Annotated in this window: 48 protein-coding genes and 2 pseudogenes (1 of these 50 only partly in view); 22 read left to right on the plus strand and 28 right to left on the minus strand. The window is 49.1% G+C overall.

The genetic code is table 11. The annotated features are described in order from the left end of the window. The 5 genes and pseudogenes from prpF to ACUZ8J_RS01940 form a co-directional block, all read right to left on the minus strand. A protein-coding gene (gene prpF / locus ACUZ8J_RS01920; RefSeq protein WP_446692907.1) for a 2-methylaconitate cis-trans isomerase PrpF crosses the window boundary here: on the minus strand, nucleotides 1-481 show its start. 713 nt of this gene lie to the left of the window's left edge; the window shows 481 of its 1,194 coding nt (coding positions 1-481); its start codon is at nucleotides 479-481; the stop codon falls past the left edge of the window. 86 nt (nucleotides 482-567) lie between these two features. Beyond that, nucleotides 568-3,170 (minus strand): annotated as a pseudogene (gene acnD / locus ACUZ8J_RS01925) (Fe/S-dependent 2-methylisocitrate dehydratase AcnD). Nucleotides 3,171-3,308: 138 nt separating this feature from the next. After that, a complete protein-coding gene (prpC, locus tag ACUZ8J_RS01930; RefSeq protein WP_011624355.1) occupies nucleotides 3,309-4,436 on the minus strand; it encodes a bifunctional 2-methylcitrate synthase/citrate synthase in 1,128 nt (375 codons plus the stop codon). Nucleotides 4,437-4,669: 233 nt separating this feature from the next. Beyond that, on the minus strand, nucleotides 4,670-5,548 hold the full coding sequence (gene prpB, locus ACUZ8J_RS01935; protein WP_011624869.1) for a methylisocitrate lyase: 879 nt from the start codon (nucleotides 5,546-5,548) through the stop codon (nucleotides 4,670-4,672). Nucleotides 5,549-5,614: 66 nt separating this feature from the next. Beyond that, nucleotides 5,615-6,403 (minus strand): GntR family transcriptional regulator, encoded by a 789-nt coding sequence (locus ACUZ8J_RS01940; RefSeq protein ID WP_109287226.1) that lies wholly within the window; start codon nucleotides 6,401-6,403, stop codon nucleotides 5,615-5,617. 349 nt (nucleotides 6,404-6,752) lie between these two features. Here ACUZ8J_RS01940 and ACUZ8J_RS01945 point away from each other — a divergent pair, with 349 nt between their 5' ends. Then, nucleotides 6,753-7,226 (plus strand): DUF523 domain-containing protein, encoded by a 474-nt coding sequence (locus ACUZ8J_RS01945; RefSeq protein ID WP_446692908.1) that lies wholly within the window; start codon nucleotides 6,753-6,755, stop codon nucleotides 7,224-7,226. A gap of 33 nt (nucleotides 7,227-7,259) precedes the next feature. Here ACUZ8J_RS01945 and ACUZ8J_RS01950 read toward each other — a convergent pair whose 3' ends face one another. The 3 genes from ACUZ8J_RS01950 to ACUZ8J_RS01960 all read right to left on the minus strand — a co-directional run bounded on the left by ACUZ8J_RS01950 (nucleotide 7,260) and on the right by ACUZ8J_RS01960 (nucleotide 11,004). Continuing rightward, nucleotides 7,260-8,201, minus strand: a complete 942-nt coding sequence (locus ACUZ8J_RS01950; RefSeq protein WP_089066753.1) for an acyltransferase — start codon at nucleotides 8,199-8,201, stop codon at nucleotides 7,260-7,262. A 7-nt stretch (nucleotides 8,202-8,208) separates the two neighbouring features. Beyond that, a complete protein-coding gene (locus ACUZ8J_RS01955; RefSeq protein WP_374919807.1) occupies nucleotides 8,209-9,111 on the minus strand; it encodes an acyltransferase in 903 nt (300 codons plus the stop codon). Between the two features lie 366 nt (nucleotides 9,112-9,477). Beyond that, a complete protein-coding gene (locus ACUZ8J_RS01960; RefSeq protein ID WP_446692909.1) occupies nucleotides 9,478-11,004 on the minus strand; it encodes a YifB family Mg chelatase-like AAA ATPase in 1,527 nt (508 codons plus the stop codon). A gap of 216 nt (nucleotides 11,005-11,220) precedes the next feature. Here ACUZ8J_RS01960 and ACUZ8J_RS01965 point away from each other — a divergent pair, with 216 nt between their 5' ends. Further along, nucleotides 11,221-12,336, plus strand: coding sequence for a DUF1963 domain-containing protein (locus ACUZ8J_RS01965; protein WP_446692910.1), 1,116 nt, complete (start codon nucleotides 11,221-11,223; stop codon nucleotides 12,334-12,336). 5 nt (nucleotides 12,337-12,341) lie between these two features. On the opposite strand, the gene ACUZ8J_RS01970 is transcribed toward ACUZ8J_RS01965, so the two are convergent. The 9 genes from ACUZ8J_RS01970 to gmk all read right to left on the minus strand — a co-directional run bounded on the left by ACUZ8J_RS01970 (nucleotide 12,342) and on the right by gmk (nucleotide 21,512). Continuing rightward, nucleotides 12,342-12,938: a response regulator transcription factor gene (locus ACUZ8J_RS01970; protein WP_374916407.1), complete on the minus strand. Its 597-nt coding sequence runs from the start codon at nucleotides 12,936-12,938 to the stop codon at nucleotides 12,342-12,344. Further along, complete coding sequence (locus tag ACUZ8J_RS01975) at nucleotides 12,938-14,017, minus strand: sensor histidine kinase (protein WP_446692911.1); 1,080 nt, start codon at nucleotides 14,015-14,017, stop codon at nucleotides 12,938-12,940. The genes ACUZ8J_RS01970 and ACUZ8J_RS01975 overlap by 1 nt, the downstream gene beginning before the upstream one ends. Before the next feature lie 83 nt (nucleotides 14,018-14,100). After that, on the minus strand, nucleotides 14,101-14,805 hold the full coding sequence (locus ACUZ8J_RS01980; protein WP_446692912.1) for a tetratricopeptide repeat protein: 705 nt from the start codon (nucleotides 14,803-14,805) through the stop codon (nucleotides 14,101-14,103). Between the two features lie 176 nt (nucleotides 14,806-14,981). Then, nucleotides 14,982-15,932, minus strand: coding sequence for a calcium/sodium antiporter (locus ACUZ8J_RS01985; protein WP_089066759.1), 951 nt, complete (start codon nucleotides 15,930-15,932; stop codon nucleotides 14,982-14,984). Between the two features lie 170 nt (nucleotides 15,933-16,102). After that, entirely contained in the window at nucleotides 16,103-17,767 is a 1,665-nt protein-coding gene (locus ACUZ8J_RS01990; protein WP_446692913.1) for an AMP-binding protein, read from the minus strand. A 232-nt stretch (nucleotides 17,768-17,999) separates the two neighbouring features. Further along, nucleotides 18,000-18,383, minus strand: a complete 384-nt coding sequence (locus ACUZ8J_RS01995; protein ID WP_011718553.1) for a RidA family protein — start codon at nucleotides 18,381-18,383, stop codon at nucleotides 18,000-18,002. Nucleotides 18,384-18,405: 22 nt separating this feature from the next. Next, nucleotides 18,406-20,508: a bifunctional GTP diphosphokinase/guanosine-3',5'-bis pyrophosphate 3'-pyrophosphohydrolase gene (gene spoT / locus ACUZ8J_RS02000; protein WP_446692914.1), complete on the minus strand. Its 2,103-nt coding sequence runs from the start codon at nucleotides 20,506-20,508 to the stop codon at nucleotides 18,406-18,408. 43 nt (nucleotides 20,509-20,551) lie between these two features. Continuing rightward, nucleotides 20,552-20,830: a DNA-directed RNA polymerase subunit omega gene (rpoZ, locus tag ACUZ8J_RS02005; RefSeq protein WP_011624339.1), complete on the minus strand. Its 279-nt coding sequence runs from the start codon at nucleotides 20,828-20,830 to the stop codon at nucleotides 20,552-20,554. Nucleotides 20,831-20,888: 58 nt separating this feature from the next. Beyond that, complete coding sequence (gene gmk / locus ACUZ8J_RS02010; protein WP_041417076.1) at nucleotides 20,889-21,512, minus strand: guanylate kinase; 624 nt, start codon at nucleotides 21,510-21,512, stop codon at nucleotides 20,889-20,891. A 365-nt stretch (nucleotides 21,513-21,877) separates the two neighbouring features. Between gmk and ACUZ8J_RS02015 the strand changes: the two genes are divergently transcribed. From ACUZ8J_RS02015 to ACUZ8J_RS02030, 4 genes are all read left to right on the plus strand, one after another. Then, on the plus strand, nucleotides 21,878-23,374 hold the full coding sequence (locus ACUZ8J_RS02015; RefSeq protein ID WP_446692915.1) for a hypothetical protein: 1,497 nt from the start codon (nucleotides 21,878-21,880) through the stop codon (nucleotides 23,372-23,374). Nucleotides 23,375-23,519: 145 nt separating this feature from the next. Then, the gene (locus ACUZ8J_RS02020; RefSeq protein WP_446692916.1) at nucleotides 23,520-24,401 is read left to right on the plus strand and encodes a nucleotidyltransferase family protein; all 882 of its coding nucleotides are present in this window, start codon (nucleotides 23,520-23,522) and stop codon (nucleotides 24,399-24,401) included. Next, nucleotides 24,385-25,449: a phosphotransferase enzyme family protein gene (locus ACUZ8J_RS02025; protein WP_446692917.1), complete on the plus strand. Its 1,065-nt coding sequence runs from the start codon at nucleotides 24,385-24,387 to the stop codon at nucleotides 25,447-25,449. The genes ACUZ8J_RS02020 and ACUZ8J_RS02025 overlap by 17 nt, the downstream gene beginning before the upstream one ends. A 107-nt stretch (nucleotides 25,450-25,556) precedes the next feature. After that, nucleotides 25,557-26,981, plus strand: coding sequence for an MFS transporter (locus ACUZ8J_RS02030; protein ID WP_446692918.1), 1,425 nt, complete (start codon nucleotides 25,557-25,559; stop codon nucleotides 26,979-26,981). A 20-nt stretch (nucleotides 26,982-27,001) separates the two neighbouring features. On the opposite strand, the gene ACUZ8J_RS02035 is transcribed toward ACUZ8J_RS02030, so the two are convergent. After that, complete coding sequence (locus ACUZ8J_RS02035; RefSeq protein ID WP_446692919.1) at nucleotides 27,002-27,820, minus strand: sulfotransferase family protein; 819 nt, start codon at nucleotides 27,818-27,820, stop codon at nucleotides 27,002-27,004. A gap of 303 nt (nucleotides 27,821-28,123) precedes the next feature. Here ACUZ8J_RS02035 and ACUZ8J_RS02040 point away from each other — a divergent pair, with 303 nt between their 5' ends. Together ACUZ8J_RS02040 and ACUZ8J_RS02045 are read left to right on the plus strand one after the other, a co-directional pair. Further along, nucleotides 28,124-29,239 carry a Fic family protein gene (locus tag ACUZ8J_RS02040; protein WP_446692920.1) on the plus strand — a complete coding sequence of 372 codons (1,116 nt, stop codon included), beginning with the start codon at nucleotides 28,124-28,126 and terminating at the stop codon, nucleotides 29,237-29,239. A 219-nt stretch (nucleotides 29,240-29,458) separates the two neighbouring features. Continuing rightward, on the plus strand, nucleotides 29,459-32,626 hold the full coding sequence (locus tag ACUZ8J_RS02045) for a DUF3427 domain-containing protein (RefSeq protein ID WP_446692921.1): 3,168 nt from the start codon (nucleotides 29,459-29,461) through the stop codon (nucleotides 32,624-32,626). Nucleotides 32,627-32,636: 10 nt separating this feature from the next. Here the strand turns inward: ACUZ8J_RS02045 and ACUZ8J_RS02050 are convergent, their stop codons facing one another. Further along, nucleotides 32,637-33,524 carry a LysR substrate-binding domain-containing protein gene (locus ACUZ8J_RS02050; protein ID WP_446692922.1) on the minus strand — a complete coding sequence of 296 codons (888 nt, stop codon included), beginning with the start codon at nucleotides 33,522-33,524 and terminating at the stop codon, nucleotides 32,637-32,639. A 363-nt stretch (nucleotides 33,525-33,887) separates the two neighbouring features. Between ACUZ8J_RS02050 and yjjG the strand changes: the two genes are divergently transcribed. Beyond that, nucleotides 33,888-34,604 (plus strand): pyrimidine 5'-nucleotidase, encoded by a 717-nt coding sequence (yjjG, locus tag ACUZ8J_RS02055; protein ID WP_446692923.1) that lies wholly within the window; start codon nucleotides 33,888-33,890, stop codon nucleotides 34,602-34,604. Between the two features lie 59 nt (nucleotides 34,605-34,663). On the opposite strand, the gene ACUZ8J_RS02060 is transcribed toward yjjG, so the two are convergent. Further along, a complete protein-coding gene (locus tag ACUZ8J_RS02060) occupies nucleotides 34,664-35,527 on the minus strand; it encodes a YicC/YloC family endoribonuclease (RefSeq protein ID WP_109287823.1) in 864 nt (287 codons plus the stop codon). 213 nt (nucleotides 35,528-35,740) lie between these two features. On the opposite strand from ACUZ8J_RS02060, the gene rph reads away from it, so the two are divergent. Together rph and pyrE are read left to right on the plus strand one after the other, a co-directional pair. Then, entirely contained in the window at nucleotides 35,741-36,454 is a 714-nt protein-coding gene (rph, locus tag ACUZ8J_RS02065) for a ribonuclease PH (RefSeq protein WP_011624329.1), read from the plus strand. Nucleotides 36,455-36,550: 96 nt separating this feature from the next. Then, the gene (gene pyrE / locus ACUZ8J_RS02070) at nucleotides 36,551-37,198 is read left to right on the plus strand and encodes an orotate phosphoribosyltransferase (protein ID WP_446692924.1); all 648 of its coding nucleotides are present in this window, start codon (nucleotides 36,551-36,553) and stop codon (nucleotides 37,196-37,198) included. A gap of 94 nt (nucleotides 37,199-37,292) precedes the next feature. Here pyrE and folE read toward each other — a convergent pair whose 3' ends face one another. The 5 genes from folE to coaBC form a co-directional block, all read right to left on the minus strand. Then, nucleotides 37,293-37,943 carry a GTP cyclohydrolase I FolE gene (gene folE / locus ACUZ8J_RS02075; protein ID WP_011624327.1) on the minus strand — a complete coding sequence of 217 codons (651 nt, stop codon included), beginning with the start codon at nucleotides 37,941-37,943 and terminating at the stop codon, nucleotides 37,293-37,295. A gap of 267 nt (nucleotides 37,944-38,210) precedes the next feature. Further along, the gene (locus ACUZ8J_RS02080; protein WP_446692925.1) at nucleotides 38,211-40,199 is read right to left on the minus strand and encodes an alpha/beta hydrolase family protein; all 1,989 of its coding nucleotides are present in this window, start codon (nucleotides 40,197-40,199) and stop codon (nucleotides 38,211-38,213) included. Nucleotides 40,200-40,334: 135 nt separating this feature from the next. Then, nucleotides 40,335-40,928, minus strand: coding sequence for a nucleoid occlusion factor SlmA (slmA, locus tag ACUZ8J_RS02085; RefSeq protein ID WP_011624325.1), 594 nt, complete (start codon nucleotides 40,926-40,928; stop codon nucleotides 40,335-40,337). Between the two features lie 30 nt (nucleotides 40,929-40,958). Then, nucleotides 40,959-41,417 carry a dUTP diphosphatase gene (gene dut, locus ACUZ8J_RS02090; RefSeq protein ID WP_011624324.1) on the minus strand — a complete coding sequence of 153 codons (459 nt, stop codon included), beginning with the start codon at nucleotides 41,415-41,417 and terminating at the stop codon, nucleotides 40,959-40,961. Further along, complete coding sequence (gene coaBC / locus ACUZ8J_RS02095) at nucleotides 41,418-42,635, minus strand: bifunctional phosphopantothenoylcysteine decarboxylase/phosphopantothenate--cysteine ligase CoaBC (RefSeq protein ID WP_446694891.1); 1,218 nt, start codon at nucleotides 42,633-42,635, stop codon at nucleotides 41,418-41,420. A 121-nt stretch (nucleotides 42,636-42,756) separates the two neighbouring features. Between coaBC and radC the strand changes: the two genes are divergently transcribed. The 6 genes and pseudogenes from radC (at nucleotide 42,757) to ACUZ8J_RS02125 (ending at nucleotide 46,516) form a co-directional block, all read left to right on the plus strand. Next, the gene (gene radC / locus ACUZ8J_RS02100; protein WP_011624904.1) at nucleotides 42,757-43,434 is read left to right on the plus strand and encodes a RadC family protein; all 678 of its coding nucleotides are present in this window, start codon (nucleotides 42,757-42,759) and stop codon (nucleotides 43,432-43,434) included. A 122-nt stretch (nucleotides 43,435-43,556) separates the two neighbouring features. Then, nucleotides 43,557-43,793 (plus strand): 50S ribosomal protein L28, encoded by a 237-nt coding sequence (gene rpmB, locus ACUZ8J_RS02105; protein WP_006079870.1) that lies wholly within the window; start codon nucleotides 43,557-43,559, stop codon nucleotides 43,791-43,793. A 6-nt stretch (nucleotides 43,794-43,799) separates the two neighbouring features. Next, the gene (gene rpmG / locus ACUZ8J_RS02110; RefSeq protein ID WP_006079871.1) at nucleotides 43,800-43,973 is read left to right on the plus strand and encodes a 50S ribosomal protein L33; all 174 of its coding nucleotides are present in this window, start codon (nucleotides 43,800-43,802) and stop codon (nucleotides 43,971-43,973) included. 269 nt (nucleotides 43,974-44,242) lie between these two features. Continuing rightward, nucleotides 44,243-44,446, plus strand: a complete 204-nt coding sequence (locus ACUZ8J_RS02115) for a hypothetical protein (RefSeq protein WP_446692926.1) — start codon at nucleotides 44,243-44,245, stop codon at nucleotides 44,444-44,446. A 129-nt stretch (nucleotides 44,447-44,575) separates the two neighbouring features. Next, nucleotides 44,576-45,894: pseudogene (gene argA, locus ACUZ8J_RS02120) on the plus strand (amino-acid N-acetyltransferase). Nucleotides 45,895-45,997: 103 nt separating this feature from the next. Further along, a complete protein-coding gene (locus ACUZ8J_RS02125; RefSeq protein WP_047534474.1) occupies nucleotides 45,998-46,516 on the plus strand; it encodes a PH domain-containing protein in 519 nt (172 codons plus the stop codon). A 52-nt stretch (nucleotides 46,517-46,568) separates the two neighbouring features. On the opposite strand, the gene rarD is transcribed toward ACUZ8J_RS02125, so the two are convergent. Together rarD and ACUZ8J_RS02135 are read right to left on the minus strand one after the other, a co-directional pair. Further along, nucleotides 46,569-47,456 (minus strand): EamA family transporter RarD, encoded by an 888-nt coding sequence (gene rarD, locus ACUZ8J_RS02130; protein ID WP_188871890.1) that lies wholly within the window; start codon nucleotides 47,454-47,456, stop codon nucleotides 46,569-46,571. 216 nt (nucleotides 47,457-47,672) lie between these two features. After that, entirely contained in the window at nucleotides 47,673-48,137 is a 465-nt protein-coding gene (locus ACUZ8J_RS02135) for a thioesterase family protein (RefSeq protein WP_037422889.1), read from the minus strand. Nucleotides 48,138-48,412: 275 nt separating this feature from the next. Here ACUZ8J_RS02135 and recQ point away from each other — a divergent pair, with 275 nt between their 5' ends. Continuing rightward, nucleotides 48,413-50,236 (plus strand): DNA helicase RecQ, encoded by a 1,824-nt coding sequence (gene recQ / locus ACUZ8J_RS02140; RefSeq protein WP_446692927.1) that lies wholly within the window; start codon nucleotides 48,413-48,415, stop codon nucleotides 50,234-50,236. Here recQ and ACUZ8J_RS02145 read toward each other — a convergent pair. Continuing rightward, the gene (locus ACUZ8J_RS02145) at nucleotides 50,218-52,005 is read right to left on the minus strand and encodes a hypothetical protein (protein WP_446692928.1); all 1,788 of its coding nucleotides are present in this window, start codon (nucleotides 52,003-52,005) and stop codon (nucleotides 50,218-50,220) included. The two genes, recQ and ACUZ8J_RS02145, sit on opposite strands and share 19 nt — an antisense overlap. Nucleotides 52,006-52,501: 496 nt before the next feature. On the opposite strand from ACUZ8J_RS02145, the gene leuA reads away from it, so the two are divergent. The 4 genes from leuA to leuD are packed head-to-tail and all read left to right on the plus strand — an operon-like array spanning nucleotide 52,502 to nucleotide 57,270. Continuing rightward, the gene (leuA, locus tag ACUZ8J_RS02150; RefSeq protein ID WP_011624315.1) at nucleotides 52,502-54,070 is read left to right on the plus strand and encodes a 2-isopropylmalate synthase; all 1,569 of its coding nucleotides are present in this window, start codon (nucleotides 52,502-52,504) and stop codon (nucleotides 54,068-54,070) included. 51 nt (nucleotides 54,071-54,121) lie between these two features. After that, a complete protein-coding gene (leuB, locus tag ACUZ8J_RS02155; RefSeq protein ID WP_446692929.1) occupies nucleotides 54,122-55,216 on the plus strand; it encodes a 3-isopropylmalate dehydrogenase in 1,095 nt (364 codons plus the stop codon). After that, the gene (leuC, locus tag ACUZ8J_RS02160; protein ID WP_446692930.1) at nucleotides 55,216-56,640 is read left to right on the plus strand and encodes a 3-isopropylmalate dehydratase large subunit; all 1,425 of its coding nucleotides are present in this window, start codon (nucleotides 55,216-55,218) and stop codon (nucleotides 56,638-56,640) included. The genes leuB and leuC overlap by 1 nt, the downstream gene beginning before the upstream one ends. Before the next feature lie 24 nt (nucleotides 56,641-56,664). Beyond that, nucleotides 56,665-57,270 carry a 3-isopropylmalate dehydratase small subunit gene (leuD, locus tag ACUZ8J_RS02165; RefSeq protein ID WP_446692931.1) on the plus strand — a complete coding sequence of 202 codons (606 nt, stop codon included), beginning with the start codon at nucleotides 56,665-56,667 and terminating at the stop codon, nucleotides 57,268-57,270. Nucleotides 57,271-57,671: the final 401 nt, after the last annotated feature.

A 57,671-nucleotide genomic window follows, 5' to 3' on the forward strand; every position in this document is an offset into this window, starting at 1 on the left:
CCTGTACTTCACCATTTGTGATAGGGACATGAGCAATAATGGTTTTGCCAATATTGGCCTGCCAAATACGCACTGTGCAGACGCCGTTTTGCGGGATGCGCGCAGCGTCAATAAGTCCATTGCTGATAGCAAAAGCGCCCACGGCGGCGGTTAAGTTGCCGCAGTTACCGCTCCAATCGACAAAGGGTTTGTCGATAGACACTTGGCCAAACAGATAGTCGACATCGTGGTCGGCTTGGCTGCTTTTAGACAGGATCACGGTTTTGCTGGTGCTTGAGGTGGCGCCGCCCATGCCATCAATTTGCTTACCATAGGGGTCGGGACTGCCAATCACGCGAAGGAGCAGGGCATCTCGAGCTGGGCCGGGAACTTGGGCTGCTTCGGGTAAGTCCTGTAAACGGAAAAACACCCCTTTACTGGTACCTCCGCGCATATAGGTGGCGGCAACTTTAATTTGGGGCGGAAACGGATTCTTGCTCATGCTATTAACTCCAAGGGGAATAGCGAAAAGGTTAGCGTTGATATAGGCGGCAAGCTTGTCGGCATTGCCGCCTTTTAGCGCGAGTCTTACTTCAGATTCGACTCTAAAAAGTCCTGCGCAAAACGCTGTAACACGCCGCCTGCCGAGTAGATAGACACTTCTTCTGCGGTATCTAACGGCAAGTTACTGGCACTTCGACGCGCTCGCCGTTTTTACGGCTAATCACGACCGTGAGATCCGCTCTTGGCGCGATTTCACCATAAACGTCAAACACTTCGGTACCATCTATGCCATAGGTAGCGCGATTCTCGCCTGCCTTAAACTCCAGCGGTAACACGCCCATGCCGACTAAGTTAGTGCGGTGAATACGCTCGAAGCCTTCGGCGACAATGGCCTCAACACCCGCTAAGCGCACGCCTTTTGCAGCCCAGTCTCGGGATGAACCCTGACCATAGTCGGCGCCAGCGATAATGATCAGCGGTTGTTTGCGATCCATATAGGTTTCAATGGCTTCCCACATGCGGGTCACTTGGCCTTCTGGCTCGATACGTGCCAGTGAGCCTTGCTTAACTTTGCCATCGACAACCGCCATCTCGTTTTTGAGTTTGGGGTTGGCGAAGGTGGCACGCTGGGCGGTTAAATGGTCGCCCCTGTGGGTCGCGTAGGAGTTAAAGTCTTCCTCTGGTAGGCCCATCTTGTGCAGATATTCGCCCGCCGCGCTGTCCATCATAATCGCGTTCGAGGGTGATAAATGGTCTGTGGTGATGTTGTCACCCAGCACGGCCAATGGGCGCATGCCCTTGAGGGTGCGCTCACCCGCTAATGCGCCTTCCCAGTAAGGAGGACGGCGGATATAGGTCGATTGTGGACGCCAGTTGTACAGTGGGCTGACCTTATCGCCATAGTCGACGCTCAGGTCGAACATCGGCTCGTAAACTTTGCGGAACTGCTCTGGCTTCACGCTTGCTGCAATCACGGCATCGATTTCGGCATCCGTTGGCCAAATATCGATAAGGCGAACTGGATTACCGTCTTTATCGTGGCCGAGTACATCCTTCTCGATATCGAAGCGGATGGTACCTGCGATTGCATAGGCGACGACTAATGGCGGTGATGCGAGGAAAGCTTGCTTAGCGTAAGGGTGAATACGGCCGTCGAAGTTACGGTTACCGGATAATACGGCGGTGGCGTAAAGATCGCGGTCGATCACTTCCTGCTGAATAACCGGGTCGAGTGCGCCGCTCATACCGTTACAGGTGGTGCAGGCAAAACCGACGATACCGAAGCCTAATGACTCCAGCTCTGGCAGCAAGTTGGCTTCTTCTAAATACAGTTGTACCGCCTTAGAGCCGGGGGCGAGTGAGGTTTTCACCCAAGGTTTACGGCTTAAGCCTTTGGCATTGGCGTTACGTGCCAGCAGGCCCGCGGCAATCACGTTGCGTGGATTACTGGTGTTGGTGCAGCTAGTGATGGCCGCAATAATCACTGCGCCATCTGGCATCAGGCCTGGCTCGTTTTCAACTACGCCGCTGATGCCGCGCGCGGCCAGTTCTGAAGTCGGAACGCGAGCATGGGGATTCGATGGGCCAGCAATGGTGCGCACTACCGATGACAGGTCAAAATGCAGGGTACGTGGGTACTCGGCCTGCTTGAGATCATCGCTCCACAAACCTGTGGTCTTGGCATAGGTTTCAACCAGCTTCACTTGCTCGTCGCTACGACCCGTGAGGGTTAAGTAGTCTAGCGTCTGTTGGTCGATATAGAACATGGCGGCGGTGGCGCCAAATTCTGGCGTCATGTTAGAGATAGTCGCGCGATCGCCAAGTGTTAAAGCCTCTGCGCCTTCGCCGAAGAACTCAAGGTAAGAAGAAACTACTTTTTCCTTACGCAGGAATTCGGTCAAGGCTAATACGATATCGGTGGCGGTAATGCCTGGTTGAGGCTTGCCTGTGAGCTCAACGCCGATAATGTCGGGCAGACGCATATAAGAGGCGCGACCTAACATCACGCTTTCGGCTTCAAGACCGCCCACGCCGATGGCAATAACACCCAGTGCATCTACGTGTGGCGTATGGCTGTCGGTGCCCACTAAGGTATCGGGGAAGGCCACGCCATCACGGGCATGGACCACGGGTGACATACGCTCCAGGTTGATCTGGTGCATGATGCCGTTGCCCTGTGGGATCACATCGATGTTTTTAAACGCTTTTTGAGTCCAGTTGATAAAGTGGAATCTGTCTTCGTTGCGTCTATCTTCGATGGCGCGGTTTTTCGCAAAGGCATCCTTATCGAAACCACCATATTCCACCGCCAGGGAATGGTCGACAATCAGCTGGGTCGGAACCACAGGGTTAACCTGCGCCGGATCGCCACCCTTAGCGGCAATCGCATCACGCAGCCCCGCTAAGTCTACCAGCGCGGTTTGCCCTAAAATATCGTGGCACACTACACGCGCAGGGAACCATGGAAAATCCAGTTCCTGTTTTGATTCAATAATTTGTTTTAGTGAGTCAGTGAGTGCTTCAGGCTCGCAGCGACGCACTAAGTTTTCTGCTAACACACGTGAGGTGTAGGGCAGTTTAGCGTAGGCGCCGGGGCTGATGGCTTCAACGGCTTCACGGGTATCGAAATAGTCGAGTGCTGTGCCTGGTAAGGGCTTGCGATAGAGGCGATTCATAGCTGTGGTCATAGTGGTAATGTCCGTACCTATTTGTACTTCGGTGGCCGCTATCGCAGCCACATAGGGTAAATTCGGCTCTTTTATTAAGGCATTAGACCTAAAGAGCTCATGCGGAACTGACGCTTAGTGCCAGTTCCTGTTGTGTTATTAACGCTCTGCAATCGGCACGACTTTACGTAGCGCTACACCCACATAGTCGGCACTTGGACGAATAATGCGGTTGTTTGAACGCTGTTCCATCACGTGCGCCGTCCAGCCAGTTACCCGTGAACAAACGAAGATCGGGGTAAACAGCTTGGTTGGAATGCCCATGAAGTGGTAAGCACTGGCGTGGAAGAAGTCGGCGTTACAGAAGAGTTTCTTCTGTTCCCACATCAGGGCTTCACAGGCGACCGACACACGGTAGAGGCGATCATCGCCGTAATCGGCGGCCAGCTTTTCAGACCATTCTTTGATGATGGCGTTACGTGGGTCTGACTCACGGTAAATGGCGTGACCAAAGCCCATGATCTTCTCTTTACGCTCGAGTTTACCCATGAGCACATCGCGGGCATCGGCTTCGTCTTTCATGTCTTGGATCAGTTCCATCGCCGCTTCGTTAGCGCCGCCGTGCAGTGGACCACGCAGTGAGCCGATAGCACCAGTGACGCAGGAATGCATGTCTGACAGAGTCGATGCACACACACGGGCGGTAAAGGTTGAAGCGTTAAACTCATGCTCCGCATACAGAATTAACGATACGTCCATTACCTTAGCGTGCAGCGCTGATGGGGCTTTGCCGTGCAGCAGGTGCAGGAAGTGAGCACCGATTTGCTCATCATTGGTTTCGGTTTCGATGCGTACACCATCGTGGCTAAAGCGATACCAGTAGCAGATGATCGATGGGAAGGCCGCCAGTAAACGGTCGGCAATTTGGCTTTGCTCGCTAAAGCTGTGCTCGGCTTCGAGGTTACCCAGCATAGAGCAACCGGTACGCATGACATCCATTGGATGGGCGTCGGCAGGAATACGCTCTAATACTTCTTTTAATGCCTGTGGCAGGCCGCGCATACCCTTAAGTTTGGTCTTGTAAGCTTCGAGTTGTGCTGTGGTTGGCAGCTCACCGTAGAGGATGAGGTGGGCGACTTCTTCAAAGGTGGCGTTTTCGGCCAAGTCCTTCACATCGTAACCACGGTAGGTCAGGCCGCTGCCCGATACACCTACGGTACTTAATGCGGTCTCACCCGCGCTCTGGCCACGTAATCCTGCACCACTTAATTTTTTTGCGTCTGACATAATCCTTCCCTTCCGTTAACGCTATGGTTATTGCAGACAGGCTCAAAATTGGCCGTCTACCTTTTTGGTTAAAGCTGCATAATGTTGGCGAAATACTCGTTTCGACCTTATGTAGGGTTGCAGCGTGTCGGTGATGCGTGAGTCGTTATTTGAGGTCACGGCTCGCGCATCTGGGTATCAGTAACAACGCGAAGTCTAAGCTTCTACTGACGTCCATGGTCTGTACTTATCTTTTACTTATCTTGGCTAAACAATTGATCTAACTTGTCTTCAAAGGCGTGGTAGCCCAAGTATTTATACAGATCCGCACGGGTCTGCATAGTGTCTAAGACATTGCGTTGATGACCATCATTCATCAGCGCTTGCATCACTTTCAGTGCGGCTTGGTTAGCGGCGCGGAAAGTGCCGAGTGGGTAAAGCACCATGTCGGCGCCCGCTTCGGCGAGTTCTTCTTTGTTGAACAATTGGGTTTGGCCAAATTCGGTCATGTTCGCCAGAATTGGTGCGTTAACCTGCGCCTTGAAGTGACGGTATTGGTCCAGCTCAGTTAAGGCTTCGGCGAAAATCATATCGGCACCCGCGGCGATATAGGCTTTTGCACGTTCGATACCCGCTTCTAAACCTTCAACGGCAACCGCATCGGTGCGCGCCATGATCACAAAGTTAGGATCGGTACGGGCATCGACGGCGGCCTTGATACGGTCAACCATTTCCTCTGTGCTGACGACCGCTTTGTTGGGTCTGTGGCCACAACGCTTTTGTGACACTTGGTCTTCCATGTGCACCGCGGCAACACCTGCTTTTTCAAATTCTTTAATGGTGCGGGCGATGTTGAAAGCGCCGCCCCAACCTGTGTCGATATCGACCAGCAGTGGCAGTTGGGTTGCAGAAGTGATACGGCCTGCATCGATCAGCACGTCGTTCATCGAGGTCATGCCTAAATCCGGTAAACCGTAGGAGGCGTTCGCTACGCCTGCGCCCGACAGATACAGGGCCTGGAAACCCGTTTGCTCCGCCATCAGGGCGAAATAGGCATTGGTGGTGCCGACGATTTGCAGCGGTTTTGAGTTAGCAAGAGCTTGGCGAAAACGTAATCCTGCGCTTTGGGTCATGGTCTTGTCCTTATCCTATTTAGGGTACTGAGTGTTCAGCATTGGATGCTTATGGGCCGCAACGCCTTAGTTAATATTGGCTAAGGTTTCTTTCGCGGCGGCGTTAGCTTGTAATTCAATCAAGCGTAATTCGGTATTTTTACGGCCTTGCTCAATATGGCGACGCATCAACAGACTGGCGAGTTCACCATCACGCTGGGCGATGGCTTCGACGATACGTCTATGTTCGGCAATGGCTTTTACAGGGCGGTTCTTATTAGTGCATTGATAGCGATACATCCGCAGCAGGTGGTAAAGCCCACCAATTAAGGTTTCTTGCAGATGCTTATTGCCGCTGGCTTGGATAATTTGGTAATGGAAGTCGACATCGCCTTCCTCTTGGAAATAGGTATCGCCATTGGCCAGCGCGGTTTCTTGCACGGCGAGCAGGTCTTGCAGCTTCGCCAGCTGTTCCGGGGTAATACGGCTGGCGGCGAGTTCGCAGGCCATGCCTTCGAGCACGCTACGCAATTGATATAAATCGTTTAACTCACTCACTGTGAGTTGAGCGACTCGGGCTCCTACATGGGGCGCGCGGACAACGAGACGTTGTCTTTCTAAGGTTTGCAGCGCTTCACGGGTCGGGCCGCGGCTGATGCCATATTTTTCGGCGAGGGCTTGCTCGTTGATCTTACTGCCCGCAGGCAGCTCGCCCTTGATGATGCTGGTTTGTATTTGCACCAAAATTTGATCGGCTAAAGTGGTCGACGATTTTTCGCTGGCGAGGGATTTCACCTTATTCGTTGGGCTCGTCGCGGCATGAGCCACTGAGCTTGGGGTGTCATCTGTTGGAAATATGGTCTCTTGCTTCAACATACTGCGCATCACTCGTTGGTTGCTGGATTGTCGACAATGGGTAAAAAATAGTCCCGCCAATGATTATTGTCAACAATATGTTTACTTAGACGTAAGTCTATATTTCTGGTTTTTTTCTTTATTAAGTGTTGTATTTGTTGGTTATTTTGTTTTTTGGTTGATTTTGATAATTTTGTCTTCTCTATTTTGCAATTGATAATTGTCGACAATCTTAGTGTTGAGTGGTGCCTGATGCTCCGATCAAGCACTGCTTTTACCCCATAACGACTTATTGAGTACAATGCTGAGGAGGTATTAGTCGGCACTCACAGGGTGAAGGCTCTTGGGGTTTAGGCATTAGGGGGGCAAGATGGAAAAAATCCTCATTAGCAGTTGTTTGCTCGGGCAGGCGGTACGTTATGACGGTGGCCATAATCTGCTGCAAGACCAGTGGATGCAGCGATGGCAGCGAGAAGGTCGCATAGTGGCGTTTTGTCCCGAATGCGCGGGCGGATTAGCCACACCAAGGCCTGCTGCCGAGCGTGTCGGCGAGGCAGTGCTAACGGCGCAGGGGGAAGATGTGACTGCGGCCTTTCAGTTGGGAGCGCAAAAGGCGCTTGCTCTGGCTCAGGATCAAGGTATTAAGATTGCGATTTTAAAGGCGCGCAGTCCTTCCTGTGGCAATCAACATATTTATGATGGCACTTTCAGTAAACGTTTAATCGCAGGGCAAGGAATGACGGCGGAATTGCTGCAGGCGGCGGGTGTGAGTGTGTTTAATGAAACGGAATTAGCACAAGTGTCAACGAGGCTGGGACAGCTTGAGGCGGAATCAGCGGGCTAGGTTCAGCCTAACCCGCTATCGACTCACTTTACGTTAGTGAAGCTGTGTGTGGGTGCTGGTGGCGCTGTCCGTCAGCTGTCGATGTTGCAGTAACAGCGCATCGATTTGCTCGTCCTTCTCGACCCAAATTTGGTTTAACCAACGCTGAAACTCGACGCGATACTCGGATTCGGCAAAGTAGCGAGTCGCATCGACTTGGGGAACAGGTAAGGCGCGAACTCGCACCACAATCTTATGCACTTTGCCGTTCATCACGCCGAATAACACATCATCCGGCGCATCGGGATACACTAAGGTCACATCCAACAGATTGGTAAATTGCTCACCCATGGCCGACAGGGTAAAGGCAATACCGCCCGCCTTAGGACGCAGTAAATGGCGGTAAGGTGAATCCTGACGCTGGCGTTTGTCTTCGGTAAAACGGCTGCCCTCAACATAGTTGATGATCGAGGTGGGCATATTTTTAAACTTCTCACAGGCGCGGCGAGTGGTGGCTAAATCCTTACCCTTGAGCTTTGGATTTTTCTTGAGTTTTGCCGGGCTGGTTCTGTCCATAAAGGGCATGTCGAGCGCCCAGCAACCTAGGCCCATAATAGGTACATAGATCAGCTCTTTCTTGAGGAAGAACTTCAGCATAGGAATATGGTTACGCAGCAGATAGGTCTGCGCGGCAATATCAAAGCCACTGAGGTGGTTACTGATTAACAAGTACCAGCCGTTTTTATCCAATCCTTCGAGGCCTTGGACGTCCCACTCAATTTTGGCAATCAAATATAAAATACCACCATTGCAGCTCGCCCATGCCCACATAAAACGGTTCATCAGTGCGGTCACGGCGTTGCGCGCACTTTGAGCTGGCATCAGCATTTTCACTACACCACCGAGGCAAACCAAGGTTCCCCAAAGGGCGGTGTTAATGATCAGCAGGCTCAGACTGAGAATAAACAGCACTGGGCCGGGAAGGAAATTCAACATAGAGGTTTTACCTTACTTCTTGGTCCGCTTGGCCAGCCAGTTGGCTGATCACTTGGTCTTTAGCGAGCCAAATGTCGTTCAATTGTTCTTGGAAGCCAATTTTGAAATCACGGTCATTCATGTAGTCGCCACGCATGTCCGGCGCGATATCACTCACTTTGATGTGTACTTTAACCTTTGGCAGCTTGCCTGTCAGGTAGTCCCAAAAGCTAGGGACTGGGCCCGGGTAGTAAATCGCAACATCCACTAACTTGTGGATCTGTTCTCCCATCGCCGATAGCGCGAAGGCCATGCCACCCGCTTTAGGTTTTAACAGATGTTGGAACTGTGAGTTTTGCTTTTTATGTTTAGCCTTAGTAAAGCGCGTACCCTCGACAAAGTTCATCACACTGACGGGCTTTGTCTTAAATTTCGCGCAGGCTTTACGTGTAATTTCAATATCTTTGCCCTTTAGCTTCGGATTTTTCTTCAGCTGTGCCGTGCTATAACGGCGCATAAAGGGAAAGTCCAATGCCCACCACGCCAGTCCTAATACTGGTACATAAAGTAGTTCCTGTTTGAGGAAGAACTTCAGGAAGGGAATGCGGCGGTTAAACACCCGTTGCAGGATTAAAATATCTACCCAAGACTGATGGTTAGCAATCACCATATACCATTCTTTGGTCGAGAATTGGGTGTCACCCGTGAGTTCGACGTCGACTGGGTGCAGCACACGTTCTATCACACCATTGACGCTGATCCAGGCGCTCGCGCAAAAGTCGAGAAAGTAGCTGATGGCCGTTCTCAGTGGTGGCACAGGGATAAGCTTTATCAGGCTGCCGAGCACTATAGGTATAACCCAAAACAAGGTATTCACGACATAGCCTAAGAAGGCAATGCAGCCTTTTAATTGTGAAAACAGCGTCCCCATTAGTGCCTCCTGATAAAAATTGGAGGCCTATGTTACTCGGTGTCGGCGTTTGGCTCAATCTTACGGCAGCTGGTCGGGGCATTTGTTAATACCAATCACGTTAAATATCTAATCAGTTCAGAGCCTCACAGGCATCTCAATCCAAGGCGCATTGACGCAGAAATGGTTATTCCCTTTTAAGTCAATGTAACACGGGAGTGAGATGCTTGTGAGGCTCCCGAAGGGCGGGGTTGAACGTGCTTTATACTGCGTTTAAGGCTTTCGACAGAGCGCCACTATGCCTTCAAGCCTTCGCCTTGTCTAAAGCCCGTTTAATTCCCGCTGAATGAACAGATATTTAATACGATTGGTATAACATTTAGAGCCTCAATACTGCTGGGATAAGCGAGCTAATAGCTTGTCCATGGCGCGATAACCTAAGGCTTGGGCTAAGTGGCGCCGTTCGGTATTGGGGGCTTGTTCCAGATCGGCAATGGTGCGGGCAACACGTTGAATGCGATGAAAACTGCGAACGGATAACCCAAGCTTGACGACACTCTGTTCTAAAAAGCTTAAGTCGGCGTCGCTAAGGCCGCTGAATTGCTTTAGCTGTTTTCCCGAGAGTTCACTGTTGAGTACGCCAGCTCGCGCGAGTTGGCTATCTCGGGCGCGTTTGACTCGTTTAGCGATTTCATCACTGGTTTCGCTGGTACTTGTTGGCTGTGTGAGTGTACCTGCGGGAAGTTTGGGGACTTCGATGGTGAGGTCGAATCTATCTAAAAAAGGCCCCGAGAGTCTGGCGAGATAGCGCTGAACCTGATCGGGTGTGGCGCGGTTCGTCCCTTCAATATCGCCGCTGGGACTGGGATTCATGGCGGCGATCAACTGAAAGCGGCTTAAAAAGGTTAACTTAGCGGCGGCGCGGGAGATCACTACTTCGCCCGTTTCCATGGGTTCACGCAGGCAATCGAGTACCTTGCGGGGAAACTCGGCGACCTCATCTAAAAATAACACGCCGCGATGGGCGAGGGAGATTTCTCCCGGTTTAGGAATGCTGCCTCCGCCGACCAAGGAGATGGACGAACTGGTATGGTGCGGCGCACGAAATGGCCGCTTTAGAAAATCCTGCGGTTTGATATTAATGCCCGCCACCGAATGGATGGCGGCGACCTCTAATGCCTCTTCGTAATTGAGTATGGGCAGTAGCGCCATAATTCGGCTCGCTAACATGGTTTTACCGGTTCCCGGCGGGCCGAGCATCAACAGGTTGTGGTTTCCTGCCGCGGCGATTTCGAGGGCCTGTTTAGCTTGATACTGGCCTATGACGTCGCTGAGGCAAGGCTGGGTGGTTGGCGCCTCATCGCTAATCCATTCGAGCTGTTGCTCAAGCATAGGCAATGGCGCTTGTCCGTGGAGAAATGCGGCTAGGCTTTGCAAATGGGAAGCAAAATAGACTCCGTGATAGCCCACAAGCTCGGCATCGTGGCGATTCTCTAAGGGAAGAATTAACTGATTATTATGACGTTTAGCCGCAATGATGGCGGGCAGTAATCCTTGGCAATGGCGTATCTGCCCCGAGAGCGCGAGCTCGCCGACAAATTCGGTCTTTTTAAGGCTGCTGGCGGGGATTTGCTCCGAAGCCGCCAGAATACCTATGGCGATGGGCAGATCATAACGGCCTCCTTGTTTGGGCAAATCTGCTGGCGCGAGATTAACCGTTATCCTGCGCATGGGGAATTCAAATCCCGCATTGATCAAAGCGCTGCGTACACGCTCGCGCGCTTCTTTAACCGAGGCTTCGGGTAAGCCCACCAGATTAAAGGCGGGTAGACCATTACTGAGATGCACTTCCACTATGACTTCTGGAGCCTCAACACCGCAACTGGCTCGGGTATGCACGCAGGCTATCGCCATAAACAAATCCTTTTGTTGATCTTTTTGCGCAGAATTTGAGTGTAGCAGTAATTCGCCTAAGGGTTTTCAATTCACAGGATCGCTGTCCACCAGAGCAGCAAGCGGCTGACTCAGGCGTTAGTGTTAGCGTGACAGCGTTGGCAGCTTTAACGGTTAAGCGATAGCAAATATTTGATAAAAATGATAAAAAGCCAATATTGGAGCAGTGAGGTAAATATGGATATGTTGTTAGCAGAAAATTCCCCCATTCGTCAGCAGCTACTCGAGCAAAAGCTGGCACAGTTTAAAGACCCCAAGCTTGCCAACGTCCTCTCGGCGTTTATTCGCAGTAGTGTCGATCTCTATCCCTGCGCAAACGAAGACTATGCCCTGTTAGGTAACAGCCGACTGGGTGGATTGCCGGATTTGCCTATAGGCATGGATTATCCGGTGACTTTGGTTGGAAGGGAGGAGATGCTGGATGCTTACGCTGAGGAATTCGACCACACTCGCGAGTATATCGAGGAGCATTATTGCTGGTCGCAGGATTGGGACTGGGACGAGGCGGCGCAGGCCTTCCGTGTGCCCATGCAATTTATTGCACAGCTCAACTGTAGCGACCTGAAGGCGTTTCAATCTTATTTGCCTCGAGAAGGGCGATTATTGTTCTTTTTGGATCGCTGGCGATTCTCGGAAATACTTCGCGGCCATGTCTATTATGTCGCTGAAGATCAGCAACTGAACTCTGGCAAAGCGATTGCCGAACTTAAGTTCGACGATGCTGTATGTGCAAACTATGAGTATGAAGAGGCTTATCAACTTCAGGGAATTGCCAGCATTAAGATGATAGCCCCTGACATGATTAATAGTGACAACCCGCATTTAGTAAGGTTAGCCAAGGCCCGTTTACAAGCGCTGCCTGAACCGCAACAAGCTATGGTGCTAGAGGCCCTAGCGGTTGTGGATGATGAATTGGTACCTGAGTGGCAAGATCAGCTCAAGGGCTATGAGCTGATACAATTGAATGAGCACGGGTTTATCCCTGGTCAGATTCTCACTCAATCGCAATGGGCTAATACCGACTGGCAGTCATCCAACTTTCGGGCATTGCTCGTCCCCGAGCAGCCGCTGCCGTATTACAATGGTATCGCCAGCATTAATGGCCATGGTGATAGCCGCTATAAAGCCCCCGAACTCCACGCTGCGGCTGAATTAGGCGGCAATGCTGAAGATTATCTGGTGCTGTTCAAAGCCGTCTATAGTGAGCACTCTATGCAGTTGAATTTTATTATCCACCGGGATGATTTAGCCTTAGGAAAATTCGACCGCATTTACTGCATTTATGACAACTAGCAGAGCTATAACCAACCTTTTTGCTTGGCGATGCGGGCGGCATCGATTCGGTTGCTCGCATTGAGTTTGGCAATGGCTTCGGATAGATAGTTACGTACCGTGCCTTCGGCAATAAACAGCATCTCGGCTATCTCGGCGGTGGATTTACCTTCACTGGCAAAACGTAGGGCGCGGCGCTCTTTATCATTGAGAGGGTCGACATCGCCAATCGCCATGATTGCCAGCTCAGGATCGATAATCCGCTTACCCGCAATCACTTGTTGAATGGCATGGACTAAGGTTTCCGAGGGCGCATCTTTCAGTAAAAAGCCGCCCACGCCTGCTTCAATGGCGCGTTTTATATAACCTGCGCGGCCAAAGGTGGTAATAACGACAACTTTGGTATGGCTATGCTGTTCTTTAAGCCAAGTTGCCAACTCCAAACCTGTTCTTCCCGGCATTTCGATATCTGTTAGCAGTAGATCGAAATCTTGTTGTTTCAGCAGGTTTAAGGCTTCATCGCCATTGCTGGCTTGGGTAATGGTAAAACCGCCCGCTAGGGTTAACAGTGCTGCGAGCGCGCCGCGCACCATGGCCTGATCTTCCGCGAGAAGAATGTGCATTAATCTGTTGCTCCTTGCAAAGGTAAACTGACGCTAAAGGCGTATCCCTGTTCAAGATCATAGCAAAAATGTCCCCCAAGGCTAGCGAGCCGCTCGCGGATCCCTGTTAGGCCGTTACCCTCGATAATAGGGCTTGTTGGGGCGTTATCTTGCACGTCGACGATAAGGCTATCGGCTTGCTCGCGAAACTGAATGCGGCATTGGCTGGCGCTGCTGTGGCGCAGAATATTATTCACCAGCTCAGTTAACACTAAACCGAGTTGACTCTCTGCTCTGGCGGACAATTTGGGTAACTCGCCTAGCAGCTCCACCGCGATGCCCTTGTCCCTCAGGGAGTGACATAATTGTGTGACGCAGCTGGCCAGCCCTTTATGTTTATAATCTGAGACTGTATGCCTAATTTGGCTCAAGCTCTCCCGAGCGATTTGTCCTAGCTCCTGCAGCTGAGTGGTCGCTAATTGATATTCTTGTTTGGCGAGCAGTTTTTCCGCCAGTTCAGCTTTTAGGGCAATCGATGACAGACTGTGTCCCATGATATCGTGCAAGTCTCTGGCGATGCGTTCCCGTTCAACCATGGTCGCTAAGGTGCTAATCTCCTGCGCGCTTTGTCGCTCCTTTAATCTATGTTGATAACGTTTTTGCTCGGCAATCCCCAGCATGCCAACGCCGAAAACTAACGCCGAGCCATACAGCGGAAAATACAGATTGTTGAACTGACTGAAGTGGTTGAGTAAGAACAATAAAGCCAAAATTCCAAACCAACTTAGCAGGCTGACTCTGAGTGGATAGAAGAAGCCAATAAAGAAGCTGGCAAAGGTAAAGAGAGAAATAGAGCCAGGATTGATGGGTGTTATGGCAATCGCCAGTAATAGCATGACGCTGATGGGTCGATAAGCCACACGAGTATGGCAGCGATAGGCCCAAAAGTAGCTGTAAATAAAGGGAATAAGTACGGCTAAAATGAGTCCAATCTGCCAGCTCGGATAGGGCGTGACAAACAACGGGATCAGGTAAAACGCCAGGTTTATCAGGTAAACCCATGCGATTTTTTGTTCTATTTGCACTGAGTGTTGAGTCATAACGCTTCGCCTAAGGCCAATAGCTGGCTACCGATGGCAGGATTGGCCGCAAACGTCAGCCAATCCTTTTGCCTGTTCTGGGATTATTTTGCACTTATTTGCTGATTTTGCTGAAGTAAAAACTTAGCCCAACCATAATCTTTTTCCACTTGCAGCGCCTGTTGCCAATCTTCAATCGCCCCTTGGGTGTCGCCTAATTCCTGTTTTGCGAGTCCACGCCAAGTGTAAGCTTCGGCCTCACCCCAGCAAATGTCCTCGCAAGGTTGATTAAACCGTTCAATGGCGCTGCTGGCGAGCGTCTTGGCAACTTGCATGCTGCCACCAAACATGGCGGGCGTATTATAGGCGGCAATCGCTTTTACTAATGCGACCCGCGGATTAAGCGGTGCCAGCTGTTCGGCTTGAGCGATGGCATGGGCGGATTTGCTCCCAAGCTCGGCGCCTTTGCTGTTATCCAAGGCGATTTGCATGCCGTAAACGGACGATAATAGTGCGAGGGACTCGGCATCGGCTTGGGTATTGTTGATGGCTTCTAAGCTGGTTTGCGCCGAAGTTAAGGCCTGTTCCGCCAAGGTTTTTTGCCCCATAACATTGGCGGTGATGGCTAAACGATAGTTGGCATAGGCTGCTTCGTAATCCTGTGTTGTCGTGCTGAGCTGTTGTAATTTTTCGATATTCAAGGTGCTTGCCGCTTTGTCGACTTCTGCGATATTGAGACTCGAGTTGGAAGCCGCGAATACGGGCGCGCAGGCGAGGGCAAGGCTTGATAACAGTAAGAATGTTTTCATGGTATTTCCTTATTGAAGTGATAACCCATTGCTTGGGGACGGCTTCATTATCAGAAATACCTTGGCCTGAGTGCAGGCACAAAGGTCATCAATTGGGCATGACAAATGTCATGTCTTAGGCCTAAAAGTAAAACACCGGAGAAGCTCCGGTGTTTTGTAAGGCAAGGCGCAGCGTGTTAAACGACCGCTTGGGTGCTGGCTTGATTGACGAGGTAAACCATGTAGCCTAAGTAAGCGACAAGCAGCGTGACACCTTCACGGCGACCGATGCGTAGTCCCGACCAAGCGAAGGGTAAAATCACCACGGCTAAGGCAAGCATCACGATAAAGTCGAAGGATTGGAAACCTAAGGCTGATACTGGGTGCACAATCGCAGTCACACCTAAAATACCTAAAATGTTGAATAGGTTAGAGCCAACCACGTTACCGATAGCGATATCGCTCTCACCTTTGAGTGCCGCTAAAACAGAGGTCACTAACTCTGGCATGCTGGTGCCGATAGCGACAATGGTTAAGCCGATAATGACTTCACTCACGCCAAACACTTTAGCTAAATCGACCGCACCGTTCACAAATAAAATCCCGCCACCGACTAACATGCCGATGCCTACAACAATAAAGGCCACTGAGAGTAATGGGTTTTTAGGGCCTTCTTCGATGATTTCACCATCGGCATCTGTGGTATTTTTCGAGCTGAAATAGCTGAATACGAGGTAGCCAACAAGCAGCGATAATAAAATCACGCCGTCAATCAGGCTGAGTTCGCCGTCCAATAACAATCCCCAAAACAGCATAGAGGCGAGGATCATCAAGGGGATATCCCGTCTTACCATCTGTGACTGTACTTGAATCGGGCGAATAAGAGCTGTAATCGCCAAAATCAAACCAATGTTGGCGATGTTAGAGCCAATCACGTTACCCAGCGCAATGCCGCTATTACCTGCCAGTGCTGACTTGACACTCACCGCAAGTTCGGGCGCGCTGGTACCAAAGGCCACAATGGTTAAGCCTATGATGAGTGGCGTAATGCCAAGACGTAGGGCGATGGAGCTCGCGCCACGGACTAAGGCTTCTGCGCCTAAGGTTAAAATGATAAAGCCGCCGATAATTGAAAGTGCAATGAGCATTTTAGACTCTGTTAAACCTAATTAAGTGAATTGATTTAAGGTGTATCACCTTACGCTGACAGGCGCACATGATACGTGTTTTTCAAACGCTTTGACAGAATATGTCATAAAAAAGCACACCGAAAAGGTGTGCTTTAGAGGTGAGTGTCATTACGTCAGGATTCGATGGGTTATTTTGCAGATAACTCATCTTCCCAGCGTACTTGCGCACCGCGAATACCGTCGACACGTTCGCTAAATGCCTTCTCGAGCACATGACGTTTGATCTTCAGTGTCGGAGTTAGCACATCGTTTTCGATGGTCCAAGGCTCGTTCACGACCACAATCGCATCCACATGCTCATGGGACTCTAAATGTGGGTTCACGCTATCGAGGGTCGCTTTTAAAGATGTGCGAACTTCCTCGCGGGCTTGTAAGGTCGCGCCCTCGGAAAGTTGCACTAATGCGACGGGATGCGGCAGACCAGAACCAATAACGCAAATCAGCTCCACATGGGGATCCTGCGCGAGCTTACGTTCAATTGGCACTGGAGCGACGTATTTACCCTTAGCGGTTTTAAAGTTGTCCTTCACGCGGCCAGTGATAGTCACACAACCATCGGCATCGATAGCGCAGAGGTCGCCAGTATGGAAAAAACCATCGGGATCGAAGGCCGCTGCTGTTGCTTCGGGTTGCAGATAATAGGCCGTCATCAGGCCGGGACTCTTCAGTAGCAGTTCGCCGTCTTCACCCTGGCGGATTTGGCAATCCTGCACGGGTTTACCCACAGTGCCGATTTTGCGCACATCGAAGGGATAGTTGATGATGGAGTAAGCACAGTTTTCCGTCATCCCCCAGGCTTCGCAGATATCCAAGCCAATGCTGTGGTACCAGTGAATAAGAGAGGGCGGAATAGGCGCCGAGCCAGAGCCGAGTAAGCGGCAATGGTTGAGTCCTAACCCTTTGTGGATCTTGTGTTTTACTAGGCTGCTAATCAGTGGGATTTTTAGCAATAGATTGAGTTTGCCAACACCAATCTTGTCGATAATGTTCTTCTGGAACAGGCTCCACAGCCGTGGAACCGAGAAAAACACCGTCGGCTTAGCGCGCTGCACATCGGCAACGAAGGAATCTAAGCTTTCGACGAAGGCGACTGTGCTGCCAGAATAAAAAGACGAGCCTTCGATCGCCACGCGCTCGGTAATATGCGCTAACGGTAAGTAGGACAATAATCTGTCGTTGCCATTGGTACGCAGATCGCGCACCACGGCTTGGCAAGTCCAGCCATAGCTGGCAAACGTCTGAATCGCGCCCTTAGGTTGGCCCGTTGAGCCAGAGGTGTAAATCAGAGTCATGGTCTGATCAAGCTCAGGTAACGGCGCTTCAATCAGAGGGTTGCCCATCTTGAGCAGTTGTTCCCACTGATATTGGGCCGGCATGGTCTCATAGGGCATGGCAAGGCGGAGTAATTCGCCGCCGACGCCGGCTTCTTGATCGGCCCAGTGGTCGAGCTTGCCGAGGAAAATCGCTTTGGCACCACTATGTTGCAACACATAGCGGATAGTATCTGTATTGGCGGTGGGGTAGATGGGAACGCTGATATAGCCGCCGTGCATCAAGGCGAGGTCGGTAATAAACCATTCGGCGCAGTTTTTAGAGAGCACGGCAATCTTATTGCCCGGCTCTAAGCCTAAATGGCGCAGTGCACCCGCGAGTTGCTGCACTTTTTCTTGCACTTCATTCCACGTGAAATCAAGGTATTGACCCTTGATGGGCTGGCGCAAATAGATCTCATCCCCACGTGTATTCGCCCAGTGCGCCAACATTTCAACTGGCGTCTTAATCGCATTATCCATAGGCAATTCCCTGTTCTTTATTGTTATTTTAACCCCAACATAGGTGCCCAGTATGGCGAGTTTTGTGAGGCCACGCAAATAGTTTGCAAGATTGTAAAATCTTAAAATTGGCGGACTAGCCTATCGTTTGAGTATGAAATGAAAATGAACTTAATCACAGGTCAGAGCAGGAGCCGCGGGCACATTAGGCAATAAAAAAGGCGCCTAAGCGCCTCGTAAAATCGGTGGAAGCTTACAGCTCCATCACGCCGTCCATTTCGACTTGCGCATCCTTAGGCAGCTGCTTCACACCGATAGCGGCGCGAGCAGGGTAAGGTTGGCTGAAGTAACGGCTCATGATTTCATTCACTTTTGCGAAGTGGCTTAAGTCCGTTAGGAAGATATTGAGCTTAACGATATCGTTGATCGTGCCGCCAGCTGCGGTACAAACGGCCGTTAAGTTTTCAAACACTTGCACAACTTGCGCCTCAAAATCATCGCTCACGATTTGCATTGTGCTTGGCACCAGTGGGATTTGGCCGGATAAATACACTGTGCTGCCGACTTTAACCGCTTGAGAATAAGTGCCAATTGCCGCTGGGGCGTTTTCGGTCGCGATAATGATTTTTTCTGCCATGACGCTCTCTCTAAAGTAATGATCAACGATTACGGGATGTACGCAATACCTCGGGCAGTACCCGGATACGGCGCATCACGTTAGCTAAATGGATCCTGTCCTTCACCGAAATTCGCAGGTTAATCAAGTAAACGCGGCCATCGCGCTCTTCGGTGCTAAGGTTGTGAATGTTCGAGCCCTCGGCGGCGATAATCGAGGTGATCTTCGCCAGCGCGCCTTGGTGGTTAACAATTTCCACCCGCAGATTGGCTTGATACTCGACGCCTTCGACATTGTCCCACTGTACGGGAATGTATTTATCTGGCTCGCCTTGGTAACCGCGAATGTTAGCGCAGTTTTCCATGTGGACGACTAAGCCTTTACCTTGGCTCACGTGGGCAATCACCGCATCACCTGGGATGGGGCGGCAACAGTTAGCGAAGGTTACTAACATGCCTTCGGCGCCACGGATTGGCATCAGGTGGGAATCGCGGCTCTCTTGATTTTCTAAATTATCGCCAATCAAACGTTGGGCGATGACTATGCTCATGGCATTGCCAAGACCGATGTCGGCGAGTAAGGAATTTAAATTGGCGTGCTTGGTATCGCGCACGACTTTATCAATCTGCTCGGCAGGAATGCTATCGAGCTTGGTTTTACCCAGCGCATGGTTTAGCAAACGGCGGCCAAGGGCGATAGCATCGTCTGCTTTTAGGCTCTTAAGCACTTGGCGGATTTTGGCGCGGGCTTTACCCGTCACCACAAAGTTAAGCCAAGCGGCATTCGGACGCGCGCCTTTGGCGGTAATGATCTCAACGGTTTGGCCGGAGATTAATGGCTGGCTTAACGGATAAGCTTGGCGGTTAACGCGGGCGCCGACACAGGTATTGCCCACATCGGTGTGGACTTCATAGGCAAAGTCGACGGCGGTGGCGTTAACCGGTAATTCTAAAATGCGACCTTCGGGGGTAAAGACGTAAATCTCTTCGGGGAAGAGTTCGGTTTTAACGTTTTCCACGAATTCGAACGAGGTGCTGGCGCTCTGTTGCAGTTCCAGCAAGCTTTGCATCCACTTACGGGCACGCACTTGCGTGGTGGTGCCTTGACCATCGGCGCCGCCTTTATAAGCCCAGTGGGCCGCAACCCCTTTGTCGGCCATTTGATCCATATCTTCGGTACGAATTTGGATCTCGACGGGCACGCCGTGTGGGCCGAATAACGAGGTATGTAGCGACTGATAACCGTTGGCTTTTGGGATGGCGATATAATCTTTAAAGCGACCCGGACGCGGTTTATACAGGCCGTGCATAGCACCGAGGACGCGGTAGCAAGTATCGATGGAGTCGACGATGACGCGAAAGGCGTAGATATCCATTACCTCTTGGAACTGGAGTTCCTTGCTCTGCATCTTGTTGTAGATGGAGTAGAGGTTTTTCTCGCGACCTTTGACTTTGCCTTTAATGCCCGCATCGTTTAGGCGAGTTAATATCGCAGCTTCAATGCCTTGAATCAGTTCTTTACGGTTACCTCGGGCTGCTTTGACCACTTCCTTTAACACCCGATAGCGCATCGGATAATAGGCTTGGAAGCCTAAATCCTCTAACTCCGTCTTGATATTGTGGATACCGAGTCGGTTGGCAATCGGCGCGTAAATCTCTAAGGTTTCGCGGGCAATGCGGCGGCGTTTATCGGGGCGCAGTGCACCTAAGGTACGCATGTTGTGGGTACGGTCGGCAAGCTTGATGAGAATAACGCGGATATCCTGCGTCATCGCCATCATCATTTTGCGAAAGTTTTCCGCTTGGGCTTCTTTTTTATCGCGAAATTTCAGCTTGTCGAGCTTAGACACCCCTTCAACCAACTCTGCCACGGCTTCGCCAAATTGTTCGGCCAAGTCCTCTTTGGTGACATAGGTATCTTCGATGGTGTCGTGCAGCAAAGCCGCCATCAGCGTCTCGTGATCGAGACGCATCTCGGCGAGGATGCGGGCGACCGCAACCGGATGGGTAATATAAGGTTCGCCGCTAGTGCGCATTTGCCCTTCATGGGCATCACGCGCAACTTGGTACGCCTGCTTGAGCAATTCTACCTGTTCGGGTTCTAAGTAACCGGAAGCAGACTCCTTTAGACCTTCAAACAGATACAAGTGGCAGCTCTCCTTTACCCAAACAGGTGTGACTCAATTAGACTTATAGTGAACGGCCTTCAGCGATGGCGGCAACAGCTGCGATTTCAGCAGCTTCACGCTCACGCACTGATTGACGCTCGTCAGCATCTAAAGTGTGAGCATTCACTAAACCTAGTTCGATTTCACGCAGGGCGATAACCGTTGGCTTGTCGTTCATCTCTTCAACCATAGGGTCTTTACCCTGCACGGCGATTTGGCGAGCACGACGCGCCGCAACCAGGATCATATCAAAACGGTTGCCGATTTGTTCTACGGCGTCTTCTACAGTTACGCGAGCCATGTGTTGAAACTCCAGTTTATCTAGGGAAAAAATGACGCAAAATTGTACACTAAGGCAGTTAGCCTGCCAACAGATCGTTAAGCATATCATTTTGCGCGTGGATCTGACTAGCACCCGTTAAGCGTTGGCTGCGAATGATCGCCCGCAGATCGGCCAGTGCTGTGTCAAAATCGTCATTGACGATAATAAAATCATATTCTTTATAGTGCGACATTTCAGAAACCGCCTGTGCCATACGGCTGGCGATAACTTCCTGACTGTCTTGGCCACGGCCAGTGAGGCGACGTTCTAGCTCATCCCTTGAGGGCGGTAGAATAAATACACCAATGGCCTCTGGCATCACGGCTTTGACTTGCTGGGCGCCTTGCCAGTCGATATCGAGGAACACATCGATACCTTGAGTCAAAGTGTGCTCAATGACGTGGCGTGAAGTGCCATAGTAGTTACCGAACACTTCGGCCCACTCGAAAAAGGCATTTTGCTCGATCAGTGCTTTAAATTCTTCAACATTAACAAAATGGTAGTGCTGACCATTCACTTCACCAGGGCGAGGCGCACGGGTAGTGTGCGACACTGAAACCTGCATGTCGGCAGGTTTGTCTTTCAGCAGCGCCGAAATCAGCGAGGATTTACCAGCACCACTCGGGGCTGAAACAATAAATAAATTTCCGCGTGCGGTCATGAGCAAAATATCCAGTTGGTTAACGCAAGAAGGGCCCAGAAAGCCGAGCATTATACAGATTTTGACCTTAAAAACGCTAGCTAACAATGGCACTCAATTGGTGATTTTGTGGTCGACACGAATTTCCTCTGACGATTTTAGCGGTTAGGTGCTAGCTCGAGGTTGCTTGTTTCAAATCTCTACACATCAGCATCGGCTGGTAATCGAGGATTTAAGCCTGATTTAGTTTTAGATGGATATTATCGGCATTTTTATCCGTCTAGTGCCTTATAGCACTGACAATTGCGGCTAAATTCGTTACGCTCGTGCCTATGCGACATTGAGAGTCGTGTGCGCTAGGATTATTTCACTATAAAGGAAGGGTCGTGCTGTTAAAATCTCTTTTCTGCCTTCATGGGCGTGATTCCCGTCCCCGCTTTGTGGCCATCAGTGTTGGTGTGTATTTGAGCATTTCACTGGCTGTCGCCGCGTTTGGGGCGAACTTTTTAATGTATCTTTTAGCGTTAGTGGGCTTACCTTTGCTCGCCCTTACTGCGCTGCGCCGTTTAAATGATGCGGCTAAGCCTAAGGCCTTGGTTGCAGTCTTTATTCTGCCGCTACTGATTTTACTGGCGCTGTATATAGTGGCTGCGCCGCCCGTAGTCGCCATTCTAGGGCTGGTCTTGGGCGCTGGAGCGACCTTTTGGGGCACACGTTTAACCTCTCCCACCTTAGTGGAGTATCGTTTGGGCTATTATGGTCCAGCATTAGATATCCCAACCTCGCAGGCCGTTCCCCGTCGCCGAGTCGAGCCCGTATTAACACCAAAGGCTGCAGCGGCACAGAGTGCCGATGTCTCCCATGTTGCGCCGGATATTCCGGTATCGACAGAGGCCGAAACTTATTCCCATACTGAACCTACAAGCGCTTCCCCCGTTGTGGATGCCGACTTGGATGCCTTGCGCCAAGATGAACTGCGTTTCGATGCGTTAACTAAAATGACGCAAAATCCTGCTGATTTTGTCGTGCAAGATGCGTTACTCGAGGGCCACGCCGATTTTCGTCCTGCCAATCAGGGGCGAGTAGAGCAAACCCGCATTGACATCGCCGATGTGGATTTAGCCCAAGTCGATTTACAGGGCGCGGAATTTAAACGCGCACCACTCGACCCAGCCGAGCACAGTGATGAGCCGGTATGGCGTTTCGACCCCGATGAAGATACCGCAGCCTTTAACGATACTGAACATGCTGAAGAAGTGCGTCGTCGCCGCGCCGAGGCGAAAGAGTCAGGCTCAATGACTGAGCTGTTTAGAGGCGTTGCTGAGTTTTTTGCTCCCTATCGACGTTTTATTAAGTTGCCTTCTTTACCTAAGCTTGAGCGCCGTTATTGGTTGCCCGTCGGTGGTGGGGTAGGCGCTGTGTTGTTAGTCCTACTGGTGTGGGGATTGTGGCCCAATAGCGATGAGTCACAGGCTGAAGAAGCTGCTCCTGTCGTGCCCTCTGCGCCTATTGCCGCAAGCGATCGTGTAACCTTAGATATGCCCGATGGTTTTTCGGTGGCGTTAGAGCAAGATGTGTTAATTATTCGCTGGTTAGGTGAACGTGGTAAGCCGCAACAGCTGTGGTCTATTGCTACGGCCAAGGGCGATAAGAGTTGTAGCGCGCTGGTGTTTAATAATGGCACTGAGTATCGCACGATCAGCGTGGATTTGCTTGCCGATTCGGCAACGGAGGCGCGTTTCACGCCGCTGGATACGGCCAATATCATCACAGATCTGGCTCGTCGTGGCAGTATCGGTTTATGTGGTTACAAGTTCAGCCTCAAGGGCAGCCAAGCAGTTTTAGAGCCTAATCGCAATTTTGGTAATTATTTAGCCCGTTAAATCGATAAAATTCTAGTCAGGACTAGAGGGGTAGATTACACTTTTGCTCCTCTTTTTCTCCAATCTTGTTTTAAATGCGCTCGCATAGCCGATTGCGGCGAGGTTCGGGAAAATATCTTTAATACGAACTGAACACTAATCCCACATGAATACAGATTTGACCTTAGTCATTATGGCGGCAGGGCTAGGTAGTCGTTTTGGCGGCGATAAGCAATTGGCCTCCCTCGGTCCTGCGGGCGAACCCATGTTGGTGTTATCGATACAGTCGGCGATCCGCAGCGGATTTAAGCGTGCAGCGCTGGTTATCCGCCCAGAATTGGAAGCGGAACTCCTTGAGCTATTGATACGCTTTTTGCCGGCAGACTTTGAGTATCACTTCTGTTATCAGTCGCTCACCGATTTACCCGCCGAAGCGCAGCTTGCGGATGTGAGCCATCGTTTAAAGCCTTGGGGAACTGCTCATGCCCTGTGGTGCGCCCGTGATAGTGTTAATGGGCCAATGGCTGTGATCAATGCCGATGATTTTTATGGCGACAGCGCCTTTGCTTCTTTAGCGAAGGGATTAACCGCAAGGCCCCATGATTGGATGATGGTGGCTTATCCGATTGAGCTGACCTTGTCCGAGCACGGTGGCGTGAATCGTGGCTTATGCCAAGTGGAGCAGGGGCAACTGCGCTCCGTCGCCGAATGGTTGAATATTGAAGCCCAAGATCATGGTTTTATCGGTGAAGGCCCAGAGGGATTGGCACCGCTTCCTTCGCAGTCGCTGGTCTCTATGACCTGTTGGGGCTTCTCGCCAAGCATATTTGATGTTATTAAACGTGAATTAATCGAATTTATCGAACAACAAGGCCAATTGCCTAAATCTGAATGCTATTTGCCCGCCGTGGTTCAGGCGGGAATTGAGCAAGGTGTGCCCGTGTTTGTCGATGTGGCCAGCGAACCTTGGCTCGGTGTGACCTATCCGCAGGATACTGTCTGGGTAAAGCAAAAATTAATGGAGTTATTGAGTGATAAAACTCATTAGGCAGTCTGTGTTGCCTCATTTTGGAATTGAAGCTGACGAGGCAAAAATCTCAGCGTTAGGGAATGGTCATATTAACGATACCTTGTTAGTGCGTTGGCCCTCGGGTGAATTAGTTCTGCAACGTATTAACACCCAAGTGTTTAAGACGCCACAGGCATTGGTAAGCAATGCCGATAAAATTAGCCATCATTTGTGTGCTAAGGCATTACAACAGCAATATGGCTTGCAGGTTGTGAGTCCTTGCCTTACCCAAGAGGGTGAGCTGGCTATCGACTTGGGGGAGCAGGGTTTTTGGCGTGCCATCAGTTATTTGCCCCACAGTTTAAGTATCGAAGTGGTGAAGTCTGAAGCCGAAGCCGAAATGGCGGCTAAGGCCTTTGGTCATTTTGCCTGTGCCTTGAGTGATTTCGACGCCACTCAGCTTGAGGATGTGATCCCGCAGTTTCATCACTTGCCGGGACGGATGGAAATGCTGCGCCAAGCGGTGCAGCAGGATAAGGCTAAGCGGTTAGATTTATGCCGTAACTGGGTCGATTACGCTCTGTCACAGCAGAGTTTATTAGATGAGCTCGCCGATATTTCGCCACAGCTCCCGCTACGTATTTGTCACAACGACACTAAAATCAACAACATGCTGTTTGATAAGCGCGACATGTCGAGCATGGCAATTATCGACCTCGATACTTGCATGAAAGGGCATTTGATGTATGACTTTGGCGATATGGTGCGTACCTTCTGCTCGCCCGAAGCCGAAGATTCGACCGCCCTTGAGAATGTCAAAGTGCGCCAATCCATCTTTGCCGCCATTTGCCGTGGTTATTTAAGTGAACTGGGCGAAGTGTTAACTGAGGTCGAAAAACGTAGCCTCTGGCTCGGGGCACGAGTGATTTGCTTGATGATTGGCGTGCGTTTTTTAACGGACTATCTGAATGGTGACGTGTATTTCCACGTGCACCGTGAGGGCCATAATCTGGATAGAGCGGCGAATCAGTTTACCTTGTATCAAAGCCTGCTCGACCAAGAGGCTGAACTTAAAGCCTGTTTCTAGTCTGCTTTCTGTTAGCAAACGCCCCATTTGGGGCGTTTTGTTTTTTACTTATATACGACATAATTGCAACATCAAAACCCCTCAGTCTCATATGGATTTGGCTTGTAATGGGCACCCTAGAAGCTCCCACTGCATTAACGTGTTCGCGCCGTAGTGCTAGAAATCTCTGGTTAAGATGCACTCTGCGCCGCTCGCAGCAGGAAGCCGTGGCTTCATCGATGATGACGGCGACGAGTGATAACTTTTTCAATGCTTACGCAATTTTTCTCGGTGCCAGTCTTGCGCAAATGGGCTTTGTTACTGGTTTACCGCAGCTCTTCGGGGCGATGTCACAGTTAGTTTCTGTCTGGTTAGCGAGCCATTTTTCCCGTCGCGGGTTTATCGTTTGCTGCGCCGCTTTGCAGGCGGTTGTGGTATTGGCGATGGGCGGGTTAGCGGCCTTTCGCCCCGATCATGCAGTGTGGATATTTATCGCGCTTGCCGTCGGGTATCACGGTTTTATTAATCTTATTCAACCCCATTGGCGTGCTTGGATGGGGTCGATCGTGCCCGAGCGTCGGCGTGGTACTTTTTTTGCGGCGCGCACCCGCTTAACCATGGGCGCATCCTTAAGCGTATTCTTTATTGGCGGTGGGATTCTTACCTTTACCGATTCGCTGCAAATGGCTTGGTTAGGCTTTACCTTACTGTTTTCAATAGCGGCCATGGGGCGTTTTGTCTCGGCTTGGTTGTTATTGCAAATGCACGACCCGGATCCGCGCGAGGCCAAGCAGCGGGGCGTTTTTATCCAAACCATTCGCAATTTTCGCGGCGCATGGAAGGATAAAACCTTTCGCCAGTACAGCTTGTTTGTGGCCAGTATGCAGGCGATGGTCGCCATATCGGCGCCGTTTTTCGCCGTGTATATGCTAGAAGACCTGCACTTTAGCTATATCGAATTTGTGCTCGCGAGCGTGGCCTCTATAGCGACTCAGTTTGTGACGTTGAAATTTTGGGGGCGATTTAGCGATCAATTTGGCAATCGTTTGGTGATGATTATTACCAGTTGCATGATCCCAAGCTTGCCGCTACTGTGGCTGTTCTCGGATAACTATCTGTATATTCTCCTCATTCAGGCATTTTCGGGCCTCGCGTGGAGCGGCTTTACCTTAAGTACTGCCAATTACCTTTATGATATTCGTCCCTTTCGCAGTGACTTTGCGACCTATGCGGCGCTGCAAGCGTCACTCAGCGCGGGATTGGTGTTTGTGGGGGCGATGGTTGGTGGCACTATTGCCTCCCATGCGGCGGACTTTTTAGTCTGGTCGGGTTGGAATACTTGGCTCAGTAGCCCGATTTTTGTGGTGTTTTTAGTATCGACCATATTGCGCGCATTTGTGACACTGTGGTTTATTCCGCGCTCGGTCGAGCCCAAAGTCAGGCCAAGGCCGCAGTTACTACAACTTATCTTCCGTATCCGCGGCTTTAATGCGATTTCGGGCGTGAGTCTCGACTGGTTAACTGTGGTAAAGCGCCGAAATACCCCTGATTAGCTTTACTATCCGTTAGGGTTTTAAAGCTTATAATCGAAGAACTTACGTTTTTCAGGCCCCGAGGCATTGGCGCTGATCTTATTCGGGTGTTTATATTCATCCCAACTAGCCACATTGCGGCCGACATTGAGTTTAGGAAAGTTCTGTTGGTTTTCGGCGCTGGCTAAGCCCATAAATGCTAATAGCTGGGCGAAGGCGCCTTGCTGGCTCACATCGACTGATAAGAAGTCATCTCGGCCGGCAAAATAGTCCAACACGCTTTGTTTATGGCGCAGATAACAATCGATAAGATGTTGTTCATCTTGCGGGTTTTCAACCAAACCGACACCAAAGCTATGGCGAAAACTGCGCTTCATAATCGGGTGGAATCGGCCGGTTTGCACATCTAAATGTGGCAGCATTCGACTGAGTAACATCTGCATCGACGGCACCCAAGATTCTAGCTCTCGGTCAAGATAGACAAACTTGGCTTTGGGGAATAATCCATCCAACTGTTTGAAATCGCTAAAACAAGGCGTATCGGAAATTGCATCCGCCTGCATAAAGGCTTCTTTGGTAAAAGCCATGTGCGCCACTTTTAAGCCTTGCTCCAATAAGGCCACGCTCACGCTTGTCGTCCCAGTGCGGGGCAGCCCCATGATAATCAGCTTCTGTTTTTGCTCGGCAGCATGCGATTCATGCATGATGGCACTCGGCTTGATTGCATTTGGCTCGATTGTACTTGGCCTAGTGTCATTTGATTTAGTCGAATCGCACTGTAGTTGATTGAGCCGTACATCTGCGCGATAGTCACGCCCTTGAGAATCGGGAAGGGTGGTAATAGTTGCGTTATCAGGCATGGATTGGGCTCTGCATTCTTGTCAGCGTGGTCGCGATGGGTGTGTAAATGAGGTTTTTACATGAGTGTTTATCAACGTTGGCAGTATATCGCAGTGAGTCGGTTTTGGCAGCGCAAAGCTGTCGTTACGTCGGTATTGCTTTGTAGAGGCAATCAACAGCATAAATCCCTTTATACTAGAAGCATTTGGGCAAGATGAGGCGATTATCTGCATTATTTGCCTCATTTTTCGAGGCGAACAGGTTTGTTAATTGACTCATAATGTGAGTAGAATAGGCTTGTTATTTGACTCATGGGGTAGGATATGTGGATTTGGCAGCAAGCCGATTGGCCTAAATTTCATTGGAATATCAGCAGAGTTGACGCCCTGCTACGTCAGGTATATTTCAATCAGGGCCAACTGCTCGGCAAGCAAATGCTAAGTCACGACGACGGCCAGTTAACCTCAGCCGCAGCACTCGACACCTTACTCGCTAACATTATCCACTCCAGTGCCATTGAAGGTGAAAAGCTCAATGCGGCTTCGGTGCGCTCATCCTTGGCTAAAAAACTCGGCGTGTCCGAAGACAAACCGTATCCGACCACAGTACAAACCGATGGTTTGGCTGACATTATGCTCGATGCCTTAAAAAATTTAGATACAGAGTTAACCCGTGAGCGGATATTAGGTTGGCATAAACAGTTATTTCCTCAGGGTTATACGCTGTTTAACCCCGTTATTGGTGGAGTGCTACGTGGCGATACGCCTATGCAAGTTGTCTCTGGCCGGATTGATAAACCAACGGTGCATTTTGAGGCCCCCTCTCGAGCGACTTTGGACGCTGAACTCTCGCAGTTTATCGAATGGTTTAATGCATCAAGGCAAGGTCTGGGTATCGATCCGCTTATCCGTGCGGCGATAACTCACCTTTGGTTTGTGACTCTGCATCCGCTTGATGACGGTAATGGGCGCATCACGCGTTTATTGACTGATTTAGCTTTGGCGCAAGCGGAAAAACGCTCAATTCGTTTTTACGCTATGTCGGTCAGTATTCTGGCCCGTCGCCAAGCCTACTATGACATTTTAGAGTCCACTCAAAGGGGAGATGTCGATATTACTCCTTGGTTAGTATGGTTTTTTGAAACCCTCAATGATTGCTTACTCAATGCGATGGCAGAGGTGAACAAGACTCTGCGGAAAACGCAGTATTGGCAAAATCTCGATCAATCCTTATTGAGCCAAGAGCAAGCCAAAGTGCTCAATCGGATGTTAGATGGCGATTTTGAATTAGGGATGAATAGTAGCCAGTATCAAAAGGTCGCTAAGGTGAGTCGCGCCACCGCCACCCGTCACCTTGCGCAAATGGTCGAGCAAGGCTTTTTAGTGAAAGCCGACGCTGGCGGCCGAAGTACAAGGTACTTATTGCCGAGTGGGCAGTAGAAGCTAGTTTGCTTTTGTGGGGGAAATGCTCGCCTGCCTAACATATTTCCCGCGTGTAATTACAGCCTTTATCGTAAAAAATCGATTAGTTTAAAGCCTAGGCTATATTAACTCTCTATCGCAAAAGATAAAGCCATCCCACAAATCGCAATTTGAATCAAATTGTTATGTGGTATATTCGCTACAACTTTGATTGTTTGTCTAGGGGCATATCTGGCTATGGAACAGGTCGGGATTTATGAAAAGCTTATTACTCAACTCCTTGAGCAGCGCTTAGATAAGAACATATTTTTTGTTGGAGAAAGGAAGCTAGAAGTTGCTGAGGCAAGTATTTGGCTCTCACGTTTTCTGACTAAAGTAATTGAATATGTGATTAATTCAGTTCCCGCCGATGAAAACCAAGTCTTCAATCAAATCAGTTTGGCTAACCGGTTAGTGATGTGGCTCAAAGAGCACATTAACGATGATGATTTTATTAATGAAAATCTTATCGATAGCCAAGGTCGGATCCTCACGGCTCTTTTTAACAAACAAAATCCGATAGCGACTGATTTACCTAAATATACGGCCGCCATATTTCCATTAACGGGACTCACTCAGAGTGAGCTTTTTTGCGGGAGTAATGCGGGATTATCACTTGAAAGTGAGCTTAAACGTGAGATCCGATCATCGGATAAAATCTATTGGCTGGTGTCATTTATCAAGTGGGCGGGGATTCGCATCTTCAAAAATGAACTTGAGGAATTTACACGCAGCGGTAAAGAGTTACGCATCATCACTACATCCTATATGGGCGCGACGGATGCTAAAGCCGTCGAGTTTCTAGCTAGTTTACCCAATACCCTAGTCAAATTAAGTTACAACACAAAACGTGAAAGGCTGCATGCAAAGTCCTATTTATTTTTACGAAATACGGGGTTTCATACCGGTTATATCGGTTCTTCAAATTTATCGCATTCTGCATTAACCAGCGGGCTTGAGTGGAACCTTAAGATCACCACCCAAGAAATTCCCCACATCATTGATAAATCACTCAGTACCTTTGAAACTTACTGGGAATCGAACGAATTTGAGCTTTTTAGCGGTGATGCGAGCAGTAAAGAAAAATTAAACAATGCGCTCAAAGAAGCGAAAGGCAGTGGCACTGAACCGAGCTCATTTCATTTTGACATTAAGCCGTTTGCGCATCAGCGAGAAATCCTCGAACAGCTTGCAGTAGAGCGAAGCATTCATGGTCGTTTTAAAAATCTCATCGTCGCGGCCACAGGCACGGGTAAGACTATTATATCTGCGTTCGATTTCGCGCAGTTTTATAAGCAACATCCAGAAGCCAATTTTCTATTTGTTGCCCATAGGCAAGAAATTTTACAGCAAGCCCTCGGTGCTTATCGCGGTGTGTTAAAGAACAATCAATTTGGCGAGTTATGGGTGGCAGAGCATATACCAAATAGTTACAAACACTTATTCGCATCTATCCAAAGCTTGAATCTGCAACTTGATAACTTGCCATTAGCGGCTGATTTTTATGATTATATTGTTATTGATGAAGTTCATCACGTTGCTGCGAGTAGTTACCGAGGACTATTAGAACATTTTGAGCCGACGATTTTACTTGGGTTGACGGCAACCCCTGAACGGCATGATGGTGTCGATATTCTGGCTGACTTCTGCGGTGTCATTGCCGCCGAAATACGTTTACCCGAAGCTATTAATCAAAGGCATTTATGTCCTTTTCAATATTTTGCGATTGATGATGAGACCGATCTTCGCAAGTTACATTGGAGTCGTGGCCGATACGACGTCGCTGAGCTGAGCAATTTATACACTCACAATGAACAACGCGTGACGCGTATTATTCGTAGCCTAGCTGAAACCGTAAATGATATTGGCAATATTAAGGCGTTAGCCTTTTGTGTAACCAAGGAACACGCCGAGTATATGGCGAAGAAGTTCAATTTGGAGGGGATCAGCGCCGATGTACTGACCAGTGATAATAGCTCTGAACGGCAACAAAAGCGGCAGAGCTTAGTTAGTGGCAAATTATCCATTTTGTGTGTGGTGGATATTTTTAACGAAGGTGTCGATATTCCAGAAGTGGATACCTTGTTATTTTTACGGCCAACGGAAAGCTTGACCATATTCCTGCAACAACTTGGGCGAGGGTTGCGTCTCACCGATGATAAACAATGCTGTACCGTATTAGATTTTGTTGGCAATTCACGCGATGAATATGATTTTTCTCAGAAATTTAGAGCGTTAGTCGGTAAAACCAATCAGTCGATTAAAGATGAAATTCTCAATGATTTTCCGCATCTACCGCTAGGGTGCCGAATTGAACTTGAAGAGAAAGCGCAGTCGATGATTTTGCGTAATATTAGCCGCGCAACGCTCAATGCCAATCGATTAACCAGTCTAATGGCAAACTTTAAACATCAAACTGACTTGCCGCTCACGCTAGGCAATTTTTTACGCATGAATCCGCAAGTGAGCCTTGAAGATATTTATCGCATAAAGATTAATGGCCAAAGTGGATGGACCTTTTTAGTCGAGGCTGTACAGGGAGAAAAGATTGCAGAACCTGCAGTTCAGCCGGGTTTAGCCAAGGCATATTATCGTGCGATTAACTTCCACTTACTCAGTTGCACGTCATTATCCTATTTAAAATTTATCAAGCAGTTATGCGAAAATGATTTTGTCTTTAATGGGGTGGATCCTATTCAAAATCAGTTTGCTTTGATGTGTCATTACAACTTTTGGGATAAATCAGGTACGGCTTTAAACGTTAACAGTTTAGCGGCTAGCTTGCTGATGTTACGCAATAAGCCGTTGCAAGAAGAGTTGTTGTCTGTTTTGGCGATACTGATTAACCGGATACACCATCAAGAAATGGATTTGGAATTACTCCAACCCACAGCGTTGAAAGTGCACTCTCGTTATACTCGTGAGCAAATTTTAGCGGCGATGGGTGCAAGCACATTTGCTGCTAAATCGCCTTCAAGGGAAGGTGTACTTGCGATTAATGAGCAAAACCTTGAATGTTTATTTGTGACGTTAAATAAATCAGAGAAGCAGTTTTCACCGACAACCATGTATCACGACTATGCGATTAGTGAACATCTATTCCACTGGCAATCGCAAAATAGCGCAAGGCCAGAACTAGGTAGAGGTCTGAGTTATATTGAGCAACAAAAGCTGGGAAAAACCGTGTTGCTGTTTGTTCGAGAGCAGTCAAAAGATGAAAATGGCCGCACTATGGGATTTGTTAATTTTGGCAAAGTGCATTATGTCAGCCATAACGGCTCACAACCCATGAATGTCACATGGCGATTAGAACAGCCAATCCCTGATGTAATGTGGCATGACGCGGCTAAATTGGCTGTGGGTTAAATATTACTTCCTAGATTTTTCCCAACTTCTCCATTAAAAACTCAATCAATACCGTCACTTTGGTTGGGAGGTATTTTCGCTGCGGATATACGGCATAAATACCATGTTCGGGGAGTGGAAAGTCAGCCAGTATCGTTTGTAAACGCCCTGCCTGTAGATCGGACTCAACAATAAAGCGTGGTAGGTTGGCGATACCGAGTCCATCGAGACAGGCTAGATGGATGGCATCGCTATTATTAACCTGATAGTTCCCTTTGGGTTGGATGCGTTGCATGCCATCGGGACTGTGGAAGCTCCATTCCACACCGTCTTGAAAGTAACTGTAAAACAAGCAGTTGTGTTGAGTTAGCTCGTTAGGAACTATGGGTAAACCGTGCTGCGCTAGATATGCGGGGGACGCGCAAATTACGCTCAAACAAGGGACAATTTTGCGGGCGATAAGGCTGGAGTCGGGCAGTTCGCCAATTCGAATGGCCAGATCGAAGCCGCCTGCGATTAAATCAGTGGTCTTATCATCCATTTGCATTTGCAGTTGAATATCGGGGTAACGTTTTAAAAACTCAGCGATTAAAGGCGCAATATACAAGCGGCCAAATACCATAGGCACGGAAATTCGCAGATTGCCTTTAGGCGTTTGCTGCAGCTCGGAGATTGCATCCAATCCTTCTTGGGTAAGCTGCACAGCGGGGCGAATATATTCGAAATAGCGCGCGCCAGCATCCGTCAGGCTCAAACTGCGAGTGGTACGTTGTAATAGTTGAATCCCTATGTGTTGCTCCAGTTGCGTAATACGCTTGCTGATGGCCGATTTGCTCAGCCCAAGTTTTTGTCCTGCGGCGGAAAAACTACCGCATTCCACTACAGAGACAAAAATGGGTAGGGCAGAAAAATGATCCATCAAAGGGCTCCAATGTTGTGGCTGTGAGGTTTTATGCTCAGGCTGATCTGCGGCAATGATAACCCGTGTTGGAGCACTCCTCTGGAAAGAGGTGCCTGAGCGAATCTAATTACTGTTGAGATATGCTCAACAATGGGTTTCATGTATGCGGTATTATCAATCTTAAACCAAGATAGTAGCCTATTTTGCAACTAAAAACCTATTCCCTTGGTGTTGAAGGCGCTAAAGCAGTATTGGCAGATAGACTTGCTAACTATGCTCTGTTTTTTGTGTGCCTTCGCGTTAGATTTTGGGTGTTGTATAGTACTGTGCTGCTTGTCTTGACGGATTAAGCCGTGCCTTTAGTGTGTCGTTAGGAGTCGTATGTCATCTTTAACCCCGAATCATGCTGCCGCTTTACCCTATACTTGGGTGCTTTTCGATGCAGATGAAACTCTCTTTTATTTCGATGCTTTCGAAGGGCTTAAGCGTATGTTTTCAGGCTTTGGTGTCGATTTTACTCGGGTCGATTTCGAAGAATATCAAAGTGTAAACAAGCCGTTATGGGTTGCGTATCAGGATGGCAAGATCAGCGCCGCCGAACTGCAAACCATACGTTTTGAGCCATGGGCGGCAAAGCTTGCGCTGACCCCGCAAGTCTTAAACAGTGCATTTTTAACGGCGATGGCCGAGATTTGTGCGCCCTTGCCCGGCGCCCGAGAATTATTGGCCGCGCTGCAGGGAAAAGCCAAAATGGGGATCATCACCAATGGTTTTACCGAGTTGCAAACAGTGCGTTTAGAGCGTACTGGTTTACAGCATCATTTTGATATTTTAGTGATTTCAGAAAAAGTGGGCATGGCTAAACCCGATGTCGGTATCTTTGAATACGCCCTCGAGTTGATGGGCCAGCCCGCGCGCGAACAAGTGTTGATGGTGGGCGATAATCCGCATTCAGATATTCAAGGCGGCATCAACGCGGGATTCCACACCTGTTGGTATAACGTCCATGGGCACGCAGCCCCCGCAGGTATTCGCCCGCACTTTCAAGTCGCCTCCCACCATGAGCTACAGCAGAAGCTCATGCCATTACTCGCTTAGCCTCCAAAAAACCAAAAGCCCTTTAAAAGGGCTTTTGGTTTTAGATAACACAAGCAACATTATTCTACGTTCTGGATCTGCTCGCGCATTTGTTCGATGAGTACTTTGAGCTCGACGGCGGCGGCGGTGATTTCGGTGCTAATGGATTTTGAGGCGAGGGTGTTAGATTCGCGGTTAAATTCCTGCATCATAAAATCTAAGCGACGGCCTTCGCTGCCACCTTTTTTGAGGATGCGGCGGGCTTCGGTGACATGAGCTTCGAGTCTGTCCATCTCTTCGGCCACATCTTGTTTTTGTGCTAATAGGATCATCTCTTGCTCGATGCGGGCGGGGTCGAGTTCACCTTTGATCTCAGCGAGGCGATTAGTGAGTTTATCGCGCTGATACTCCATCACTTTAGGCATGTGCTCGCGCACGATAGCGATTTGTTCTTCGACGCCTTCTAAACGGCTTAACAGCATGTCTTTAATCGCTGCACCTTCGCGGCCACGGGCTTCGATAAACTGGTCTATCGCTAAATCGAAAGCCGTTAATAGCTCGGCGCCTATGGCGTCCATATCTTGCTCTGAGCTTGAGAGCACGCCTGGCCAGCGTAAAATGTCAGTCAGGCTGACTTCGCCTTGGCCGGCTTCTTGTTTTAACCAGCTGGCAGCGTCGAGCAACTGCTTGGCTAACCCTTGGTTTAATTTGAGTTCGTTATTGCTGTTATCGGCTAACTCGTAGCGTAAATTGACCTCGACTTTACCGCGGCTTAAGCGTTTACGCAGGCGATCGCGCAGTACGGGTTCAAAGCTGCGGAATTGTTCTGGCAGACGTAGGTAAGTTTCGAGATAACGCTGGTTGACTGAGCGAATTTCCCAAGAGGCAGTGCCCCATTGTGCTTTGTGCTCGATGCGAGCGTAGGCTGTCATGCTTTGGATCATGGGATTGTCCTGATGGTTGAATCGTCATATTGATAGGCGATTATAGAGTCAATGGCTTTAGGATTAAAGGCATACAGTATACTGCGAAGGGAAAGCTTGAGTTGTAAATGGCGGAGTTTGCCAGAGAATTGCCCTAGGCATGGCATCCTCAGGCACAAATCCCTATAATATGCAGCCAAAATCGGTCAATGACTCAGAATACAGGAATCTCGCATGCGTCCAAGTAACAGAACGCCAGCACAAACACGTCCCATCACTATCACTCGCCAGTTTACGGCCCACGCCGAAGGTTCTGTGTTAGTGGAGTTTGGCGAAACCAAAGTACTTTGTACCGCCAGTTTTACTGAGGGTGTGCCACGTTTCCTTAAAGGTCAGGGACAAGGCTGGGTGACGGCGGAATACGGTATGTTGCCACGTTCAACCCACAGCCGTATGGACCGTGAAGCGGCTCGCGGCAAGCAATCTGGTCGTACTCAAGAGATCCAGCGTCTGATTGGCCGTGCACTGCGTGCTTGCGTCGATATGAAAGCCCTTGGTGAAAACACTATCGTTATTGATTGTGATGTGATCCAAGCCGATGGCGGTACTCGCACCGCATCTATCACAGGTGCCTGTGTGGCTCTTGTGGATGCACTGAACTGGGCCCGTGGTAAGGGCATTATCAAGTCTAACCCACTGAAGTTTTTGATTGCTGCGGTCAGCGTAGGTATCTACAACGGTGAAGCGATCAGCGATCTCGAATATGTGGAAGACAGCGCGGCCGAAACCGATATGAACGTAGTCATGACGGAAACCGGTAAGATTATTGAAATCCAAGGTACGGCCGAAGGTGAGCCGTTTAGCCATGAAGAATTGATTGAGCTTCTCGGGTTGGCGAAGAACAGTATTCGCGAAATCGTCGATGTGCAGAAAGCCGCATTGAATTAATTGTTGTTGATAAGAAGCCCCGTTATGGGGCTTTTTATTAAATCAATATTGCTATAACCCAATAAAAATAGAACGTTAAAGTCGTAAGGAGAGATTGTGAAAGCCTATCAACGTGAGTTTATTGAATTTGCCCTAGAGCGTCAGGTACTGCGATTCGGTGAGTTTACCCTTAAATCGGGCCGTATCAGTCCTTATTTCTTTAATGCGGGTTTATTCAATACTGGACGGGACCTTGCGCGTTTAGGACGTTTTTATGCGGCGGCGTTAGTGGATTCCGGCATAGAGTACGATCTGTTGTTTGGCCCTGCTTACAAAGGTATTCCGATTGCGACCACAACTGCGGTGGCCTTGTGCGAACACCACTATATCGATATTCCCTACTGCTTTAACCGTAAAGAGAAAAAAGATCACGGTGAAGGCGGCAGCTTAGTCGGTAGCGAGCTTAAAGGTCGGGTGATGCTGGTGGACGATGTGATCACCGCAGGTACGGCGATTCGTGAGTCGATGGAAATCATCGAGGCTCATCAGGCTCAGCTGGCAGGCGTATTAATCGCGCTGGATAGACAAGAGAAGGGCAAGGGCGAACTGTCGGCCATCCAAGAAGTTGAGCGTGATTTTGGCTGCGGTATTGTGGCGATCATCAAACTGGCCGATCTGATCAGCTATCTGTCAGGAAAACCGGGTATGGAAGCGCAACTGGCAGCGGTAAGCCAGTACCGTGAGCAGTATGGCATCGAGGCCTAATAAGGCTTAAGCGGGTTATAAACCGCTAAAACAAAAACGCTGCGATTCATCAAGAATGGCAGCGTTTTTTTATGCACTGATTAAATTTAACAGCTTATTTGGATTGATTTAAAAACTCGGCACGGGTGGCGGGGTTAGATTTAAAAATCCCCCCTAGGGCGGTGGTCGTGGTGGAGCTGGTGGAGTCCATCACGCCGCGGGATTTTACGCAGTAATGCACCGCATCCATTTTCACTGCGACGTCTTTGGTTTCGAGTAGGGTTTGCAAGGCAACTAACACTTGCTGAGTTAAACGCTCTTGTACCTGCGGACGCTGGGAGAAGAAACGTACTATGCGGTTAATCTTTGATAAACCGATAATTTTCTTACGTGGAATATAAGCGATTGTCGCTGTGCCATCGATAGTGACTAAGTGATGCTCACAGGTACTGGTTAGGCTGATGTCCTGCACGCGCACCATCTCATCAAAGCCCATTTTGTTATCAATGACAGTGATCTTCGGGAAGTTCTCATAGTCTAAGCCGGAGAAAATTTCGTCGACATACATTTTGGCGATGCGGCGTGGAGTATCGGCAAGACTGTCATCGGAAAGATCCAGTGACATTAGCGTCAGGATTTCCTTCATATGGAATTCAATCTTGTCCTTACGCTCTTCAGGCGTAAACACATTGGGGAGCATGGGGGTTTCAAGTCCGCGTTCTTGTAGGGCGGCTTGTACTTTTACTGCTGCTTCACTTAATGCCATCTTATCCTCCACTACTGCAGTAGCGGCTATCACTGAAAACCTAGCACCCTAAACTGAGTTTGTACAATGGGTGAACTCAGGTACAAATCGACTGGTTCTTATCTGGGTAAGAACAAGGTGGGGGAGAATAGCGCGAATTGCGGATAATTCATACCAAAAAACGCTCACGCTGAAGATGAAAAAGCCGATAGTCCTTATCGATTATCGGCTCCTTGAGGCGCTAAAACATCATTATCTTGATGAAGATAGTAGTTATTTTAGTGAGTACTAAAGTTTAAGGTTGGTTTTTAAGAAGCTTAGCATCTGATCGTAATACTTGGCTCTATGGCTATCATCATAAAAACCATGGCCTTCGTTATCCATCACCAGTTTTTGATAGGGATAATTATGGGCCTTGAGGGCTTTTTCGAGTGATTCGAGTTGCTCAATCGGCGCTCGCTCATCGTCACCGCCGTGCACCAGTAAGAGGTTCGCTTTTAATTTAGCTACGTTCTCAGAGGGAGACATGGCTTTTAGGATGGCTTTATCTTGGCCAAGTACGTCCTTAAGATAGCTTGTGCCTGAACGTGTTCTGGCGACGTCACCTTCATCAAACATCAATTCCAGATCATACACACCGGCAAACCCAACCGCGCATTTAAACATATCGGGTGCTAATACCGCACTTTGCAAGGCGCTATAGCCGCCAAAGCTACCGCCTGCGATACACACCCGTTCCTTATCGGCAAGGCCTTGGTCAATCACATATTGAGTGGCATCGATAATATCGTGCTGAATATCCGAGCCCCATTTTTGATAGCCAGCTTGCTCGAAGCGCTCGCCATAACCACCTGAGCCACGGAAGTTTACCTGCAACACCGCCATACCATTTTGAGCAAGTAGTTGGTTTTGTGAGTCAAACCCCCACCAGTCACGAACGCCATGGGGGCCACCATGGGGATTGACGACCAGAGGTAAATTTTTGGCTTCTTTTCCATTGGGTAAGGTTAAGTAGCCATGGATTTTCTGGCCATCACGGTTAGTGAAACTAATTGGTTTAACCTCCGCCATTTTTTCGGGGTCGAGCCATTTACGGGCGGCTGCCAGATACTCTAGCTTGAGCTTTTTCGTATCAAACAAATAGTAATCACCGGGATTGCGATCGTTAAATGCAATCACCACCAATTGTTCGCCATTACGGGTTTCGCTGACGATTTGCACTTGATGCCCCGGCAGGGCCGCGAGTAAATCCTTAAGCAGTTTGGCATGGTTATCGTTGTTATCGACAAAGGCATAACTGGGGTAGCCATTTTCAAACTCAACGGCATAGAGCTGTTTGTTTGTGCCATTGATCCAGAAGTTGCTCGGATCGACCACTTCATCTTGAATGATTTCCGCTTTATCGCCTGTTTCGAGATTGATGCGATATACGCCTAAGGTTTCATTACCCACGCGGCCTGCGGCATAAATGCTATTTTTATTATCGGCGAAGGAGATAGGCGTAAAATCATTTAAGCCAAGGTTGAGTTTGTCGGTGTTTACCCATTCGCCATCTTTGCGGTAAAAGACTTTAGTAATGTTTTTGCCATCTTCCCCAGCCACAAAGCGGACTTCACCCTCATGGTCAGTCATAAAGCGTGCTTGGCCAATGGGAGAGCCTGTAATCCGCTTACGCGTGCCGTTAAATAGATCTACGCGGTAGACATCCTGTAGCAGTTCAAAGTTTAAGTTCGATTCATTATTCCAAGGAATCGCATTGACCAGCATATAACGCTCGTCATCAGGCAGAGGATCGAGAATAAAGGCGGTGGCGCGCATTGGGGTGTTTTTCTTGATATTCGAGCCGGTTTGTTGCTCGCCGCTGTTATAGCCGAATAGGTACGCCTTGCGAGAACCATCGGCGTTGACCGCCATTAATTCGCCGTAGTATTGGGGTACATCGGTCCAGCCCTTAAGATATTCTTTTGCCAGTACAATGCGCTCGCTATTAGCCCATTCATAGGTGCCTACCTGCGCGTTGCTCGGGAAGCGAATTGCGTTAAGCAGTTTTTTGGTTTGGGCATCGAGTACTAAGAGGACATTCTTGCCTTCGACACTGGTGATTGCACTTAAGTATTTGCCGGTAGGCGAGATTTTGACGTTAGAGTACTCGTTACCGCGACTGAATAATTGGGATTGTGACAGGGCATTTGTCGCCGAGGTTTCGGCCGCTAATGTGCTGAAAGGCATAATAGGCAAGCAAATTACGGCCAATGCAGCAAATGGCAAAGATTTCATCTGACATCCTTGTAATATTATTGTGGTTTTTGTTTTGTAAATGTTTACTCGAGATTAAAACAAAAGAAATACCGATACAAGGAGTAGGGGATAAAAGAAAGGACGGTGATTACCGTCCTTTGTATTGAAAAATCATTAGCTTTGTAACAGCTGATGCTGAATAAAGCGCCACTGTTCATCGAAGTGTTGTGTCGGTTTGAGTTTAAACTCACTACGCACAAATTGAGCAATTCGCCCTTCGGCGAAGGCTAATAGCAAATTAGCTAAAATAGCCTCATCTAAATTAAAGCCTTTACCTTCACGCAGGGTTTTTTCCCGCAGGATTTGCTTGAGTTGGGTTTCAATTTTGGCAAATAGGGTGCTGATACGACTGCGTAGACGCTCGTTTTCACCTAAGAGTGCATCGCCATTGAGTACCCGAGAGATCCCAGGGTTGCGCTCGGCGAAAATCAACAGCAGCTGTAGCACTAATTGGCAACGTCTCATGGTGTCTTTTTCATCGTCCATGATGATGTTGATGCGGGAGAGTAATGACTCTTCAATAAACTCAATTAACCCTTCAAACATACGCGCCTTACTCGGAAAGTGGCGATAGAGTGCCGCTTCCGATACACCGACCTCAGAGGCGAGTTTCGCGGTGGTAATACGTTGTCCTGGGCTGGTTTCTAGCATTTGCGCTAGGCATTGCAGTATGTGTTCACGACGATTAATTTTTGGGCTTACAGCCATTGCAGTATCCTTGCTCAATATCGATGCCGGTTATTTAGTGCCAGAATGGCCAAATCCACCTTCACCACGATCTGAGCTGTCGAACTCATCAACGAGTTTGAATTGTGCTTGTACCACAGGAACAAACACGAGTTGTGCGAGACGATCACCAATTTCTAAAGTGAATGGGGTATCGCTGCGGTTCCAGCAAGAGACCATCAAGGGACCTTGATAATCTGAATCGATAAGCCCAACCAGATTTCCGAGTACGATACCGTGTTTATGGCCAAGGCCTGAACGGGGCAGGATCACGGCGGCAAGGCCTGGGTCTGCCACGTGGATGGCGATGCCAGTAGGGATTAATTGAGTCTCACCCGGGGCTATCGTCATTGTGGTATCTATCATGGCGCGAAGATCCATTCCCGCGCTGCCTGGTGTGGCATAGGCGGGCAGGGGAAATTCAGAGCCAATACGGGAATCGAGGATCTTTAATTCAATCGGTGTTTTCATTTATTTTGTTTTTTCTTTCACTATCAACGAAAGTAATTGCCGAGCCAACGTGAGCTTATCGGTAGCAGGCAAATCTTGACTACCCTGCGGCCAGAATACACGCAGGGCATTGGCATCGGCATTAAAGCCAAGACCAGCAACGGATACATCGTTTGCGGCGATCATATTCAAATTTTTGCGTTTGAGTTTATCGCGGGCGTAGGCTTCTACATCATGGGTTTCGGCGGCAAATCCCACCACAAAAGGACGGGTTGCCAAGCTTGCGACCGTCGCTAAGATATCAGGATTCCTCACCAGCGCAAGTTGCATTTCTTCGGCGGACTTTTTGATCTTACAGTCCGCAATATCGCTGACGCGATAGTCGGCAACCGCCGCGCAGCCGATAAAAATATCTTTTTTATCAACATTATCCATCACAGCATCGAGCATGTTTTGCGCCGATTCAACATTGATTCGCGTCACCCCTTCAGGCGTGGCTAAATTTACTGGTCCTGCGACCAAGGTCACAGCGGCGCCCATCTCGGCGGCGGCTTTTGCTAAGGCGAATCCCATCTTTCCTGAGCTGTGATTAGAGATATAACGCACCGGATCAATCGCTTCGCGGGTTGGCCCTGCGGTAATGAGCACCGACTGGCCAGCTAGAGGCTGTGAGGAGACATCTTTTGTTGCAAAAAAGTCTGTTGCCAGCTCGGCAATCTCAAGCGGTTCGAGCATACGGCCAGGGCCGACTTCGCCGCAGGCTTGGCTGCCGCTGGCGGGGCCCCACAGGGTATAACCGCGGCCTTGTAAACTGGTTAAATTGGCTTGAGTGGCCGCATTGCGATACATCTGCTGATTCATCGCAGGGCACAGGGCTATTGGTGCTTCGGTCGCAAGGCAAGTCGTAGTGATAAGCTCATCCGCCATGCCGGCATTGATACGGGCCAGCAAATTCGCCGTGGCAGGGGCGATAATCACTAAATCCGCCCAGCGCGCCAGCTCGATATGACCCATTGCCGCTTCGGCAGCGGGATCGAGTAAGCTTGATGCCACTGGATGGCCTGATAAGGCTTGCAACGTGAGTGGGGTAATAAATTCCATGGCGCTCTGGCTCATTACCACACGCACATCAAAGCCGCGTTCTTTTAAGCGGCGCACTAAATCCGCACTTTTGTAGGCCGCAATGCCGCCACCAATACCCAGTAGGACGTTTTTCGTTATCAGGCTCACAGACATTATCCGAGATTGAAATAATGTTGCCAACCATACCACAAAGCGACTAATTGGCGTGACTGTCCCAGTTCAAAAAATCTCGTCCATACTTGTCTAAAGTAAAAATTCGCGCTGACAGGGAGGTCGTATGGCGATTAAGGATTGGCCCGAGGGTGAAGGCCCACGGGATAAATTATTAGTAAAAGGCGCCGCCCATCTCTCGGATGCAGAATTACTGGCCGTTTTACTGCGAAATGGGTTGAGCGGATTGAATGCAGTCGACCTCGCACGCTCACTGATCCATGAATTTGGTGGATTAAGAAGCTTACTTTGCGCACCAAAGCATCAGGTGTGTCGACTTCCGGGCGTGGGACCTGTAAAATACGCCCAGCTTCAAGCCGCGGCTGAATTAGCGAGGCGTGTGGCACAAGAAAACCTGCAGAGAGGTCAGGTTTTGACAAATCCCGATTTAACTCGGGATTATTTAATGAGACAATTAGCTGACCGCTCCTATGAAGTGTTCGCAATTTTGCTGCTGGATAGCCAGCATAGAGTGATTCAATTCGTCGAATTATTCCGCGGAACAATAGATTCAGCTTCGGTGTATCCACGTGAAGTGGTGAGCCTAGTGCTGGAAAAAAAGGCTGCTGCCGTCATAGTGTGTCACAATCATCCGTCTGGTATTGCCGAGCCCAGTCAGGCTGACAGACGAATAACTGAGCGATTAAAAAATGCGTTAGCAACCATAGACGTATCCTTACTGGACCATATGGTTGTTGGTGATCGAGAGATAGTTTCCTTCGCGGAACGAGGTTGGATTAATTAATCTAACGCTTGATCTTACCTCTATGATCGTGTATAAAATGCGCCCTCTTTGTGCCTCGGGCGACGGCCATACGAGGTACATTAATGCTCGAGCGTTAAAATTGTTTTTTGGAGAAGACTGACATGTCAAGAGTATGCCAAGTTACTGGCAAGAAGCCGATGGTTGGTAACAACCGTTCGCACGCAAAAAACGCGACCCGTCGTCGTTTTTTACCTAACCTGCAAAACCACCGTTTTTGGTTAGAAGAAGAAAAACGTTTCGTACAGTTACGTGTATCTACTAAAGGTATCCGTCTGATCGATAAGAAAGGTATTGAAGTTGTTGTTGCTGAACTTCGTGCCCGTGGCGAGAAGGTGTAATAGATCATGGCTAAAGCTAAAGGTAATCGTGAGAAGATCAAATTAGTTTCTACAGCTAAAACTGGTCACTTCTACACAACTGAAAAAAACAAGCGTAACATGCCAGAAAAAATGGAAATCAAAAAATTTGATCCAGTTATTCGTCAGCACGTTATCTACAAAGAAGCAAAAATCAAGTAATCCTTGTTTAGTGTTTCGAGAAAAGCCCCTTATCTAAGGGGCTTTTTTTTGGTCTTTTTCCGCCTTTAGTCATCAAGTTGAGATAAATCTATCCGACACTGGATCTGCATTGCTTATACCAATCACATTAAATATCTAATCAGTTCAGAGCCTCACAGGCATTTCAATCCAAGGCGCATTGACGCAGAAATGGTCATTCCCTTTTAAGTCAATGCAACACCGGAGTGGGATGCCTGTGTGGCTCCCAAAGGGCGGCTGATGTTCACTGTATGGCTACGCGCTTTATACTGCGTTTAAGGCTTTCGACAGAGCACCACTATGCCTTCAAGCCTTCGCCTAGTCTAAAGCGCGTTGAATTCCCGCTGAATGAACAGATATTTAATACGATTGGTATTAATTGCCCATGGTTAAAAAAATGTGAATTTTTATCAAAGGTGCAATTTTTTGAAAATATAAGCACTTTATTGTATTAAAACTGCATTTTAATGAGAATAAATTCTTTATTGGTGAATTAAAATGCAATACTATACGCGGGTTTTCGTTATTCACTCCTGGTAAGCCATTATGGGGTTGCCAGCTTAAATATGAGGTGTAAACAACGCGTGCGTACCACTGAACTGGTTGATGGATTTCGTCATTCCGCCCCTTACGTCAATGCCCATAGAGGGAAAACCTTTGTGGTGATGCTGGGTGGAGAAGCTTTGGCACAAAATCAATTTCGCGGCATTCTGAATGACGTGGCGTTGTTGCACAGTTTAGGCATTAAAGTGGTGTTGGTGTATGGCGCGAGGCCGCAAATTGATGCAGCGTTAGCCGCTAATGGGATTGAACCCGCCTACCATGATGGTGTACGTATCACCGATGAAGACTCGCTAAAAGTGATTAAGCAAGTGGCGGGCGCATTGCAGTTTGATATTACGGCGCGTTTATCCATGAGCTTAAGCAATACGCCCATGCAAGGCGCACAAATCAACTTAGTCAGCGGTAACTTTGTCATTGCCCAGCCCTTAGGGGTCGATAATGGCGTGGATTTTTGTTTAAGCGGCAAGGTGCGCCGGATTGATGCGCAGGGGCTTAAGCGTCAGCTCGATAATCACTGTATCGTATTGATGGGGCCGATTGCTGCATCCGTTACTGGCGAAAGCTTTAACCTCACCGCCGAAGAGATTGCCACTCAGGTTGGATCAAGCTTAAGGCCGACAAGATGATCGGCTTTAGTTCGCAAAACGGCATCCTCGATCGCAATGGCGATGTGATTGCCGAATTAATGCCAAATGACGCGCAAAACATTCTGACTAAGCTCGCTGAGCAAGGTTCGGCCTGTATTGGTACTATGGCCTTCCTCAAGGCGAGTATTGATGCGTGCCGCAATGGTGTGCCGCGTTGTCATTTGGTCAGTTACCTCGATGACGGTGCATTGCTGCAGGAGTTGTTCTCCCGTGAAGGCATAGGTACGCAAATCGTGACCGAAAGCGCTGAGCGTTTACGCCGCGCATCGATTAGCGATATCGGCGGTATCTTGAACCTTATTCGTCCATTGGAAGAACAAGGCATTTTAGTGCGCCGGAGTCGTGAGCAGCTTGAGATTGAGATCGAGCAGTTTATGTTGATTGAGCGAGACGGCTTAGTCATTGGCTGTGCGGCCCTGTATCCCTTTGAAGAGGATAACGCAGGGGAGTTTGCCTGCTTGGTGGTGCATCCAGATTATCGCGATGCGGATAGGGGCAGTTTGTTGCTGAAAAATATTATAGGTCAGGCGCGTAGCCGTGGTTATTCGCGTTTGTTTGCCTTGACTACCCGCAGCATTCACTGGTTTTTAGAACATGGCTTTGTGATTGAAGATGTGGATGCATTGCCGCAGAAGAAAAAGCAGCTGTATAACTATCAGCGCCGCTCTAAAATTCTCGCCCTTGATCTGTAAGCTTTTTACGCTTGATAAGATGCCAGCCTAGCGCTGGCATTTTTGTTGACATAATATGTCTTTGTTGGCAGATTAAGCTTTTCTTCCTTAAGGACTGCCCACCATGGTGACTCAGTTTTTCTCCCTCGCGCCTCTGACTCAAACTTCAATTTTAAGCTTTATTATCTTGCTGTTAGGTTTAGCTGGCGTACTGTGGATGTTGTGGGTTAAACCTATGCCGAAAGTGGCTAAATCGGCGAGCTTAGGCATCTTGTTAGTAATGATTGGCGGATTTTCTTGGGTGTTTTATCAATCCCATAATGCTGAAATCGCGCTAACCGACACCGAGCTAAAACTCGATATTCCCTTCTATAAAGTGCAATTAGCACGCTCCGAACTGTTGGTCGAGCAGGCGCGTCTTATCGACTTGAAGCTGGAGGCGGATTTGGTACCCAGCTTTAAAACCAATGGTATCGGTATGCCAGGGTTTCAACTCGGCTGGTTTAATTTGAAGGGGAAGGGCAAGGCATTTGTGGCAGTGACGGATAAATCCGAGCTAGTGTTAGTGCCAACGACGCGAGGCTACAATCTGCTCTTATCTGTACCCGAGGGCGAGAAATTTTTAGCCCAACTACAAAAGTAGCAGGTCCAGTACACTTACCACTACTTTTGTAACCATTGGCTACGGCGCGATATTATCGCGCCGTTTTGCGTTTATAGGCCATATCGAAGGTGAACACCAGCAGGGCGCTCCAGATAAAACCAAAGGTGATGCTCTTCTCGGCATCGAAGGGTTCATTGAATAAGGTTACCGCGAGGATAAACATAATACTCGGGCCGATATATTGGAAAAAGCCGAGCATAGACAATGGAATACGTACCGCTGCACCGGCAAAACACAATAGTGGAATCGTGGTAACAATCCCGGCTGCTATCAACAATAAATTAAGGTGCCAATCGTTGGTGAGCATATTCGCCGTGGCGCTATCTAAGGTTGCGACCAGATAAACCAATGCGACCGGTAGTAGGATGGCGGTTTCGACTAGCAGACCCGATTTAGCATCCACATTGACCTTTTTACGCAGCAGAGCATATACCCCGAAGGTGCCCGCTAAGGCGAGGGAGACAATAGGGATTGAGCCGAATGAGACTAATTGGATCAGCACGCCAGTACTCGCCAGCGCGACGGCAAACCATTGCAACTTACGTAATCTTTCCCCTAAAAACAGCATGCCGAGCAGCACATTCAGTAGGGGATTAATAAAGTAACCCAAGCTGGCATCGAGCATATGATCGTTATTCACTGCCCAGATAAAAATCAACCAGTTGGCTGCAATTAATAGGGAGGTGATGGTGAGCACGAGTAGCTGTTTTGGCTGTTTAAACAGCTGGCGCAGTTTTCCAAAGCCACCGATAAACAGCATGATGATCACCATAAATACAAATGACCAGATCACCCGATGCAGTAAAATTTCGGTCGCCGAAACATGGTGGAGTAGTTTGAAATATAAGGGCGCAAATCCCCACATACAGTAAGCACTGACGGCAAGTAGGATCCCTTTGCGGTATTCGGTATCAGGCATGAGACATCTTCGAAGGACAACAGGACGGCGATTGTAGGAGGCTATGGGAATTGACTCAAGGTGTGTACAGCCGCCTTTTTCGTTACAGGATGTCTCTGATGACGAGTGCTCGAAATGAATAAGAGGGAAACAGCTGAATAATCAAGGTGTTTCCCTTTGGTTTATTGATGTTGAATGCGGTAAAGAAATCTTGAAAAAACGATGGGTGACAACGGACTATCCCACCATATAAGTGCCAGTGCCGAAGGCGATATGGGTTCCTTGCTCGTTGTGTAACTCCATTCGGCAGACCGAGACGCGATTGCCGGCTCGGATCACACTGCCAGTGCCAGTGAAAATCTGTCCACGCCCGGGGCGCAGGTAATCGACACGCATATCAATAGTGCCTAAGGTTTGCAGCCGTTGCTGTAACTCTTCAACCGTCCAATCATCACGGCTAGCGACCAGTCCTGCAAAGGCGGTGAGCCCTCCTACGACATCAAGCACTGTGGCGGTGACACCACCGTGGAGAATTTGTTGATGAATATTGCCAATGAGCTCTGGCTTCATATTGATCACCACTTCAACGCCATCTATGTCGTATCGCTTGATATCCAGACCCAATAAATTATGAAACGGTACGTGCTGGTCAAACACTTCGGCAACTCGTTTGAGTACTTCGGCTTGAATTGGGGTTGTCATGCTGTTCGTCCTTGTAGGCTGTAGGGCTTCTTAGAATAGGGTCGAAGCGGGCGCAATGGCATTCGACTTAGAGCAATTAATCTACCGCTAAGCCTATGTCTAATGCAACTTAAGCCGCTGTGCAGGCAAATCGTCTTAGGTGTTGTGATGAGCAGTGGAAGTAGGCTAAGCCTATCCTCTAGTTGTTGGCGTGGGCCAGTTTGGGCAAGATGGCGCAAGACAGGAGCGATTCTGTCCTTTAGAATAGGCGCCCTTACTTTTTAGCTAGAAGATCCATGGAAACTCAGTTACTCGACATACATGATGATCCGCTGTCACAACGCCTAGCGCAGGTGTTTGGTTACCGTGACTTTAGGGACGGTCAGCGCGAAGTTATCGAACGTGTATGCAGTGGTGAGGACTGCCTTGTGATCATGCCCACCGGCGGCGGTAAGAGTCTGTGTTACCAGTTGCCTGCACTGCTGATGCCTGGCATCACTATCGTGGTTTCACCACTGATTTCATTGATGAAAGATCAGGTCGACAGCCTGTTGCAGACGGGGGTCAATGCCGCTTATTTAAACTCATCGCAGCCGCGGGAACAAAGTTTAGAGGTGCTTAGGCAGTTGCATAGAGGCGAGCTAAAACTGTTGTATGTGTCTCCTGAGCGGTTGCTGACGGCCGATTTTATCGAGCGTATGCGCTCTCTGCCGCTATCGATGTTTGCCATTGACGAGGCGCACTGCATCAGTCAATGGGGACACGATTTTCGTCCCGAATATGCGGCCCTTGGCCAGTTAAAGCAGTTATTTCCCCATGTGCCTATGATGGCACTCACCGCCACAGCGGATCAGGCGACGCGACAAAATATTTGTGAGCGCCTAGGGATTAATCCCTTTAGATTACTATCGAGTTTCGATCGGCCCAATATTCGCTATACGGTTGCCGAAAAGCTCAATGCCGCGAATCAATTACGACAGTTTTTACTGCAACAAAATGGCAGTAGCGGCATAGTCTACTGTAGCAGTCGACGCCGCGTGGATGAGGTGGCAGAAAGGCTCACCCTGCAAGGGTTTCATGCTAAGGCTTACCATGCGGGCATGACGGCAGAAGAGCGCGGCGAAGTGCAGGATAGCTTTCTTAAAGATCAAATTGATATCGTCGTTGCCACCGTGGCCTTTGGCATGGGGATTAACAAATCCAACGTGCGCTTTGTGGTGCATTACGATATCCCGAAGAGCATCGAAGCCTATTATCAAGAAACTGGCCGAGCGGGCCGCGATGGACTCGAGGCCGAAGCCTTTATGCTGTTTGATCCTGCCGATATTGGTCGGGTGCGCCATCTTATCGAGCAGTCTGAGCCAGGGCCGCAGCAGCAAGTGGATTTCCATAAACTCAATACCATGGCTGCATTTGCTGAGGCGCAAACCTGTCGCCGCCAAGTGTTGCTGCATTACTTCGATGAAAGCGCGTTAGAGCCCTGCGGCAACTGCGATATTTGTCTCGACCCACCTAAACGTTATAACGGCACCGAGGATGCGCAGAAGGTGCTTTCTTGCATCTATCGGCTCGGGCAACGTTTTGGTATCAATCACTTGATTGAAGTGTTGCGTGGCTCCAAGGGCGCTGCAATTGTCGACCGAGGACACGATAAACTCAGCACTTGGGGCATAGGCAAAGACAAAAGCCATGAATATTGGTTGAGTGTTATTCGTCAGCTCATCCATTTGGGACTGGCGAGCCAAGATATTACTCGGGGCTCATCCATCACCTTAAATCCTTCAGCCAGACCTATCCTTAAGGGCGAGGTGGCGCTAATGTTGGCAGAGCCGCGCATTCAATTGACGAACATTAAGCGCAAAGTCACTCAGTCGCGAGCGCCGCTGAATTACGACCGCAAACTGTTTGCGAGGCTAAAAGCCCTACGTCGCACCATTGCCGAGGAGCAGGATGTGCCGCCATATTTGGTTTTTAACGATGCGACCTTAGCGGAAATGGCGGCCATGATGCCTACCAGCCCCGGTGAGATGCTGGCCGTTAACGGGGTCGGTGAGCGCAAACTCAGCCGATTTGGCGACGATTTCCTTGATGAGATAGCCGCTTATTTAGCTGGGGAATAATCGCTTTGCGGATCGCTAACCTTGAGTTTGCCTAACTGGTTAATGCTCGCGCGTTTCACCAGAGAATCCAAAGTATCAAACTGCTGCATCACCGCAATCCCAATGTTCACCTTGTGCGTACCCTGCCACATTTGGATGGTCGGCGTTATCTGGCTAACGACTTTCTGTGCGCCGACTGCTGAGGTATAGGGCAGCACAATAACGATGTCATCTATCGAATAACGCAGCAGTGTGTCCTGTTCACGTAGCTTGTCTTGCAGCTTCTCTAGTAAGGGGGGCAGGTCGACTTGGCGTATTTGGCTGGCATTAAACAGCAATAATGACAGCGGATAAGCCCCTTGTTTAGCACTGTGCAGTGTCAGCTCAAGTTGCTCCAGCGGAGGAAGCTCTGAGGAGGCTGTATCGGACGCTGGCGCGCGGTTATTTTGTTTATCGATGAAATACCAGATCGCGCCGCCGAGAAGCCCCATTGCGACTAAAAATAGTGTGCTGTAGGCCCAGTCGACATTGAGTTCACTCAACAATGAGACATTATGGTGTTGTTGTTCATCGTCGTTGAGTTGCTGTAAACCTTGCTGATTTAACCTAGCTTTGAACTGCAAAATCCGAGTGTTATTCATCGACTCGTTGGCCTGCTCCGCGGCATCGAAACGCTTTTGGACAAACTCATAGGCGAGTTTGTAGTTGCCGTGAGTTTGGTAATAATCGCTTAAAATGCCATAAAACCATTTGAGATCAGAGTATTGTCTTAGTGCTTCTGCTTGTTCGATAGCGGAATCCATCAGTGTCAGTGCGGCGTCATCTCTGTGCTGAGCAAAGCGAACCTGAGCTAACAAACGGGTCGAGCGCATCATAGCGACCCGCTGGTTTTGTTGCTTAAAGGTATTCATCGCAATCGAGATATATTCTTCGGCCGTGTCGATTTTCCCTTTATCGAGGGCGATCGATGCCAAAATGGCATAACTATAGGCGAGCTCGAGTGGCGAACCTATTTCTGGCAGCAGAGTTTTGGCTTGTTTTTCCAATTGATCGCTGTAATCGCGTTCGCCATTATCCAGTGCGATCCTGGCTGCATTGATCAGCAGTACGTGCCGTACTTTTCCTTTGGCATCAGCACTTTTTAATGCCAACCTTGTGTAATACATGGCTTGGGGTAAGTCATTGGTTGAATAGAGTAAACTCCCCATAGCGGCATAGATATAAGCCTGTGGCGGCCACACCCAATTTTGGGTTTGCGAATTGATATCGGGATAGATATCGATAGCGATACGTAGATCTTCGATGGCGGAGGAAAAGTTATCCGTATTGATATCGAGTTGGCCCCTGAGCCTGAGTGCATCGATGAGTGCTTGGGGCTGCTGATAACGTCTGGCCAGAGTAATAGCGGAGTCGAGTAGGGGTAAGGCTTCTTGAATGTTGTCGTAGTTCAGATTGGCATCTGCCTGACAATTCAGAAAATAGGGACGTGCCTGATCGAGTTTTAGCTGTTTAGCGCTGGCCTCGCCGAGCTGGGCAAGGTTGATTGCGGCTTCATTTTCCCCTAGTTGCAACAAACTCTGGCATTTAAGCATACTAAGGCGAAGTCTATTAATATCGCTATACTTATCAGTTTCTTGCAGTTTTTCTAAAGCGGTGATTTGCGCGAATGCCTTAGTGGGATACTGGTAAACTTGCTCAGTGAGCGCATCTAAATCTAATTGGTCGTTAGCACTGACCCATAAAGGGCAAAGCCATAACAACAGGCTTAGCGCTAAGACACGAAAATCCATTTTTTGCTCCATACCCTAAATTGATTCAACTATCCGTAACCGCGGGCGAGGATTATAACGTGTATCAAGGTTTTTTTGCATAAAAAATGATTTTTTTGTTTAAATTTTGAGTTGTCGCATTTTGTAGATTTTTCTCTATCAACAAGGGATTAATCGGGTTATGTGTAACGGTTAATCCCCCTGTTTTGCTATTTTGCAGCAAATAACTCGCAGAACATGAAAAAAATTGGGGTTGACACACTTAGGCAAGCGAGTTAAATATTAACCGTCCTTATTTTGAGTCAATAGAATAAATATTTAATTTAAATGAATAGAATTAGCAGCAAACTCGACCTCCTCCTTCTCTCTCTCGCGCCACAAACGCGGAGGTCTTAGTGTTGCTCGCTCGATAGATAGGCAAAGCATTCACAAACCCCGCACCAATGTTGCGGGGTTTTTTGTATCTGAATACGGCAAAAGTTAAATAATGAACGGTGACGTTCCATGGAGAAACGAGATGTCTAACAGAGTAATTATATTTGATACCACCTTACGTGATGGCGAGCAGGCGTTAGCGGCAAGCCTGTCGGTCAAAGAAAAGTTACAGATCGCCATGGCGTTAGAACGTCTCGGTGTGGATGTGATGGAAGTGGGGTTCCCTGTGTCGTCACCCGGTGATTTTGAGTCGGTACAGACCATTGCCCGTACCATCAAAAATAGCCGAGTGTGCGCCTTATCCCGCGCCTTGGAAAAGGATATCGATGCCGCCGCCCAAGCATTATCCGTTGCCGAACAGTTCCGTATTCATACCTTTATCTCCACGTCCACCATCCATGTGGAGAGCAAGTTAAAGCGCTCATTCGAGCAAGTGTTGGAGATGGCGGTGGGCGCGGTGAAATATGCCCGTAGGTTTACCGATGATGTGGAGTTTTCCTGCGAAGATGCGGGACGCACGCCAATCGATAACCTATGCCGTATGGTGGAAGCGGCGATTCACGCGGGGGCTCGCACCATCAATATCCCAGATACCGTGGGTTACACAGTGCCAAGCGAGTTTGGGGGCATTATTCAAACCCTGTTTAATCGCGTACCGAATATCGACCAAGCCATTATTTCGGTTCACTGCCACGATGACTTAGGCATGTCGGTAGCCAATTCGATTACCGCCGTGCAGCATGGCGCCCGCCAAATCGAATGTACCATGAACGGTATTGGTGAGCGTGCGGGTAACTGCTCCCTCGAAGAAATCGCCATGATCTTAGCAACGCGTAAGAATCTGTTGGGAGTTGAAACTGGGATCAATGCTAAGGAGATCCACCGCACGTCGAATCTGGTTAGCCAGTTATGCAATATGCCGATCCAGTCGAATAAGGCGATTGTGGGGGCCAATGCCTTTACCCACTCTTCAGGAATTCACCAAGATGGCATGTTAAAGGCGCAAAATACCTATGAAATCATGACGCCAGAGAGCATTGGCCTAAACCGAAACAACCTGAATATGACTTCGCGCTCCGGCCGCCATGTGATTAAGCATCGCATGGAGGAAATGGGCTACAGTGAGCAGGATTACAATCTGGACGCCCTGTACGAACAGTTTTTACATTTGGCCGATAAAAAGGGCCAAGTCTTCGATTATGACTTAGAAGCCTTAGCCTTTATGGAAGCGCAAGCGGCGGAAGATAACTTCTATCAATTACAGCAGTTAGTGGTGCAGTCCGACTCCACCGAAGGCGTTGCTACGGCTACTGTGCGCATCGATGTCGGCGGTGAAATTAAAACCGAAGCCGCGACTGGTAATGGTCCCGTTGATGCCGCCTATAACGCTATTGCCCGTGCGACGGACCGTCGTATCGATATCATCAGCTACAAATTGGGCGCCAAGGGCGAGGGGCAAAATGCCTTGGGCCAAGTCGACATTACCGCGGTTTACCATGAGCAAAATTTCCACGGTGTCGGGTTAGCGACCGACGTGGTTGAGGCATCAGCCCGTGCGTTAGTGCACGTGATGAACCTGACATGCCGCGCCGATAAGGTCGCAGATTACAAACAGAATATGCATAAAAACAGAGAGCTGGGCGGCGTATAGCCCAAGCGATATCGAGCATAAAGTTTTCACATTGAAGGAGTGAGCGGGCTTATGAGTTATCAAATTGCAGTATTAGCCGGTGATGGTATTGGGCCAGAAGTGATGGCCGAGGCGCGTAAGGTGTTAAAGGCGGTTGAGGCACGTTTTGGTCTTAATATTGAATACACTGAATATGATGTCGGCGGTATCGCCATCGACAATCATGGTTGTCCTTTGCCTGAGGCAACACTGAAGGGCTGCGAGGCGGCCGATGCCATTCTGTTCGGTTCAGTCGGTGGTCCTAAATGGGAAAAACTGCCGCCCAATGAACAGCCCGAGCGTGGTGCTCTGTTGCCGCTACGGGGTCACTTCGAACTGTTTTGTAACCTGCGTCCCGCTAAATTGCATGATGGTTTAGAACATATGTCACCGCTGCGCAGCGATATTTCCGCTAGAGGCTTCGATGTTCTCTGCGTGCGTGAGTTAACGGGTGGGATCTACTTTGGTAAACCTAAGGGGCGCCAAGGTGAAGGTGAGAGCGAAGAAGCCTTCGATACCATGCGTTACAGCCGCCGTGAGATTGCCCGTATCGCCCGCATCGCCTTTGAAGCTGCCCGCGGCCGCCGTAAAAAAGTCACTTCGGTCGACAAAGCCAACGTCTTAGCTTGCTCAGTACTGTGGCGCCAAGTGGTAGAAGAAGTGGCGGTGGATTTCCCCGATGTTGAACTGGAACACATCTATATCGACAACGCGACCATGCAGTTGCTGCGCCGCCCCGATGAGTTTGACGTCATGCTGTGTTCTAACTTGTTTGGCGACATTCTATCGGATGAAATCGCCATGTTGACCGGCTCCATGGGCTTGTTGTCTTCGGCGAGCATGAATAGCACTGGCTTTGGTTTGTTTGAACCCGCTGGTGGTAGCGCGCCGGATATCGCGGGTAAGGGCATCGCTAACCCGATTGCACAAATTCTGTCGGCGGCACTGATGCTGCGCCACAGCTTAAAGCAAGAAGAGGCGGCAAGCGCGATCGAACGTGCTGTAAGTAAAGCGCTGAATTCTGGTTATTTAACTGGTGAGCTATTAAGTAGCGACCAACGCCATAAGGCCAAATCGACAATCGAAATGGGCGACTTTATCGCCGATGCAGTTAAGGCAGGTGTGTAATGACGACTCCTTCAACATCAACCGCTCCGAAAACCCTGTATCAAAAAGTGTGGGATGCCCACGTTGTGGCCACCCCAGAGGGCGAAGCGCCGATCATTTATGTCGACAGACATTTGGTTCACGAAGTGACATCGCCTCAAGCTTTTAGTGGCTTAAAAGTGGCGGGGCGTAAGTTACGCGCCCCAGAAAAAACCTTCGCGACCATGGACCACAACACGTCAACACGCAGTGCCAGTCTTGATGCCTTAAGCCCTATGGCACGCACTCAGGTCGAGACCTTGGCACAAAACTGTAAAGACTTCGGGGTGCGCTTATATGACATTCATCATCCTAATCAAGGGATTGTGCATGTGATGGGACCTGAGCTTGGCATTACCTTACCCGGCACTGTCATAGTGTGTGGTGATTCCCATACGGCGACTCACGGTGCCTTTGGCGCCTTGGCTTTCGGTATCGGCACTTCCGAGGTGGAACATGTGCTGGCGACGCAAACCCTGCGCCAATTAAAAGCCAAGACCATGAAAATCGAAGTCCGTGGTGAGGTCACCGATGGTGTCACCGCGAAAGATATCGTACTGGCGATTATCGGTAAGATTGGTATGGATGGCGGCACTGGCTATGTAGTTGAGTTTTGTGGTGAGGCCATTGAAGCGCTGTCGATGGAAGGGCGCATGACTGTCTGCAATATGGCGATTGAAATGGGGGCTAAGGCGGGCATGGTTGCGCCGGATCAAACCACTTTCGATTATCTAGAAGGTCGTGAGTTTGCACCAAAGGGCGAAGATTGGGCAGAGGCCGTCGCCGCCTGGAAGGCGCTGAAAACCGATGTTGGCGCTGAGTTTGATGCCACCGTCGTATTGGATGCGGCCGATATCGCGCCGCAATTGACTTGGGGCACCAATCCTGGACAAGTGGTTGCCATCGATGCGCCAGTGCCTAATCCTGCCGATGAGGCAAATCCAACGATTCGCGCTAGCATGGAAAAAGCGTTGGATTATATCGGCTTGACCGCAGGCACGCCGATGACAGACGTCGCGATTAATAAAGTCTTTATTGGTTCTTGCACTAACTCGCGGATTGAAGATTTGCGCAGCGCGGCGAAACAGGCCAAAGGGCGTAAAGTGGCGTCGGGTGTTACGGCAATTGTAGTACCGGGCTCTGGCCAAGTGAAGGCGCAGGCCGAGGCAGAAGGTTTAGATAAAATCTTTATCGAGGCCGGATTCGAATGGCGTTTACCGGGCTGCTCTATGTGTTTGGCGATGAACGATGACAGGTTAGAAGCGGGCGATCGCTGCGCCTCGACCAGTAACCGTAACTTCGAAGGGCGCCAAGGTCGTGGTAGTCGCACCCATTTGGTGAGTCCAGCGATGGCGGCAGCGGCGGCAATCGCAGGGCATTTTGTCGATATCCGTAAACCTTACTAACCGTAATCCCAAGAGGAGAAGTTAATGCAACCTTTTACTAGCCATACCGGGCTTGCGGTCATGATCGACAGCGCCAATATCGATACCGATCAAATTATCCCAAAGCAATTTTTATCTAAGGTGACGCGGGATGGATTCGGTGTGCACTTATTCCACGACTGGCGTTATCTCGATGATGCCGGGGATGTGCCTAATCCTGATTTTACTTTAAACAAACCTCGCTACAGCGGTGCGTCGATTCTGCTGGCTCAGGAAAACTTCGGCTGTGGCTCCAGCCGTGAGCATGCCCCATGGGCACTGGCGGATTTTGGCCTGCGCGCCATTATAGCCCCGAGTTTTGCCGATATTTTTTATGGCAACTCCATCAATAACGGTTTATTGCCGGTGAAGTTAAGTGCGAACGAAGTGCGTCAGTTAATGGATGAGGTGGCGAGCGAAGAAGGCGCACAAATCACTGTGGACTTAACGACTTGCAAGGTGACATCGCCTTCGGGAGCTGAGTTTAGCTTTACACTGGCCGAGTCGGCGCGACATAAATTGCTGAATGGCTTAGATGCCATTGGATTGACCTTGTCCCACGGGACGCAGATAGGTGAGTACGAAGCAAACATTCCTAGCTGGCGCCGCTAAGCATTCGGCGAACACTTGTACCTTAACGTAAGTTAATCTTAAACGCCTAGTTCGAAAACTAGGCGTTTTTGTTATCCACGTTTAATTGTCCAACAGTAATGTATTGTATTTATTGGATTAAATTAAGGTTGGCATTCCTTGTATTGCAATCAGAATAAGCGCCAGTGATTTATGCTGAATTTTAATGATTAAAATGGCTTACAAGTGTTTATCGTGTATTTATGTATTAATTCATTGTTTTTAAATTTATTTTTCAGCTTTTGTTAGCTGCATTAAAATGTGTCCAGCAAATAAAGCGCTGCATTTTTGCTGGGTTTTCTTGTTTTAAAAGTGATATATCTCACTAAAAATATTGAATGCCTTTTAATAACTAGTTTTTTCATCTGTTTTATTCCCGCTTG

Source organism: Shewanella sp. Koi 1 (assembly GCF_052907445.1).

Bases quoted from the DNA above. Each gene is read 5' to 3' on its own strand.
- ACUZ8J_RS02030 (WP_446692918.1), top strand. From the start codon at position 25,557: ATGGGCACCCTAGAAGCTCCCACTGCATTAACGTGTTCGCGCCGTAGT.
- prpB (WP_011624869.1), bottom strand. From the start codon at position 5,548: ATGACCCAAAGCGCAGGATTACGTTTTCGCCAAGCTCTTGCTAACTCA.
- ACUZ8J_RS01955 (WP_374919807.1), bottom strand. From the start codon at position 9,111: ATGGGGACGCTGTTTTCACAATTAAAAGGCTGCATTGCCTTCTTAGGC.
- rpoZ (WP_011624339.1), bottom strand. From the start codon at position 20,830: ATGGCTCGCGTAACTGTAGAAGACGCCGTAGAACAAATCGGCAACCGT.
- rph (WP_011624329.1), top strand. From the start codon at position 35,741: ATGCGTCCAAGTAACAGAACGCCAGCACAAACACGTCCCATCACTATC.
- prpC (WP_011624355.1), bottom strand. From the start codon at position 4,436: ATGTCAGACGCAAAAAAATTAAGTGGTGCAGGATTACGTGGCCAGAGC.
- radC (WP_011624904.1), top strand. From the start codon at position 42,757: ATGGCGATTAAGGATTGGCCCGAGGGTGAAGGCCCACGGGATAAATTA.
- ACUZ8J_RS01970 (WP_374916407.1), bottom strand. From the start codon at position 12,938: ATGCACATTCTTCTCGCGGAAGATCAGGCCATGGTGCGCGGCGCGCTC.
- ACUZ8J_RS02035 (WP_446692919.1), bottom strand. From the start codon at position 27,820: ATGCCTGATAACGCAACTATTACCACCCTTCCCGATTCTCAAGGGCGT.
- ACUZ8J_RS02040 (WP_446692920.1), top strand. From the start codon at position 28,124: ATGTGGATTTGGCAGCAAGCCGATTGGCCTAAATTTCATTGGAATATC.
- ACUZ8J_RS01985 (WP_089066759.1), bottom strand. From the start codon at position 15,932: ATGCTCATTGCACTTTCAATTATCGGCGGCTTTATCATTTTAACCTTA.
- rpmB (WP_006079870.1), top strand. From the start codon at position 43,557: ATGTCAAGAGTATGCCAAGTTACTGGCAAGAAGCCGATGGTTGGTAAC.
- folE (WP_011624327.1), bottom strand. From the start codon at position 37,943: ATGGCATTAAGTGAAGCAGCAGTAAAAGTACAAGCCGCCCTACAAGAA.
- yjjG (WP_446692923.1), top strand. From the start codon at position 33,888: ATGTCATCTTTAACCCCGAATCATGCTGCCGCTTTACCCTATACTTGG.
- ACUZ8J_RS02145 (WP_446692928.1), bottom strand. From the start codon at position 52,005: ATGGATTTTCGTGTCTTAGCGCTAAGCCTGTTGTTATGGCTTTGCCCT.
- slmA (WP_011624325.1), bottom strand. From the start codon at position 40,928: ATGGCTGTAAGCCCAAAAATTAATCGTCGTGAACACATACTGCAATGC.
- ACUZ8J_RS01990 (WP_446692913.1), bottom strand. From the start codon at position 17,767: ATGGATAATGCGATTAAGACGCCAGTTGAAATGTTGGCGCACTGGGCG.
- ACUZ8J_RS01995 (WP_011718553.1), bottom strand. From the start codon at position 18,383: ATGGCAGAAAAAATCATTATCGCGACCGAAAACGCCCCAGCGGCAATT.
- ACUZ8J_RS01965 (WP_446692910.1), top strand. From the start codon at position 11,221: ATGGATATGTTGTTAGCAGAAAATTCCCCCATTCGTCAGCAGCTACTC.
- ACUZ8J_RS02135 (WP_037422889.1), bottom strand. From the start codon at position 48,137: ATGACAACCCCAATTCAAGCCGAAGTACTCAAACGAGTTGCCGAAGTG.
- leuA (WP_011624315.1), top strand. From the start codon at position 52,502: ATGTCTAACAGAGTAATTATATTTGATACCACCTTACGTGATGGCGAG.
- ACUZ8J_RS02125 (WP_047534474.1), top strand. From the start codon at position 45,998: ATGGTGACTCAGTTTTTCTCCCTCGCGCCTCTGACTCAAACTTCAATT.
- ACUZ8J_RS02060 (WP_109287823.1), bottom strand. From the start codon at position 35,527: ATGATCCAAAGCATGACAGCCTACGCTCGCATCGAGCACAAAGCACAA.
- leuB (WP_446692929.1), top strand. From the start codon at position 54,122: ATGAGTTATCAAATTGCAGTATTAGCCGGTGATGGTATTGGGCCAGAA.
- ACUZ8J_RS02115 (WP_446692926.1), top strand. From the start codon at position 44,243: ATGGCTACGCGCTTTATACTGCGTTTAAGGCTTTCGACAGAGCACCAC.
- ACUZ8J_RS01960 (WP_446692909.1), bottom strand. From the start codon at position 11,004: ATGGCGATAGCCTGCGTGCATACCCGAGCCAGTTGCGGTGTTGAGGCT.
- leuD (WP_446692931.1), top strand. From the start codon at position 56,665: ATGCAACCTTTTACTAGCCATACCGGGCTTGCGGTCATGATCGACAGC.
- ACUZ8J_RS01940 (WP_109287226.1), bottom strand. From the start codon at position 6,403: ATGTTGAAGCAAGAGACCATATTTCCAACAGATGACACCCCAAGCTCA.
- ACUZ8J_RS01950 (WP_089066753.1), bottom strand. From the start codon at position 8,201: ATGTTGAATTTCCTTCCCGGCCCAGTGCTGTTTATTCTCAGTCTGAGC.
- rarD (WP_188871890.1), bottom strand. From the start codon at position 47,456: ATGCCTGATACCGAATACCGCAAAGGGATCCTACTTGCCGTCAGTGCT.
- dut (WP_011624324.1), bottom strand. From the start codon at position 41,417: ATGAAAACACCGATTGAATTAAAGATCCTCGATTCCCGTATTGGCTCT.
- leuC (WP_446692930.1), top strand. From the start codon at position 55,216: ATGACGACTCCTTCAACATCAACCGCTCCGAAAACCCTGTATCAAAAA.
- recQ (WP_446692927.1), top strand. From the start codon at position 48,413: ATGGAAACTCAGTTACTCGACATACATGATGATCCGCTGTCACAACGC.
- rpmG (WP_006079871.1), top strand. From the start codon at position 43,800: ATGGCTAAAGCTAAAGGTAATCGTGAGAAGATCAAATTAGTTTCTACA.
- ACUZ8J_RS02020 (WP_446692916.1), top strand. From the start codon at position 23,520: ATGAATACAGATTTGACCTTAGTCATTATGGCGGCAGGGCTAGGTAGT.
- gmk (WP_041417076.1), bottom strand. From the start codon at position 21,512: ATGACCGCACGCGGAAATTTATTTATTGTTTCAGCCCCGAGTGGTGCT.
- ACUZ8J_RS01945 (WP_446692908.1), top strand. From the start codon at position 6,753: ATGGAAAAAATCCTCATTAGCAGTTGTTTGCTCGGGCAGGCGGTACGT.
- ACUZ8J_RS02045 (WP_446692921.1), top strand. From the start codon at position 29,459: ATGGAACAGGTCGGGATTTATGAAAAGCTTATTACTCAACTCCTTGAG.
- ACUZ8J_RS02050 (WP_446692922.1), bottom strand. From the start codon at position 33,524: ATGGATCATTTTTCTGCCCTACCCATTTTTGTCTCTGTAGTGGAATGC.
- ACUZ8J_RS01980 (WP_446692912.1), bottom strand. From the start codon at position 14,805: ATGAAAACATTCTTACTGTTATCAAGCCTTGCCCTCGCCTGCGCGCCC.
- ACUZ8J_RS02080 (WP_446692925.1), bottom strand. From the start codon at position 40,199: ATGAAATCTTTGCCATTTGCTGCATTGGCCGTAATTTGCTTGCCTATT.
- ACUZ8J_RS01975 (WP_446692911.1), bottom strand. From the start codon at position 14,017: ATGACTCAACACTCAGTGCAAATAGAACAAAAAATCGCATGGGTTTAC.